Annotated in this window: 52 protein-coding genes (1 of these 52 running past the window's edge); 24 read left to right on the forward strand and 28 right to left on the reverse strand. The window is 64.2% G+C overall.

Annotated elements, in window-relative coordinates; translation table 11 throughout:
* The first annotated feature begins 199 nt into the window (after positions 1-199).
* Together ACS8Y6_RS14240 and zigA are read left to right on the forward strand one after the other, a co-directional pair.
* Entirely contained in the window at positions 200-706 is a 507-nt protein-coding gene (locus tag ACS8Y6_RS14240; RefSeq protein WP_440851306.1) for a transcriptional repressor, read from the forward strand.
* Between the two features lie 386 nt (positions 707-1,092).
* Positions 1,093-2,304, forward strand: a complete 1,212-nt coding sequence (gene zigA / locus ACS8Y6_RS14245) for a zinc metallochaperone GTPase ZigA (RefSeq protein WP_440855820.1) — start codon at positions 1,093-1,095, stop codon at positions 2,302-2,304.
* 328 nt (positions 2,305-2,632) lie between these two features.
* Here zigA and ACS8Y6_RS14250 read toward each other — a convergent pair whose 3' ends face one another.
* The 4 genes from ACS8Y6_RS14250 to ACS8Y6_RS14265 form a co-directional block, all read right to left on the reverse strand.
* Positions 2,633-3,733: a HoxN/HupN/NixA family nickel/cobalt transporter gene (locus ACS8Y6_RS14250; RefSeq protein WP_440855821.1), complete on the reverse strand. Its 1,101-nt coding sequence runs from the start codon at positions 3,731-3,733 to the stop codon at positions 2,633-2,635.
* A 47-nt stretch (positions 3,734-3,780) separates the two neighbouring features.
* Positions 3,781-5,148 (reverse strand): N-acetylmuramoyl-L-alanine amidase, encoded by a 1,368-nt coding sequence (locus ACS8Y6_RS14255; RefSeq protein WP_440855822.1) that lies wholly within the window; start codon positions 5,146-5,148, stop codon positions 3,781-3,783.
* Positions 5,149-5,314: 166 nt separating this feature from the next.
* Positions 5,315-7,090: a nickel/cobalt transporter gene (locus ACS8Y6_RS14260; protein WP_440855823.1), complete on the reverse strand. Its 1,776-nt coding sequence runs from the start codon at positions 7,088-7,090 to the stop codon at positions 5,315-5,317.
* A gap of 26 nt (positions 7,091-7,116) precedes the next feature.
* Positions 7,117-7,677, reverse strand: coding sequence for a hypothetical protein (locus ACS8Y6_RS14265; protein WP_440855824.1), 561 nt, complete (start codon positions 7,675-7,677; stop codon positions 7,117-7,119).
* A gap of 385 nt (positions 7,678-8,062) precedes the next feature.
* Here ACS8Y6_RS14265 and ACS8Y6_RS14270 point away from each other — a divergent pair, with 385 nt between their 5' ends.
* The 3 genes from ACS8Y6_RS14270 to ACS8Y6_RS14280 are packed head-to-tail and all read left to right on the forward strand — an operon-like array spanning position 8,063 to position 10,691.
* Positions 8,063-8,968 (forward strand): metal ABC transporter solute-binding protein, Zn/Mn family, encoded by a 906-nt coding sequence (locus ACS8Y6_RS14270; protein WP_440850824.1) that lies wholly within the window; start codon positions 8,063-8,065, stop codon positions 8,966-8,968.
* Complete coding sequence (locus tag ACS8Y6_RS14275) at positions 8,965-9,825, forward strand: metal ABC transporter ATP-binding protein (RefSeq protein ID WP_440850823.1); 861 nt, start codon at positions 8,965-8,967, stop codon at positions 9,823-9,825. The genes ACS8Y6_RS14270 and ACS8Y6_RS14275 overlap by 4 nt, the downstream gene beginning before the upstream one ends.
* Positions 9,822-10,691 carry a metal ABC transporter permease gene (locus ACS8Y6_RS14280; protein ID WP_440855825.1) on the forward strand — a complete coding sequence of 290 codons (870 nt, stop codon included), beginning with the start codon at positions 9,822-9,824 and terminating at the stop codon, positions 10,689-10,691. The genes ACS8Y6_RS14275 and ACS8Y6_RS14280 overlap by 4 nt, the downstream gene beginning before the upstream one ends.
* Positions 10,692-11,522: 831 nt before the next feature.
* On the opposite strand, the gene ACS8Y6_RS14285 is transcribed toward ACS8Y6_RS14280, so the two are convergent.
* Both ACS8Y6_RS14285 and ACS8Y6_RS14290 read right to left on the reverse strand, forming a co-directional pair.
* On the reverse strand, positions 11,523-13,550 hold the full coding sequence (locus ACS8Y6_RS14285) for a TonB-dependent receptor (RefSeq protein WP_440855826.1): 2,028 nt from the start codon (positions 13,548-13,550) through the stop codon (positions 11,523-11,525).
* A gap of 321 nt (positions 13,551-13,871) precedes the next feature.
* Entirely contained in the window at positions 13,872-14,480 is a 609-nt protein-coding gene (locus ACS8Y6_RS14290) for a TetR/AcrR family transcriptional regulator (RefSeq protein WP_440850820.1), read from the reverse strand.
* Positions 14,481-14,862: 382 nt separating this feature from the next.
* Here ACS8Y6_RS14290 and ACS8Y6_RS14295 point away from each other — a divergent pair, with 382 nt between their 5' ends.
* From ACS8Y6_RS14295 to ACS8Y6_RS14330, 8 genes are all read left to right on the forward strand, one after another.
* Positions 14,863-15,189 carry a DMT family transporter gene (locus tag ACS8Y6_RS14295; RefSeq protein ID WP_440855827.1) on the forward strand — a complete coding sequence of 109 codons (327 nt, stop codon included), beginning with the start codon at positions 14,863-14,865 and terminating at the stop codon, positions 15,187-15,189.
* 1 nt (position 15,190) lies between these two features.
* Entirely contained in the window at positions 15,191-15,505 is a 315-nt protein-coding gene (locus tag ACS8Y6_RS14300) for a DMT family transporter (protein ID WP_440855828.1), read from the forward strand.
* A gap of 84 nt (positions 15,506-15,589) precedes the next feature.
* The gene (locus ACS8Y6_RS14305) at positions 15,590-15,844 is read left to right on the forward strand and encodes a Trm112 family protein (RefSeq protein WP_440850817.1); all 255 of its coding nucleotides are present in this window, start codon (positions 15,590-15,592) and stop codon (positions 15,842-15,844) included.
* On the forward strand, positions 15,841-16,707 hold the full coding sequence (locus tag ACS8Y6_RS14310) for a 6-carboxytetrahydropterin synthase (RefSeq protein ID WP_440855829.1): 867 nt from the start codon (positions 15,841-15,843) through the stop codon (positions 16,705-16,707). Before ACS8Y6_RS14305 ends, ACS8Y6_RS14310 begins: the two co-directional genes overlap by 4 nt.
* A gap of 33 nt (positions 16,708-16,740) precedes the next feature.
* The gene (locus tag ACS8Y6_RS14315; RefSeq protein ID WP_440850815.1) at positions 16,741-18,078 is read left to right on the forward strand and encodes a dihydroorotase; all 1,338 of its coding nucleotides are present in this window, start codon (positions 16,741-16,743) and stop codon (positions 18,076-18,078) included.
* A 79-nt stretch (positions 18,079-18,157) separates the two neighbouring features.
* A complete protein-coding gene (fur, locus tag ACS8Y6_RS14320; RefSeq protein WP_109993310.1) occupies positions 18,158-18,598 on the forward strand; it encodes a ferric iron uptake transcriptional regulator in 441 nt (146 codons plus the stop codon).
* Between the two features lie 186 nt (positions 18,599-18,784).
* Positions 18,785-19,975, forward strand: a complete 1,191-nt coding sequence (gene sat, locus ACS8Y6_RS14325; RefSeq protein ID WP_440855830.1) for a sulfate adenylyltransferase — start codon at positions 18,785-18,787, stop codon at positions 19,973-19,975.
* Between the two features lie 607 nt (positions 19,976-20,582).
* Positions 20,583-21,548: an L-lactate dehydrogenase gene (locus ACS8Y6_RS14330; protein ID WP_440855831.1), complete on the forward strand. Its 966-nt coding sequence runs from the start codon at positions 20,583-20,585 to the stop codon at positions 21,546-21,548.
* Between the two features lie 157 nt (positions 21,549-21,705).
* On the opposite strand, the gene ACS8Y6_RS14335 is transcribed toward ACS8Y6_RS14330, so the two are convergent.
* The 6 genes from ACS8Y6_RS14335 to ACS8Y6_RS14360 all read right to left on the reverse strand — a co-directional run bounded on the left by ACS8Y6_RS14335 (position 21,706) and on the right by ACS8Y6_RS14360 (position 26,833).
* Entirely contained in the window at positions 21,706-21,906 is a 201-nt protein-coding gene (locus tag ACS8Y6_RS14335) for an acetyltransferase (RefSeq protein WP_440855832.1), read from the reverse strand.
* Positions 21,903-22,256 carry a DUF488 domain-containing protein gene (locus ACS8Y6_RS14340; protein WP_440855833.1) on the reverse strand — a complete coding sequence of 118 codons (354 nt, stop codon included), beginning with the start codon at positions 22,254-22,256 and terminating at the stop codon, positions 21,903-21,905. Before ACS8Y6_RS14340 ends, ACS8Y6_RS14335 begins: the two co-directional genes overlap by 4 nt.
* Positions 22,257-22,328: 72 nt before the next feature.
* Positions 22,329-23,306, reverse strand: a complete 978-nt coding sequence (locus ACS8Y6_RS14345; RefSeq protein WP_440855834.1) for a cation diffusion facilitator family transporter — start codon at positions 23,304-23,306, stop codon at positions 22,329-22,331.
* A gap of 9 nt (positions 23,307-23,315) precedes the next feature.
* Positions 23,316-23,624 (reverse strand): ArsR/SmtB family transcription factor, encoded by a 309-nt coding sequence (locus ACS8Y6_RS14350; RefSeq protein WP_440850809.1) that lies wholly within the window; start codon positions 23,622-23,624, stop codon positions 23,316-23,318.
* Between the two features lie 150 nt (positions 23,625-23,774).
* Positions 23,775-25,220 (reverse strand): glutamate--tRNA ligase, encoded by a 1,446-nt coding sequence (gltX, locus tag ACS8Y6_RS14355; protein ID WP_440855835.1) that lies wholly within the window; start codon positions 25,218-25,220, stop codon positions 23,775-23,777.
* Positions 25,221-25,366: 146 nt separating this feature from the next.
* Positions 25,367-26,833 (reverse strand): N-acetylmuramoyl-L-alanine amidase, encoded by a 1,467-nt coding sequence (locus ACS8Y6_RS14360; RefSeq protein ID WP_440850807.1) that lies wholly within the window; start codon positions 26,831-26,833, stop codon positions 25,367-25,369.
* A gap of 203 nt (positions 26,834-27,036) precedes the next feature.
* Between ACS8Y6_RS14360 and ACS8Y6_RS14365 the strand changes: the two genes are divergently transcribed.
* Together ACS8Y6_RS14365 and ACS8Y6_RS14370 are read left to right on the forward strand one after the other, a co-directional pair.
* On the forward strand, positions 27,037-27,483 hold the full coding sequence (locus tag ACS8Y6_RS14365; RefSeq protein ID WP_440855836.1) for a MarR family winged helix-turn-helix transcriptional regulator: 447 nt from the start codon (positions 27,037-27,039) through the stop codon (positions 27,481-27,483).
* On the forward strand, positions 27,480-28,235 hold the full coding sequence (locus ACS8Y6_RS14370; RefSeq protein ID WP_440855837.1) for a siderophore-interacting protein: 756 nt from the start codon (positions 27,480-27,482) through the stop codon (positions 28,233-28,235). Before ACS8Y6_RS14365 ends, ACS8Y6_RS14370 begins: the two co-directional genes overlap by 4 nt.
* A gap of 89 nt (positions 28,236-28,324) precedes the next feature.
* On the opposite strand, the gene ACS8Y6_RS14375 is transcribed toward ACS8Y6_RS14370, so the two are convergent.
* From ACS8Y6_RS14375 to ACS8Y6_RS14385, 3 genes are read right to left on the reverse strand one after another with little or no spacing between them, the layout of a single operon-like run.
* The gene (locus tag ACS8Y6_RS14375; protein ID WP_440855838.1) at positions 28,325-31,174 is read right to left on the reverse strand and encodes a BPTD_3080 family restriction endonuclease; all 2,850 of its coding nucleotides are present in this window, start codon (positions 31,172-31,174) and stop codon (positions 28,325-28,327) included.
* A complete protein-coding gene (locus tag ACS8Y6_RS14380; RefSeq protein WP_440855839.1) occupies positions 31,171-33,111 on the reverse strand; it encodes an ATP-binding protein in 1,941 nt (646 codons plus the stop codon). Before ACS8Y6_RS14380 ends, ACS8Y6_RS14375 begins: the two co-directional genes overlap by 4 nt.
* Before the next feature lie 7 nt (positions 33,112-33,118).
* The gene (locus tag ACS8Y6_RS14385; protein ID WP_440855840.1) at positions 33,119-35,773 is read right to left on the reverse strand and encodes a site-specific DNA-methyltransferase; all 2,655 of its coding nucleotides are present in this window, start codon (positions 35,771-35,773) and stop codon (positions 33,119-33,121) included.
* Here ACS8Y6_RS14385 and ACS8Y6_RS14390 point away from each other — a divergent pair.
* From ACS8Y6_RS14390 to ACS8Y6_RS14400, 3 genes are all read left to right on the forward strand, one after another.
* Positions 35,753-36,385: a hypothetical protein gene (locus tag ACS8Y6_RS14390; protein WP_440855841.1), complete on the forward strand. Its 633-nt coding sequence runs from the start codon at positions 35,753-35,755 to the stop codon at positions 36,383-36,385. The two genes, ACS8Y6_RS14385 and ACS8Y6_RS14390, sit on opposite strands and share 21 nt — an antisense overlap.
* Before the next feature lie 185 nt (positions 36,386-36,570).
* Positions 36,571-36,801, forward strand: coding sequence for a CopG family transcriptional regulator (locus ACS8Y6_RS14395; protein WP_440855842.1), 231 nt, complete (start codon positions 36,571-36,573; stop codon positions 36,799-36,801).
* Positions 36,788-37,051, forward strand: coding sequence for a type II toxin-antitoxin system RelE family toxin (locus tag ACS8Y6_RS14400; protein WP_440855843.1), 264 nt, complete (start codon positions 36,788-36,790; stop codon positions 37,049-37,051). Before ACS8Y6_RS14395 ends, ACS8Y6_RS14400 begins: the two co-directional genes overlap by 14 nt.
* 74 nt (positions 37,052-37,125) lie before the next feature.
* On the opposite strand, the gene metE is transcribed toward ACS8Y6_RS14400, so the two are convergent.
* Positions 37,126-39,402 carry a 5-methyltetrahydropteroyltriglutamate--homocysteine S-methyltransferase gene (gene metE, locus ACS8Y6_RS14405; RefSeq protein ID WP_440855844.1) on the reverse strand — a complete coding sequence of 759 codons (2,277 nt, stop codon included), beginning with the start codon at positions 39,400-39,402 and terminating at the stop codon, positions 37,126-37,128.
* 128 nt (positions 39,403-39,530) lie between these two features.
* Here metE and ACS8Y6_RS14410 point away from each other — a divergent pair, with 128 nt between their 5' ends.
* The gene (locus ACS8Y6_RS14410; protein ID WP_440855845.1) at positions 39,531-40,427 is read left to right on the forward strand and encodes a LysR substrate-binding domain-containing protein; all 897 of its coding nucleotides are present in this window, start codon (positions 39,531-39,533) and stop codon (positions 40,425-40,427) included.
* A 126-nt stretch (positions 40,428-40,553) separates the two neighbouring features.
* On the opposite strand, the gene ACS8Y6_RS14415 is transcribed toward ACS8Y6_RS14410, so the two are convergent.
* The 3 genes from ACS8Y6_RS14415 to yidD all read right to left on the reverse strand — a co-directional run bounded on the left by ACS8Y6_RS14415 (position 40,554) and on the right by yidD (position 44,509).
* Positions 40,554-40,811: a type B 50S ribosomal protein L31 gene (locus ACS8Y6_RS14415; protein WP_440855846.1), complete on the reverse strand. Its 258-nt coding sequence runs from the start codon at positions 40,809-40,811 to the stop codon at positions 40,554-40,556.
* A 54-nt stretch (positions 40,812-40,865) separates the two neighbouring features.
* Entirely contained in the window at positions 40,866-44,057 is a 3,192-nt protein-coding gene (ileS, locus tag ACS8Y6_RS14420; protein ID WP_440855847.1) for an isoleucine--tRNA ligase, read from the reverse strand.
* A gap of 182 nt (positions 44,058-44,239) precedes the next feature.
* On the reverse strand, positions 44,240-44,509 hold the full coding sequence (gene yidD / locus ACS8Y6_RS14425) for a membrane protein insertion efficiency factor YidD (RefSeq protein ID WP_440855858.1): 270 nt from the start codon (positions 44,507-44,509) through the stop codon (positions 44,240-44,242).
* A 106-nt stretch (positions 44,510-44,615) separates the two neighbouring features.
* Between yidD and ACS8Y6_RS14430 the strand changes: the two genes are divergently transcribed.
* A complete protein-coding gene (locus tag ACS8Y6_RS14430) occupies positions 44,616-45,032 on the forward strand; it encodes a SufE family protein (RefSeq protein WP_440850795.1) in 417 nt (138 codons plus the stop codon).
* A gap of 93 nt (positions 45,033-45,125) precedes the next feature.
* On the opposite strand, the gene ACS8Y6_RS14435 is transcribed toward ACS8Y6_RS14430, so the two are convergent.
* From ACS8Y6_RS14435 to ACS8Y6_RS14445, 3 genes are all read right to left on the reverse strand, one after another.
* On the reverse strand, positions 45,126-45,815 hold the full coding sequence (locus tag ACS8Y6_RS14435; RefSeq protein ID WP_440855848.1) for a ZapG family protein: 690 nt from the start codon (positions 45,813-45,815) through the stop codon (positions 45,126-45,128).
* Positions 45,816-46,146: 331 nt separating this feature from the next.
* Complete coding sequence (locus ACS8Y6_RS14440; RefSeq protein ID WP_440850793.1) at positions 46,147-46,560, reverse strand: CoA-binding protein; 414 nt, start codon at positions 46,558-46,560, stop codon at positions 46,147-46,149.
* Positions 46,561-47,403, reverse strand: coding sequence for a hypothetical protein (locus ACS8Y6_RS14445; protein ID WP_440850792.1), 843 nt, complete (start codon positions 47,401-47,403; stop codon positions 46,561-46,563).
* Positions 47,404-47,465: 62 nt separating this feature from the next.
* Between ACS8Y6_RS14445 and ACS8Y6_RS14450 the strand changes: the two genes are divergently transcribed.
* Entirely contained in the window at positions 47,466-47,954 is a 489-nt protein-coding gene (locus tag ACS8Y6_RS14450) for a hypothetical protein (protein WP_440850827.1), read from the forward strand.
* Between the two features lie 214 nt (positions 47,955-48,168).
* Here the strand turns inward: ACS8Y6_RS14450 and gpmA are convergent, their stop codons facing one another.
* The 4 genes from gpmA to gor form a co-directional block, all read right to left on the reverse strand.
* Positions 48,169-48,918 (reverse strand): 2,3-diphosphoglycerate-dependent phosphoglycerate mutase, encoded by a 750-nt coding sequence (gene gpmA / locus ACS8Y6_RS14455; protein WP_440850791.1) that lies wholly within the window; start codon positions 48,916-48,918, stop codon positions 48,169-48,171.
* A 145-nt stretch (positions 48,919-49,063) separates the two neighbouring features.
* The gene (locus ACS8Y6_RS14460) at positions 49,064-49,477 is read right to left on the reverse strand and encodes a 3D domain-containing protein (protein WP_440850790.1); all 414 of its coding nucleotides are present in this window, start codon (positions 49,475-49,477) and stop codon (positions 49,064-49,066) included.
* Positions 49,478-49,519: 42 nt separating this feature from the next.
* Complete coding sequence (locus tag ACS8Y6_RS14465; protein ID WP_440850789.1) at positions 49,520-50,410, reverse strand: alpha/beta hydrolase; 891 nt, start codon at positions 50,408-50,410, stop codon at positions 49,520-49,522.
* Positions 50,407-51,756: a glutathione-disulfide reductase gene (gene gor, locus ACS8Y6_RS14470; RefSeq protein WP_440855849.1), complete on the reverse strand. Its 1,350-nt coding sequence runs from the start codon at positions 51,754-51,756 to the stop codon at positions 50,407-50,409. The genes ACS8Y6_RS14465 and gor overlap by 4 nt, the downstream gene beginning before the upstream one ends.
* 141 nt (positions 51,757-51,897) lie before the next feature.
* On the opposite strand from gor, the gene ACS8Y6_RS14475 reads away from it, so the two are divergent.
* The gene (locus tag ACS8Y6_RS14475; RefSeq protein ID WP_440855850.1) at positions 51,898-53,979 is read left to right on the forward strand and encodes a M3 family metallopeptidase; all 2,082 of its coding nucleotides are present in this window, start codon (positions 51,898-51,900) and stop codon (positions 53,977-53,979) included.
* A gap of 39 nt (positions 53,980-54,018) precedes the next feature.
* Here the strand turns inward: ACS8Y6_RS14475 and ACS8Y6_RS14480 are convergent, their stop codons facing one another.
* Positions 54,019-54,498 carry a DUF1499 domain-containing protein gene (locus tag ACS8Y6_RS14480; RefSeq protein ID WP_440850786.1) on the reverse strand — a complete coding sequence of 160 codons (480 nt, stop codon included), beginning with the start codon at positions 54,496-54,498 and terminating at the stop codon, positions 54,019-54,021.
* A gap of 86 nt (positions 54,499-54,584) precedes the next feature.
* Here ACS8Y6_RS14480 and xth point away from each other — a divergent pair, with 86 nt between their 5' ends.
* Complete coding sequence (gene xth, locus ACS8Y6_RS14485) at positions 54,585-55,364, forward strand: exodeoxyribonuclease III (RefSeq protein ID WP_440850785.1); 780 nt, start codon at positions 54,585-54,587, stop codon at positions 55,362-55,364.
* Between the two features lie 20 nt (positions 55,365-55,384).
* Here the strand turns inward: xth and ACS8Y6_RS14490 are convergent, their stop codons facing one another.
* Entirely contained in the window at positions 55,385-56,335 is a 951-nt protein-coding gene (locus tag ACS8Y6_RS14490; protein ID WP_440850784.1) for a Gfo/Idh/MocA family protein, read from the reverse strand.
* A 313-nt stretch (positions 56,336-56,648) separates the two neighbouring features.
* Here ACS8Y6_RS14490 and ACS8Y6_RS14495 point away from each other — a divergent pair, with 313 nt between their 5' ends.
* A protein-coding gene (locus ACS8Y6_RS14495) for an EAL domain-containing protein (RefSeq protein ID WP_440850783.1) crosses the window boundary here: on the forward strand, positions 56,649-57,455 show its 5' end (the start). It continues 1,005 nt past the right edge of the window; only the first 807 of its 1,812 coding nucleotides appear in the window; its start codon is at positions 56,649-56,651; the stop codon falls past the right edge of the window.

Here is a 57,455-nt window from a genome sequence, read left to right on the forward strand (position 1 = left end):
ACATTCGCTACGCCTCGTCTTGCCGCCCCCAAGTAATTTTTCAGGAAGCGCTTGGCGCGGACTCGGGCGAAACGGCAACAGGCCCTAGACGACGCAGCGTCGCTGTAACGGTCCGACGGGCACCGCCGGGCCGTGCGGCGCTCGCCAGGGTCGCGTGTTCGCGCGACAATGCATGTCAACAATCTCGGTCGGACCCTCCATGACCCAGACGGAAAAAAACATAGCGTTCGGCCACCGCGGCCACGATCACGACGCCTGCATCGCCGACGCCCTGACCCGGGCCGAGGCGGTCTGCGCCGAACGCGGGCTGCGCCTGACCGCGATCCGGCGCCGCGTGCTGGAACTGATCTGGGTCAATCACCAGCCGACCAAGGCCTACGATCTGCTGGCCCGGATCAACAGCGAACGCGGCAACGCCGCACCGCCGACCGTGTATCGCGCCCTGGATTTCCTGCTCGACGCCGGCCTGATCCACAAGATCGAATCGCAGAACGCGTTCATCGGCTGCGGCATCGATCACGATCGCCACCCGCCGAAGTTCTTCATCTGCCGCGAATGCGGCCGGGCGGCCGAAATACAAAGCGTCGACATCGACGACGCCATCGCCAACGAGGCGAAACAGAGCGGCTTCGTGGTCGATCACCAGACCATCGAGGTCGACGGTCTCTGCGCAAACTGTGCGGGCCGCCAAAAGCTGGCTTATTAACCCGGCCCAAAAACAGATGATTTTTCGGGTGGATAGCGCGAGCATGCGACCGCATGCTCGCCGCGGCCATTGGCCGCGAAGCCGTTGAAAATAAAAGACGGACAGGCGCCAGCCTTTATTTTTTAAGGCGTTGAAAACAGCGGATGAAGTCCGCTGTTTTGATGCCGGATTAAGAGCCCCCGATCGATCGCGCCAATCGCGCGAGCACGCGACAGCCTTGCCGCCAGCTGCCGTTTCACAGCGCACCGCCAGCAACCGTCTTGCGGGTTGCGCTTCACGCCGCGGATAGCACCGACCCGTCATTCGGCATTGCAGCGTCAGCGGGGATGATACGACTGACTTGAAAGTTGTTATGATATAACATTGTTTATTTGTGGAGAATATCGATGCCAACGCACGCCCCATTGCCCGTGACGGTCCTGTCGGGGTTTCTCGGCGCCGGCAAGACGACCGTACTCAATCATTTGCTGGCCAACCGCGCGGGCTTGAAGGTCGCGGTGATCGTCAACGACATGAGCGAGATCAACATCGACGCCGCGACTCTGCGCGAAACCGGCGGGCTGTCGCGCGTCGACGAGAAGCTCGTCGAGTTCTCCAACGGCTGCATCTGCTGCACGCTGCGCGAGGATCTGTTGGCGGAGGTGACCCGGCTGGCCGGTGAAGCGCGCTTCGATTATCTGCTGATCGAATCGACCGGCATCTCGGAACCTCTGCCGGTCGCCGCCACGTTTGCCATGCGCGATGAGCGGGGTTTCGCCCTCGACGATGTGGCCCGGCTCGACACCATGGTCACGGTGGTCGACGCCGCGTCGCTCATGACCCATTACGCCAGCACGCAATTACTGGCCGAACGCGGCGAGGCTGCCAGCAACGAGGACGAGCGCACGGTGGTCGACCTGCTGGTCGACCAGATCGAGTTCGCCGATGTCATCGTGCTGAACAAGCGCGACCGGGCGGACGAAGCGACGCGCGAGCGTGCGAAGGCCGTGCTGAAAGCGCTGAACCCGGGCGCGGAGATCATCGAGACCGAGCACGGCCGGGTCGATCCCGCCGCGATACTCGGCACCGGCCGCTTCGACTTCGACACGGCCGCGCAGTCGCCCGGCTGGGCGCGCGAACTCGCAGGCGAGCCTCACCCGCCCGAGACCGAGGAATACGGAATTTCAAGCTTCGTCTATCGACGGCGCCGGCCATTTCATCCCGAGCGTCTGTTCGAACTCATCCACGGCGACTGGCCCGGCGTGCTGCGTGCCAAGGGTTTCTTCTGGCTGGCCAGCCGGCCCGAGTGGGTGGGCGAACTGTCCCAGGCCGGCGGCGCGCTGACGCATCAGGCCGCGGGCTTCTGGTGGGCCAGCGATACCGCGGCCGGGCGCCTGCCGGAAGACCCGGAAGTTCTCAAGACCGTGCGTAACACCTGGCATCCGGAATACGGCGACCGACGCCAGGAGATCGTGATGATCGGCATCGACATGGATCGCGACGCGCTCGAGGCGCGTCTGGATGCCTGCCTGCTCACCGACGCCGAATGCGCGGTCGGCTGGCGACGCTGGCAGGCGATGAACGATCCGTTTCCGGCCTGGCGCGCCAGTGCTTATTAACCCGGCACAGAGATAGATGATTTTTCGGGTGGATAGCGCGCGCATGCGACCGCATGCTCGCAGCGGCCATCGGCCGCTAAGCCTTTGAACATAAAAGACGGAAAGGCGCCGGCCTTTATTTCTGAAGGCGTTGAAAACAGCGGATGAAGTCGGCTGTTTTGATGCCGGATTAATAGCGCTACTGCCGCCGGGCACGCCCGTGCCCGGCGATCATGGCGCCCTGCATGATGGTGCCACCGGATTTGGGCCCGTCCGTTGTGGCGGCGTTGCGTGGTTTTTCGCTCGGCAATCGAGTACGTCGCCATCGCGCGCCACTCAAGCCACAGCCTCAGGGCTCCGAAAACGAGCCCTCGTCGGCGGCTGCGGCACTACGGCCGTCGCGCCCCGACCGGCCGAATTTCCAGAGCGACAGACAGGCCAGCCAGGCCACCATGAACAGGCCGACAATCACGAAGCCGGCATCGCCGAAATTCAGATCGGCAATCGTGCTGAAGATCCCGCCCTTGAGACCCAGCGTGCCGACCAGCACCTGCAACAACTCGATGGTGCCGATGACCAACGCCACGACCACCGACAGCAACGTGGTCGTTGCGTTGTAGAACACCTTGCGAACCGGGTTGATGAAAGCCCAGCGATAGGCCTTCGTCATCAGCACGCTGTCGGTGGTATCCAGCAGCGTCATGCCGGCCGCGAACAGGACCGGCAGCGACAGCACCGCCGGCCAGGGTAGCGAGCCGCTGGCCGCGCCGGCCGTGATGGCCAGCAAACTGACTTCGGTCGCGGTATCGAATCCCAGGCCGAACAGGAAACCGAGCGGATACATCTGCCAGCCGTACTTGATGCCCTGCAGATACCGCTGCCCGAGCAGTCGGTTGATCAGGCCTCGCCGGGCGAGCATGGCCTCGAGGTCGTCGTGGCTGTGGTTGCCATGCCGGGCCCGGCCCCAGATCTGGAGCAGATCCAGCAGCACGAGCAGGTTGAGTATGCCGATGACCCAGAGAAATATACCGGACACCGAGGCCCCGAATACCCCGCCGATATGCTCGATCCGCGGATACTGCGTGAACGCGGAGGCCGTGCAGGCCAGCAGGACAGCGGCTCCGAAGACGATAGTCGAATGTCCTAGCGAAAAGAAGAACCCGATGCTGAGCGGGCTTCGTCGCCTGGCCAGTACCGAACGCACGGTATTGTCGATCGCCGCGATGTGGTCGGCATCGAAGGCATGGCGCAAGCCGAACAGATAAGCCGTCAGCCCGAGCCCGACCAACGCCGGATATTGCCGCACATAGCCGAGATAGAGCCCCCAGCCGACGACATGAAGCAGCCCGATGAAGCCGTACAGGCCGGATAGCCGCAGCCACTCGGACGTCGTGAACGGCTGCGCGTCGGTCGAAGCGAATGATCGGCGGTCACTACTTACAGTCGGCATGACCCAACATGTGCTCCCCGCTCGCCCTGGTCCGGCGAACGCTCGATCTATGGGTGGTTCGGCAGTTGTAGTTTCTGCCCCGCCTGAAGCGTTTTCGAATGCAGATGGTTGATATCCATGATCGCGTTTTCGGACACACCCTGGCGCGAGGCGATTCCGGACAGGGTATCCCCCGGCTTGACGGTATACATCGAGCCGCCGGTTGCCCGCATTTTCTCGGGCGGATGGTTGTGGAAATACTTCACGATGCCCTTGTACATGGCATCGGCCAGCTCGTTGCGAAAACGGCGGGTTCCCATGAGTTTGGCCTGATGCGGATTGGACAGGAACGCGGTTTCACACAGCACCGAAGGCACCATCGGGTCGCGCAACACCGCGAAATTGGCCCGCGGCGGCTTATGCCGATAGATCGGCTCGATCTGGGCAAACTGGTGGATGATGTTCTGCGCCACATCGTCGGCATCCTCGATCGAGGCATTCTGGAACAGATCGGTCAGGACCGCATTGAGCGTCGGGTCCCCGGAAAAATGCACGCCCGCCAGACTGCGATCGCGCGTGTTTTCGAAATGCGCCAGCTGGGCCGTCTTGGCGTCGGTCGCGCCGTGCTCGGACAGCATGTAGCAAGTCCCGCCCTTGACCGATCGATCATTGGGATACGCATTGGCATGAATGGACACGAACAGGTTGGCGTGGTGTTCCTGCGCGATGTGTACCCGTTGGCGGAGGGTGACGAAGGTGTCGTTGTGGCGCGTGAGTATCGGATGCATGCGTTGGGTCTGCTTGAGCCGCTCATACAGCCGCTTGGCGATGGCCAGATTCACGGTTTTCTCCATCAGGCCGTTGCGGGCGCGCGTGCCCGGATCATGCCCACCGTGGCCCGGATCGATCACGACCACGATGCTGTCGTTGCTGGCCTCGGCTCGATAGACGGCGTTCGGGCGGCGCGACGCGGCGTGGCCACGATCGGGTTTCGATGTCGAGGACGCCGAGCCGTCCTGATGCGACGAAGATGAAGAAGAGGCGCCCGGGGCGGCTGAACCACCGCCGTGTATCGAGGCGATCACATCGTCGCCGCGCACATGGACGTTATCAAGCTGCGCCTTGCCACCCAGATCGAGCACGGCGCGCAGGGTGCCGTCCGCATGGCGCGCCAGGCGCAGGCGGTGCACGGCGCCGCCGGAAACGCTGTTGATGTTGCCGGCCCGTGTATGGTCGAAATCGATCACCGCACGCGCGGGATTCGCGAGCGCAAACCAGTGATATTTCGGCACGCTGTCGAAGTGGAAATGCACGCTGACGCCACTGGCCTGCGAGTCGAGGCGCACCGATTCGAGCGTGGCACTGGCCGCGTATGCCGCGGCACTCGTGAGCATCAGGCCCAACGCCAATCCCCAACTGCACCATCGTGCCGCCATCAACCTGCCTTTATCCTGCGTTTCAAGCCAAAGCGCAGAGCTTAAACCAATCGACCGGGCGCACGACTAACTCCCCGCCGGCCAAAGCCGCCCCGCGGCCTGCGCGCTGCCCGAGGCGCCATGCCGCGGCGACCGGCATGCGATCGTCGCAACAAGCCCGGGCGCTTCAGAGGCCCGCCTCGAGCGCGGCCAACACGGCATAGCACATGAAACAGCCGACCAATACGATCAAGCCGGCACTCAACACCGGCAAGATTCGCAGGAACCGGCCCTGACGCGATGATCGCCGATCCAGAAAACGACGCGCATAGAGAAACACCAGGCCCACGGCCGTGAGCATGGCCGCCAGCCCGACGCTGAAGGCGAGCACGAGAACCATGCCATAGGCCGTGCGATGCACGGCGATGGCGGCCAGCAGTAACACCAGCGCCGACGGGCAGGGCACGAGCCCGCCGGAGATGCCGAGCGCCAGCAGGCTCTTCCAGGTGACCCGCTCGCCATCGGCGCCGGGCGGTTGGTGCGAATGCCAGCCGCCACCGTGGCGATGCCAGAGCACCCCGTTCGCATCCACATGGGCGTGGCTGTGGCTGTGGCTGTGGCTGTGGCTGTGGCTGTGGCTGTGGCTGTGGCTGTGGTCGTGGTCGTGGTCGTGGTCGTGGTCGTGGTCGTGGTCGTGACGATGATCCAGGCTCATCGCGCCTTGTGGCTGGAATCGATAGACCGGGCCCGGCGGGGCGGCGTTCGGGGCCTCGATGTTCCGCGGCTGCCGGCGCCAGTCGCGAATCCGTGCGATCAACAGCACGACGCCAATGATCACCACCATGAGGGCGGAAACGAGGCTCAGAATCGGGAATAGCCGCTCCGGCACAATGTACTGCGATGCCACAAGCGTGGCCCCGCCCAGCATGAACACGCCCGCCGTGTGGGTTACGGTCACCGTCAAGCCGAGGAACGCGGCATGCCGCGGCGTACCGCGGCTCCCCACCAGATACGCACCGACCACCGTCTTGCCGTGGCCCGGCGACAGGGCATGGGCCGCCCCCAGCACCGCCGCGAACAGCAGCGCCAGCACGGCCAGTCCTGGCCCGGCCTGACCCGCGGGCGAGATCAGGTGCGTCAGCTGGCGCGTCGCGCGCTGAAACCAGCCCCCGGACGATCCGGCCGTGACGTCGGTCGAGGGCGACCAGGCACCGAACATGACATGACGCCCGAGCCAGCCCCACCAGCTCGCCCCCGCGGCCGCCCCATCGCCATGACTGGCCGCCGGGTTCGCATGATGTCCGTGCTCGGCACCGAGCGGCACCGATCCGGCCGGCGGCGGGCCCAGGGTGAAGGCCAGATGCACGCTTCGCTCGTCCAGCGGGCCGCCGGGCGGCAAATGGCCCGGGTTGTCACGCAGTGCATGGGTGAGCGATCGGCTGGCGGCATTGGTATCGAATACCGACACGCCGGCTCCCGATCGAACGACGATTGCCTTCCAGCCGTTGCGCCCGCCGTAATTGGTGTTGGCACAGCGCAGATGATGAATCCCCTGGCCCGTCGCCGCCGGCAGGGACGCCGTGTAATAGGCGTCGAAGCGCAGCGAGAATCCGCTGTCGTCCGACGGCAGGCCGGTGTGCCACGACACCAGATGCCACGGCAGCCGCCGGCCATCGACCCGCAGCCGCAGGTGGCGGGCGAACCGGGGCGACATTTTTTTCAGGTACGCGCTGCGCTCGCTTTCGGACGTCACCCCGTCGTGATTGGTATCGGCCCCGTGCAGCGCCTTGAGCGCGGGAATCTGGCCCATCACCACCACGTAATGGGCGGTCACGCGGTGCTTGTCCACATGCAGCGCCACGAACTGGTTGATCGTGTAATTCCCCAACAAACTCACGACCGTATCGGCGCGCGCCCGGTGCGCCGGACACAGTACCGCCAGCAGCACCAGGGGCAGGCACACGGCGCACCGCGCCAACCGGCGCCACGTCATCCCGGCCCTCCCGACCCGGCCTGCAGATGGAGGCGGACCCGTTTGTTGGCGGCGGACAGAAGCGCGGTGTCCGTATGGCCCCGGTCGTGGAACACCAACAGGCCGGTATGGCTCGGGTCCGCAGCGACAAACAACCGGTATTCCACCGACAGGATGTCCGGTTTCGCGGCACGACAGACAACCCGGAACAACAGCACCATGTATTCCTCGGCGCCGCTTCGGTTGGCCTCCTCGACCTGCTCCGGCCGGATGGCGCAGGCGTTATGCCCATCCCCGAAGCGCAGGTGGGCATAAGCGTATTGCGCCAGCTTGGGAAAATGCGGTTTCAATTCGTCGAACGTCACGTCGCCGTCGGCATTGGCGTCCAGATGGAACACGGAATTCAGATCGCGCACGGAAATATCCCACTCGCCATGAAAGACATGCGCATCGCCGGGATCGGCGCGGATGCTGAGATAACTGGTGTCGAAATGGGGCGCACGCGCCGCCGTCAGCCAACGGATGCCGATCACGGCCAGGGGGCACAGGAGCACGGCAGCGAGCGCGATCCACAGCACGAGTCGTCTTGTGCGCCGGAGCCGCCTCATCGCGGCGCGACCTCGGGGCAAACCTCGCGCCGGGCGGATAATCCGTACTTACCGGCGGCGCGCGGAAACGGGCCGCGCTCACGCCGGGGCAGCGCCTGGATCAGTAAAGCCAAAGTTGCCGGCACCCCATGAACAGCGGAACCCCTGTCACAGCATAACGGGCCGTGCACGATCGACGACTCGCGACGGCGGTTCGAGCCCACAGCGTATCGCAAACCCGCCCGCCCGCCCGACCGCAACGCGATCGAACGCGCCGGGTGCGTCACGCCCATGCTGTCGTCAAGGCATGGCACAGCGCTTGCCGCGACCACTTGAGAGTTATACTATAACGTATCTTTGTCATCCGGAGATAATCATGGCTCAACCTGCAACCGCCCGATCGGTACTGCAATGGCTCGTACTGCTGGCCTGTGCCCTGTCCGCACCGGCCGCGTTCGCGGCCCCCGTCAACGTCGTGGCCGCGGAAAGCAGTTACGGCAGTATCGTCAAGACAGTCGGCGGCTCGCATGTGAAGGTGACGTCGCTGCTCGACAGCCCCAGCGTCAATCCGCACCAGTTCGAGGCGAATCCGCGCATCGGGCGTCAACTGAGCCAGGCCGATCTCGTGGTCATGAACGGCCTGGGTTTCGACGGCTGGATGGACCCGCTGCTGTCCGGGACTTCAAACCCGAAGCGTCAGGTCGTGCGCGCGGCCGAGGCCGCCAGCGGCATCGTGAGCCCGGACAAGAACGAGCATCTGTTCTATTCGCCGCAGGCGGTGCTGGCCACCGCCAGCCGGGTCGCGGCGGCGCTGGCAAGGCTCGACCCGGATCACGCGGCGGATTATCGCCAGGGCCTCGATCGGTTCCAGGCGCAAATGCTGCCGGTCTACGATGCCGTCCAGACGCTGATCGCGGCACACCCGAACCTCACCGTGACCGCGACCGTGCCGGTCTACAACTACATGCTGGCGCTGCTCGGCTATCACGAGCTTTATCGCAAGATCCAGTACGCCTCAGAGGAAAACAGCCAGCCCAGCGCTCGGCAGGTCAAGACCTTCCTCCAGGCGCTGCAGCAACACAAGGTCGATCTGCTGATCTATAACGACCAAGTGCACAACCGGCTCACCGATCAGGAGGTCGAGACGGCCCGCGCCAGCGGCGTGCCCACCGTGGGCGTGAGCGCCATTCCGCTGCACGGCGAGGATTACGCCCAGTGGCAGATCGAACAGCTCAAGGCGATCAAGCAGGCGCTCGACCAGGCAGCGGCCCGATCCTCATGACCGACGCAAGCCCCGCCCATGCCGCGGACAGCGTGGTTTCCGTGCAGGATCTGGCCGCCGGCAAGGCCGGCGAGCCGGCTTTTTCGGGCCTCGACTTCGATCTTGCCCCGGCCAGCTTCACGGCACTGGCCGGCCCCAACGGCTGTGGCAAGACCACGCTGTTCGAAACCCTGTTGGGGCTGGTGCCGCCGATCGCCGGCCATGTTCGGGTGCTGGGCCGTACACCGCAGGAGGCACGGCGCGGCGTGGCCTATGTGCCGCAAGGCACGCGCCTGACACACGACGGTCAGTTCAGTGGCCGGGAATTCGTGGCCGCGGCCTACGCCAGTCATCGCTGGGGCCCGACCTGGCGCTGGCGCGACGCCGCGCGCGCGGTGAATGCGGCGCTGGCGCTGGTCGATGGCCAGGCGCTGGCCGATCGCCGCCTGAACAGCCTGTCCGGCGGCCAGCGCCAGCGATTGATGATCGCCCAGGCCCTGGTCAATTCACCGCGTCTGCTGTTCATGGATGAGCCGCTGGCGCAACTCGACCCGGGCGCCCAGGCGCAGGTGGTGGCCCTGGCCGAGCGGCTGCGCCAGGAGCTGGGACTGGCCGTGCTGTTTTCGACCCACGACGTCAATCCGATTGCCGATGTGGCCGACCGGGTGCTCTATCTGGCCGGGGGCCAGGGCCATATCGGCGCCATCGACGAGGTCGTCACCGCGGCCGGGCTCAGCCGGCTCTACGGCGTGCCCATGCACGTCGTGCGCGATCGCGGCCGGTTGTTCGTGATGCGCGACGAAGCCCCGGGCGCCAACTGCGCGCGCCTCGACTGCGACTGCGCGCCGGTCGACGCGCGACAACGCAAACAAGCATGAGCTGGCCGGTTTTTCTCGACATGGCGTTCATGCGTCACGCGTTTGCCGCCGGCACCTGCGTGGCGATCGCGGGCTCGGCGATCGGTTACTTCGTGGTCCTGCGCCGGCAGGCATTCGCCGCCCATGCGCTGGCCAACGTCGGCTTCGCCGGCGCCGCCGGCGCCTCGCTGATCGGCGCCGATCCGATGCTGGGACTGTTCGTGTTCGTCTTCGGTGCCGCCGCGGTCATGCATCTGGGCGGCACCGAACTGGGCGAGCGCGACGTGTCCGTGGGCATGATTCTCATGTTCTCGCTCGGGCTCGGCATTCTGTTCGTCAATCTATACAGCGCGAACGCGAACGCGGCGATCGGTATTCTCTTCGGCAGCCTGTACGGCGTGAACGCAACCCAGCTGGCGATCACCGCCGGCGTGTCGCTGGCCGTCGTGGGCGCGCTGGCGGTGCTGTTCCGCCCGTTGCGCTTTGCCAGTCTCAACCCCGACTCGGCGCGCGCCCGCGGCATCCCGGTCGCCCTGATCGGTCTGCTGTTCCTCCTGCTGCTGGCGGCCATGGCCGCCGTCACCGTGCCGGTGATCGGCGCGCTGCTCAGTTTTGCCATCTTCGTTGGCCCGGCCGCGGCGGCCCAGGCGTGGACGAAACGCGTGGCCAGCGGCCTTGCGCTGACCGTGGTGCTGTCCCTGGCCGAAACCTGGAGCGGTATCGTCGCGTCCTATTACATCAACCTGCCGGCCTCGTCGGCGATCGCAGGCAGCAGTTTCGCCGTTTACGCCCTGGCCTGGTTGACCACGCGCCCGCCCCGGTTATCGCGCGTCGCAGGCAGCCGAACCATCGGCGCAGCACGCTCCGGGGTTCCCGAGCGACCGTAGGCCACTTGGCGCGGTTTCGCCGCGATGGCGCCGGTACGGCAGGACTCCGGAACCGACATCGGCCGCTCGAAGCGCGGCGCGCCAGCCGCGTGTCTCGAATACGGCGTGCGGCCCGTCGACGCGACGCCGATGCTTCGCTGTTTTCGCCGGTATCGATGCAGAGGGCGGGCGCCTGGATTCGCCGCAGGCCGGGCCGCCCGCTTCAAGGTTCAACAAACGTGGCGCGGCCCGCACCGGCGGCATGGGCGGGGATGCCCAACGGGGCAGCCATGTCGCCGCCGTAGTGCGGATGCACAACATGCATGGCCGCGTCTCCATCCGGTGCCTGCTGAAACCCGAATTGATCCGCGTGCAATCAAACCGGCGGCCGGGGAAGTCGCCGGCTCGTACGGTTACCCCTCGGCGTTGCGGGTGATGGTCGCTGATCGCCCGATCGGCCCGTCATCGCTCCTGCCGGCTGTTCAGTGATACCGCTTCGACCAGGCCGGCCTTGATTCGCTGGCCATCAGCGTCGACCACTCGATACGAGAGCCTGGATTGATCTTCTGCGCACTTGATCGCGCTTCAGGTCCTGACACGCATGATGGATCGCCTCACCTGTCGGAATGAAGGTGTCTTGATGCCGTTTCGAGCCCGCGCGGGCCGGATTGCGCGCCCAACGAGACAGAGTGTCACGCGCGGCAAACTGCCGGTCGGTCGGTCGGCCGACCGAAACCGGCACGGCACGGCACGGCACGGCACGGCAACGATGGTGCCGGCCCGCGCAACCCTGCCGAGGATACCGGGCGGCCGCCCGACGCAAGTCGACGACGACCGCCCCGGCCTGTCTCTCTACAGGTCGAACGGAATCCGCGCGGTCAGGCGGATATCGCGCCCGGGCGACAACGCATAGCCTTTGTAAGTGTCCAGAAAACCACGATACGCCTTGTCGAACAGGTTGTTGATACGCAGGTCGATACGCATTTCCTGGCCATGGATCTTCGGCGCGATGCCGGCGCCCACATCGACCAGGCCGTAGCCCGAGGTCGACGCAAGGCCGAACGGCGCGTTGTCGAACTGCGAGAAGGGCTCGCCGGGGGCAGCCTTGTGGCTGTCGTAGTAGCGCACGTCGACCGAGGCATACGTCTGGCGCGGCCAGTCGTTACCGTGCGGCGTGAAACGGGCACCGAGACGAACGTTGTCGGCCGGAATCAACGGCAGCGCCTCGTGATTATCACGCCGCCGGCCGCGCACGACCTCGCCGGCCGCATGCACCGACAGCCACGACGTCACATCGGCCTTGATCGAGGCCTCGGCGCCGTACAGCTCGGCATTGGTCTGCTCATGCTCCAGCACCGGCAGGCCATTGATCGTCTGGCCGGTATCGCGCAGATAGATGTAGTCGTTGATGAGGTTGCGATAGACCGTGGCCTTCGCCTGTAGCCGGTCCGAATGCCAGCGCAGCGACAACGAGGTATCGATGGATTTTTCCGGATCGAGATCGGGGTTGCCGCGCTGATAGGCCGCGACCCCGCCGTGCTGGCCGGCGACATAGAGTTCGAACAGTGTCGGCGCGCGGAAGCCGCGGCCGACGTTGGCCGCCAGCGACAGATGATCGGTGAACGCATAGACCGCCCCCAGCGACCCGGTGACGACGTTATAGGTCTGTTTACGGGCATTGCGAACCGAGGCCGACGGATTGGCCGTCTTGCCGGCCAATGCCTCGACATCGTGGTAGTCGTAACGCGCACCGGCCTGCAACGTCAGCTTGCCGATAGCCTTTTCCTGAAAGGCGAACACCGCCGCGTTGTTCACCTCGCCACCGGGCGAAAGCTGGGTCCGGCCGCGCGAGACCTGTTGCTTGTTGACGTATTCGATGCCGATCTTGCCGCCGTCCAGCCCGAAAACCGGGCCGTTCTGACCCACCAGGCGCGCGGTGTACTGGTTGAACTGCAGATCGATATCGCCGTCGAAGCCGAGATCGCGCGGGTAGCCGGCGGCGTTCGAGCGGCGCCGGTTGTTCTGCCACATCAGCTTTGGTTCCCAGATCATCCCGCCGGCGTTGAACCGGCCGTCGAGCTGAACCTGGCGATCGTCGATGTATTGACCGACGCCTTCGGCGCCTGCGCTCGGCGGCTTGATGCCGGCCGGCGGCGGCAGCAGAAAGTTGTGCTCGTCGTTCCAGCGCGTGTAGCGCAGCGTCCAGTCGCCAAGCGTGTCGTCACGCATGCCGACAGCGACATCGCCGTTGACCTGGTTGAAGTCGGTGTATTTCAACCGGCCCGTATAGGCCGGGGCATCGGGGTGCGTCGCCGCATTCGGCCCGGGGAAATAGGTCGGCTCGTCCGGCGTATGGATATCGCCGCCGTCGCGCCGGATCAGGCCGAAGGCATAGCCGAACCGACCGTTGCCGCCGGTCGCCTTGATGCCCGTATCCCACTCGCGGTTGTTGCTGTCGTAACGTCCCATGACCTCGCCCCGGGCGGTCTTGTCGTAGGCGATTTTCGGCGGCAGCAGATTGATCGCGCCGCCCAGCGCACTCGAGCCATAGAGCACGCTCGACGCCCCGCGCACGACTTCCACCCGGTCGAGCAGGAACGGATCGGTCACCGGCATGTGACGCACGCCAAACGATTGGTTCGAAATGCCGACGCCGTTCGACAGGATCTTCACCCGCTCTCCCGACAGGCCACGGATCACCGGTTTGCCCGCCGTGTTGCCGGTACCGATGGAATCCACGCCGGCCAGATCGTCGAGCGCCTGCCCCAGATTGGCCGCGCCCTTGGCTTCGATATCGTTCGAAGTCACCACATCCACGTCCGGCGCCTGGGACAGCGGATTGCCGGGAATGGGGACGCCGGTCACCGAAATCGCTTTCAAATGCGCCGTCGACCTACCCTGCGCCTCCCCCGCATGGGCCGCATCGGCCGCTACAGGGGGCGATGCGGGCGCCGTGGGCGTGATCGACGGCTGCGCCGTGGCCGCGAACGCGCCCATGGAAATAAAAGGTAATAACATTGCATTTATAACCCGCATCGACCCCATCAATGCAGTGCGGCGCTCGCCCATGACACTCCCCGGAAATGAATTGAATTCGATATGTTATATTATAACGTATCGTACGTAAATCGATATTGCGCGCCCCGCCGACCCCTATTGCGGCAGGTCGGGGGATCGCCCCTGGGGATAGCGCCCGGCGATTCAGTCCTGGTGCGCGGTCAGTCCGGCCCAGAAGATCGGCCAGATCGAGGCGACGCGGCGGTCGTACTCATCCACGGAGTACATGAAGCGTTCGCTGAACAGGCCGTCCATCAGGCAATAGAAGGCATCGAGGAAGCCCCGCTCGCTGAGATCCGGCCACACGCCGTCGCGCACGCCCTGAGCATAGATATCGTGCAGCGCGGCGTTGATACGCGCCTCGCCCCGCCCGGTCACGGCCCGCACTTCGGCAGCCAGCGGCTCGGGCGGAAACAGCAGGTAGCGCTTGTAGAACACGCCCTGCGCCTCGACCAGGATGAAGCGCGACAGATCACACACCAGTTCGAACAACCGCGTATGCACGTCGGCGCCGGCATGCCGGGTCAGGCTATGGTCGAGCGCCGCGAACAGCGCCGTCTCCACCCGCTCGACCAGCGCCATGAACAATGCCTGCTTACTCTCGATGTGGTTGTACAGCGACGGCTTCTGGATCCCGACTTCGCTGGCGAGCTGCGACAGGCTCATGCCGTCGTAGCCGTGGCGGGCGAACAACGACAATGCAATGTCGTGGACACGATCAACAGTAGCTCGGGAGGCGGGCGAAGTGCTCATGGCAGGGCCTTGCGGGTTTTGGATGTCATGCGACGCCGCGACCACCGCACGCTGTAACAGAATGAATAACCATCAATCGCCTCATTCTAGGGCCTGTGGCCGTTTCGTACACGTGCCACGCCGGAGCCCGCAAGTCCGTCGAGACAAGACGCGCCACGCCGTATCGGCGCCCTGACTGGTTTTATGAGCGGCCCGAAATCCTGTCGGCCGAGGCGCGGCGCGCGGTCATTCGGCGTTCAAGCCCTGGCCCCGGATGGCGCGATTACGCAAGGCATATGGCATGCCAACCGCTGTTTACCGGTCCGGCCGGATGCCACTCGGAACACGGTCGCGGCGACTCATGAACTGATATACTACCGACCGTTCGTTAGCGGAGTGAATCATGAGAGCCTGGTTCTGGCTGGCGCTGGGCGCCGGCACCGAAATCGGCTGGGTTGCCGGCCTGAAGCTCGCCGCATCGCCCCTGGCATGGGCGGCCACGGTCATTTGCGCCGTGGCCAGTGTGGCACTGGCGCTGGGCGCGACGCGCGATCTGCCGGCGACGACCGTGTATATGTTATTCGTCGGCCTTGGCGCCGTCGGCACGGTGATCCTGGAAGCCGTGGTGTTTGATACGCCGCTGCATCCGGCGACTTACGGCTTCCTGGTGTTGTTGCTGGTCTGCATCGTCGGGCTGAAAAAGACCGGCGGCCGCCGGCCGGAGGCATGACATGGCCTGGCTCTGGCTTATGGTCGCCGGCGCCTGCGAGATCGTGGGCGTGGTCGGTTTCGCCCGCATGAGTCATGGGCGCCGCGTCTCGGGCGGGCTCATCGCCGGGGTGGCTTTTTCCTGCGGGCTGGCGTGTCTGCATATTGCGATGAACGATCTGCCGATGGCGGTGGCCTACGGCGTATTCACCGGCCTCGGCGCGCTCGGCAGCACGCTCATCGGTATCGTGTTCTGGGGTGAATCGGCGCGTCCGACGCGGCTGGCATGGGTCGCCGGGCTGGTGGTCGCCGTGATCGGCCTCAAGCTCAGCATGTAGTCAGACACCGAGGCCGGCCCGGTGTCGCGTGAAACGGCAACAGGCCCTAGACTAGGTGCAAGTCTAGCCACGCCGGCCCTGCCCATGGACAAGCAACTGCTCGAGATTCTGGTGTGCCCGGTGACGGGACTGTCGCTTTCGCTGGCGGAATCGGCCGAAATCGACGCGCTCAATGCCGCCATCGACAACGGCTCGGCGGCATACGCCGACGGCAGCGCGGTAAATGAACGCGTCGCCGCGCTGCTGGTCACCCGCGACCGCGCCACCGGTTATCGTATCGACGACGGCATCCCGATCATGCTGCCCGAGCGCGGCATTGCCCTGCCCGAGGTGTCGTGAACCCGAACGATCACTCGTTGCAACTGTTCGTCGAACACGTCACGCATATCGACTGCGGCGTGCTCGACGCCGAGGCCGGTCTGCGCGGTGCCACCTGGCTGGTCGATGCCACGCTCACCGGTCGGCGCGGCGAAGACGGCATGCTGTTCGACTTCGGCCCGGCCAAGCGGCTGCTCAAGGCCGAGATCGATGCCCTGGTCGATCATCGTCTGCTGGTGCCTGCGCGCGCACCGGGCGCCACGATCGACGGCTATCGCATCGATTTCACCACCAGGTCGGGGGATCGTTACCGCTATGTCGGGCCGGCGAGCGCGACCACTGTGTTCGACACGGCCGCGATCGAGCCCCGGGCGCTGGCCCGCTGGCTGGAGGAACGCGTCGGCCCGAAACTGCCCGCCAACGTCGAAGCGCTGAAGATCGACCTGCGCGCCGAATCCATTAGCGACGCGGCCTACGACTACACGCACGGCCTGGCGGCCCACGATGGCAACTGCCAGCGACTGGCGCACGGCCATCGCTGCCGGCTGGCGGTGACCATCGACGGCGTGGCCCGCGCCGACATCGCCCAGGCCTGGGCCAAAGCCTGGCAGGGCGTGTTCATCGGCCATCGGGCCGACCTGACCACGCCGGCCGATGCGGAACGCCTGGGCTTCGGCTATAGCGCGCCGCAGGGCGAATTCGCGCTGGACATCGCGGCCGCGCGCTGCGTGCTGCTGGACGGGCCGCCCACCGTGGAAAACATCGCCGACCATATCGCCGGCGAGCTCGCGGCACGCCATCCCGGCCACCTGGTGGCGGTGCGCGCCTACGAAGGCGTGGGCAAGGGCGCGATCGCGACGCGCAGCCATGCCGCCCGCGCCTGATACGCTCAACCGACTCATCGCAACGGTGCGACCATGACCGACACCCTGATCACCAACGCGACCCTCGTTAACGAGGGCGAACGCTTCATCGCCGACCTGCTGATCTCCGACGGTCGCATCGCGCGCATCGACGGCGAGATCGCCGCGCCGCCGAATGCCCGGGTGATCGACGGCGCGGGCTGCTATCTGCTGCCCGGCATGATCGACGACCAGGTGCATTTCCGCGAGCCCGGCCTGACCGAAAAGGCCGACCTGGCCAGCGAGTCGCGCGCGGCGGTCGCCGGCGGCATCACCAGTTTCATGGACATGCCGAACGTCCAGCCGCCGACCATCGACAACGAAGCCCTGCTGGCCAAGCTGGAAATGGCCCGGGGCCGCTGCGCGGCCAACTACGGCTTCTATCTCGGCGCGACCAACGACAACATCGAGGCGATCAAGTCGGTCGACGTGAGCCGCGCGGCGGGCATCAAGATCTTCATGGGGGCCTCCACCGGCAAGATGCTGGTCGACGACGAGGCCGCGCTGGAGGCAATCTTCGAACACTCGCCGCTGACCATCCTCACGCACTGCGAGGACACGCCCATGATCGAGGCGAACGCGGAAAAAGCCCGCGCGCGCTTCGGCGAGGACGTACCGATGAGCCAGCACCCGGTGATCCGCTCCAGGGCCGCCTGCATGGCCTCGTCGAAAAAAGCCATCGACCTGGCCACGCGGCACGACGCCCGGCTGCATATCCTGCACATCACCACGGCCGAGGAACTGGACCTGTTCACGCCCGGCCCGATGACGGGGAAACAGATCACGGCCGAGGCCTGCGTGCATCACCTGTTCTTCACCCAGGACGACTACGAGCGCCTGGGCACGCTGATCAAGTGCAACCCGGCGATCAAGAGCGCCGAAGACCGCGCCGCCCTGTTGAAAGCCGTCGCCAACGACACCATCGATATCCTGGCTACGGATCATGCGCCGCATGTGCGCGCCGACAAGGACAAGCCCTATTTCTCGGCCCCGGCCGGGCTGCCGCTGGTTCAGCATGCGCTGATCTCGCTGGTGGACCAGGTCTCGGCCGGTCATTTCAGCATGGAGCAACTGGTCCAGAAGATGGCCCATAACGTGGCGGAGCGATTCGATATCGCCGAACGCGGCTATCTGCGCGAGGGCTACTGGGCCGACGTGGTCCTGGTCGACCCGAGCGCGCGCACCGTGGTCGACGACGAACCCGTGCTGGCCAAGTGCGGCTGGACGCCTTTCAACGGGCACACCTTCGATGCCCGGGTCATGGCGACTTTCGTATCTGGTCAAGCCGCGTATCATGACGGTAAACTTAGCCAAGGCTGTATCGGCGAGGCGTTGAGCTACGATCGGCGCTGACAGCCACCCGCGCCGCTGAATCGTCAGCCGCCGGCGCGGCCCTGCGCCACGTCACGTGAGCGTTTTCGAGGTGTCGAGTATGGAAACCAGCGATCTGCGCAAGGCGGGCCTCAAGGCTACGCTGCCGCGCCTGAAAATTCTGGAGGTTCTGCAACAGAACCGACAGGATCATCTATCGGCCGAGGACGTCTACCGCAAGCTGCTCGACAACGAGGAAGACATCGGCCTGGCCACGATCTACCGCGTGCTGTCCCAGTTCGAGGACGCGGGGCTCGTCATCCGTCATCATTTCGAGGATGGCCATGCCCTGTTCGAGCTGGAGCAGGGCCCGCACGATCATCTGATCTGCGTGAAGTGCGGCAAGATCGAGGAATTCTTCGACGACGAAATGCAGCAGCGCCAGCGCGATCTCGCGCAGAAATCCGGCTTCGACCTGTCCAAGCACACGCTCGTGCTCTACGGCGAATGCCAGGCCGCCAACTGCGAAAACGACACCAGCGGGCGCAAGAAGGACTCGTAACCGGCGCCGCCCGGCGCGCCTCCAAACCTTTCGGCATGACGTTAGACCCGACTTCCGGGTTGCCGTGCCTTTCGGCACATCGTTAGACTCCTTCGCTTTAACACGAATCGCGGCCATAACGCACCGGCATAAAGAGCCGGTGCGGGCGATCGGTCTTCGGCCGCGAGGCACCCACGCGGAATGCTCATGATCAAACCCCACGGTTCGGAAACGCTCAATCCGCTGTTCGTGGCCAACGAGACAGCGCGCAGCCAGCTCGTCCAGGAAGCGCATGAGCTGCCGCAGATCACGGTGAGTTCGGCGGCCGCCGCCAATGCGGTGATGCTGGGCGCGGGTTACTTCAATCCGCTGACCGGCTATATGAACAAGGCCGACGCGCTGTCGGTCGCGCGCGATATGCGCACCACCAGCGGCCTGTTCTGGCCGATCCCGATCGTGAATATCGTGGCCGACCCGGAACCGATCCGGGGGGCGGCGCGCATCGCGCTGAACGACCCGAACGTCGAAGGCAACCCGGCGATCGCGGTGCAGGATGTCGAAGGCATCGAGGCAATCTCGGAAGACGAGATGACCGAGATGGTCACGCACATCTTCGGCACCGACGACGACGCGCATCCCGGCGTGGCCACGTTCAAGGGCCTGGGCCGGTATATCGTGCATGGCCCGATCCAGGTGGTGAACTTCTCCTACTTCGAGCACGACTTCCCGGACACCTTCCGAACCGCACCCTCGATCCGCGACGAGTTCGCTGAGCGCGGCTGGGACAAGGTCGTGGCCTTCCAGACCCGCAACCCGATGCACCGCGCGCACGAAGAACTGTGCAAGATGGCGCTGGAGGCCACCGGCGCCGACGGCGTGCTGGTGCATATGCTGCTCGGCAAGCTCAAGCCCGGCGATGTGCCGGCGCGCGTGCGCGATGCCGCCATCCGCAAGATGGTCGAGCATTATTTCCCGGAAAACTCGGTGATGATCACTGGTTATGGCTTCGACATGATGTATGCCGGGCCGCGCGAGGCCGTGCTGCATGCCGTGTTCCGCCAGAACGCCGGCTGCTCGTACCTCATCGTCGGCCGCGACCACGCCGGCGTGGGCGACTTCTACGGCGCCTTCGACGCCCAGGCCATCTTCGACGAGAAAGTGCCGGACGACGCGCTGGAGATCGAGATCTTCAAGGCCGATCACACCGCCTTCTCGAAGAAGCTCGGCCGCGTCGTGATGATGTCCGACGCCCCGGATCACAGCAAGGAAGACTTCGTGATCCTGTCGGGCACCAAGGTGCGCGAGATGCTCGGTCAGGGCATCGCCCCGCCGCCGGAATTCTCGCGGCCGGAGGTGGCCGAAATTCTGATGGACTACTATCAGAGCAAGACCGCCTGATCCGTCAGCGGGCGATCATGCACGAAGCCCGGCGCCGGCCGGGCTTTTTCGTGGTTCATCGTAGATTTTCGGACGATGACGCCCGCGGATTCTGACGGCTCAGGCACGGCGCTGGACGAATGGACGGCTTACTGGTTCGGAAATGTCGAACGAGTCCTGATAAAAGTCTTGAGCCACCCGTCTTCGCCGACCTCCGGTTTCGCGCTGCAGCGCGAGTCACTTCTCTTGCTTGCTCAAGAGAAGCAACCAAGAGAAGAGCACCCGGCGCGGCGCCGGCTTCGCCGGTTCACGGCGAGACGTGGCGCCGGCGGGATGCGCCCACCTATTCGATGACAATGGCGCATCGCTTTGGCGATGCTCAGACAGGCTGGGCGCACCGGCGCCGTGCGCCGGACACCCGCCGACACCACGCCTCACCGTCGCCGCACAACGGGACGAAATACAGATACGACACTTCAGGATTTAGCGTATTCCGACACGCACGGCGCTGCATTCAAGACACCGGTGACTCGCGAGTAATAAAGAGCCCGCGTCGGTTGATATGCATCAACGCCCGTCAGGCCCCATGATTTACTCTGCGGGCACTGCTACAAGCCCGCGAATTGCCATGACCGTTTCCCGCACACCCCGCATCGTCATCATCGGCGCCGGCGCGGTGGGCGCCGATACGGCATATACGCTGTATCTGCGCGAACGGGCGCCCGATATCGTGCTGGTCGATATCGACGAACAACGCGCCCGAGGCGAAGCGCTCGACATGCAACACGGCCAGGCCCTGGCCGGCGGCGCCCGAGTGCGCGCCGGTGACTACGCCGACTGCGCCGGTGCCGCCATCGTGATCATTACCGCCGGCGCCGCCCAGAAACCCGGCCAGTCGCGCGAGGCCCTGCTCGAGCGCAACGGGGCAATCATGGCCTCGATCGTCGCGGCCGCCGAGCGGCACATGGGCCCGGACACCGTGCTGCTGATCGCCACCAATCCGGTCGATACACTGGCCCAGATCGCGGCGCGCCACGCCGAGCGCCCGAACAGTCAGGTGATCGGCTCGGGCACCGTACTCGACAGCGCCCGCCTGCGCTGGGGGCTGGGCGAAGTGCTCGGCGTCGATGCCCGGCACGTCCATGCACACGTCATCGGCGAGCACGGCGACAGCGAGCTCGTGGTCTGGAGCCATGCGCAGGTGGCGGGCGCACCGTTGGCGCTGCCCGCCGCGCAACGCGAGGAGATCGCGCGCGCCACGCGAGACGGGGCCTACGAGGTGATCCGGGCGAAAGGCCATACCAGCTATGCGATCGCGCTATCGCTGGATCGCATCTGCGCGGCCATCCTGAACGACGACCACGCCGTGCTCACCGTCTCCACGAATCTCGACGGCGCCTACGGCGTGTCCGACCTCTATCTCAGCGTGCCCTGCGTGGTCGGGCGCGCCGGTGTCGAACGGGTGATCGAAATGGCGCTCGACGGCCCCGAACGCGCTGCCCTGGCGCACTCGGCGAGCGTACTGCGCGCGCGCATCGACGGTATCGCATCTGGCACGCCCGAAGCGGACAATGCGGTCAGCACTTCAGGCTGATTGCGGTCGAGGGCAAACGCTCAGCGGGGCAACGCGCAACAGGCCGGGTGGATGGGCGACGCGTCATCACCCTCGCCGGGCCTGGCCACATATCAGCCGGAATCGAGACACCGAGCATGACAACGATCGCAGATCGTGAGGATCGAACTGAAACAGGTCAGCGCGGACCGTCAGCGGGCCGCTCGGGCGCGCTCAGGATTGTCTCCAGGTCCAGACGCTCGATGGCGCCGAGCGCCGCTTCGAGCGCGCCTTCCGCGCACAGGCCGGCCATGGCGGCCTCCTCGTAACCATTCCTGGCCGCCTGGACGCAGGCGCGGCGGATGCGTTCGGCCATGGCCAGACACTCGGCTTCGTTCATCGCGTCTTCTCCAGGTACTGCTTCAAGGCAACGGCGTTGTTGCACTGGGTGTCCCGGGCGGCATAGAGCAATGTCACGCCCTGGGTTGCGGCGCGCTGCCGCAATTCATTCAAGGCATCCGGTTCGTCGTCGGCCAGTTCCCGCTCGTACGCCCGGCAGAAATCCGGCCAGCGCTGGCGGCAGTGCGCGAACCAGCGACGCAATGCATTGGAAGGCGCCAGCGACTTGTGCCAGGCGTCCAGCGCGGCATCGCGTTTGACCACACCGCGCGGCCAGACACGGTCAACGAGCACACGATACCCGTCATCGTCTTCGATCGGATCATAGATACGCTTGCAACGAATGTGCATATCGTTCCCCGGCAACACGCGCATGGCACTCGCCCGCGCGGCTTTGCACCGAGCGGCCGCCGGCGGGTGACTTTACGTCGTCACGCCGCAATTGGTGTCCACGGCACATTCGCGCGCGGTTTTACGATTTTCCGGCTGCAACGTGGTGTGGGTGATCGAATAACGCTCGGCCAGCAACTGCTGCAGCCGCGGCAGAATCGAGTTCCAATCCGTCAGCCGGGCGATCTCGACGTGGGCGGCGAGTGCGCGCTGGCTGGAGGACAAGCTCCAGATATGCAGGTCGTGGACCGATCGCACGCCTTCCACGTCGGCCAGGGCACGACTCACGCCCGCGGCGTCCACGCCCTTGGGCACGCCTTCCATGAGTACGCGCACGACTTCGCGTAGCAGCGGAATCGCCGAAAGACAGATCAGCACGCAGACGAAGATCGACAACAACGGATCGATCGGCGTCCAGCCAGTGAACATGATGACGAAACCGGCCACCAAAGCCGCGACCGAGCCCATCAGGTCGCCCAGCACATGCAGCAAGGCCCCGCGCACATTCATGGTCTGTTCGCCGCGCAACAGGATATAGCCGATGCTGATGTTCACCAGCAGGCCGATGCCGGCGATGATCATGACCATGCCGCCGGCGACGGGCTCCGGCTGGAAGAAGCGTTGAATGGCGGAAATCGCAATCGCGGCGACCACCCCGATCATCATCACGGCGTTGACCAGCGCCCCCAGCACTTCGGCCCGCTGCAAGCCGAAGGAATGCGAGTTGGAAGCCGGTCGCCGCGACAGCCAGGCCGCGAAGGCACCGATCGCCAGTGATGACGTATCGGTGAACATGTGACCGGCGTCGGACAGCAGAGCCAGCGAACCGGATAGCCAGCCGCCGGCGACCTCCACGAGCGCGAAGGCGAACGTGAAGCAGAGCGAGAAAATCAACGTCTTACCGCTGCCGTGATGGTGATGTCCGCCGAGGCCATGCTCGTGATCGTGGTCATGCCCGTGATCATGATGCGCGTGCTCGTGACTGTGATCGTGCATATGCGCGCTGCTCATCGCCCGCCCTCATTCATCGCTGTGTTCGATCATGTCGCGCAGCACGCGCTGAACATGATCGTCGGCGGCCACATAGAACACCTGCTTGCCACGCCGTTCGGCCGCCAGCAGACGGGCCGAGCGCAACAGTCGCAGATGATGGCTGGCCAGCGACATCGAGATGTCGATCTGCGCGGCCAGACTGGCGACGCTCTGCGGGCGTTCCAGACAGGCATAGACCAACGACAGACGATTCGGCTCGCCCAGCAGGCGAAACATTTCGGCCATGCGCGTGGCGCGGTCGTCGCCGAGAACCGTGATATCGATGGTTGTGGCCATGCCGACCTCTACAATTGAATAAGTATTGTATCGATATGACCAACGTTATGGTATTGCGCGATCGAATAGCAAACCGCTATCGATCACATGGGTCATACCCGACGGCGATACACAACCGGCGGCAGCGCCTGCCGCCGGCCAACGGACCGGCTACCCGGCCTTCAGGGCCCGGAACGCGTCGACCGCCTGATCGAGCCGGGCCAGCGTGGCCTCGCGGCCGAGCAGCACCAGCGTGTCGTCGATCGACGGTGATACGGGCCCGCCGGTGAGCGCGATGCGGATGGGCTGAGCGACCTTGCCCATACCGACTTCATTGCCCTCGGCCACGCCCTTGACCGCGGCCGCCAGATCCTCGGCGTGCCAGCCTTCAAGGCGCGCGAGCGTATCCCGGACCTGGGCGAGCAGATCGGGCGTGGCGGTCTTGATGTGCTTCTTGACCGCCTTCGGCTCGTATTCGGCAACCTCGCGGAACAGAAACAGGCTCTGCTCGGCCATCTCCGTCATCGTCTTGCAACGCCCCTGCTGCACGCTGGCGATGGCGATCAGATCATCCTGATCAACGCCCTCGATGCCATGACGCGCCAGATGCCAGGCCAGCTCGTCGATCAGCTCTTCCGGCTCGGCCGCCTTGATGTGTTCCTGGTTCACCCACAGCAGCTTCTCGGGGTCGAAGGTCGAGGCGCCGCCCTGCACGTTGGCGATGTCGAAGTGCGCGATCATCTGTTCGCGGGTGAAGATCTCCTGATCGCCGTGGGCCCAGCCGAGCCGTACCAGATAGTTGAGCAGCGCTTGGGGCAGAAAACCCTGTTCGCGATAGCGCATCACGCCGACCGCACCGTGACGCTTGGACAGCCGCTTGCCATCCGGGCCGAGAATCATCGGCACATGTGCGTAGCGCGGCAGCTCGCTGTTGCCGCCGATCTGGCTGTCCACCAGCGCCTTGAAGATATTGATCTGGCGCGGGGTGTTGTTGACGTGGTCGTCGCCGCGGATGACATGGGTGATGCCCATGTCCATGTCGTCCACCACCACGCAGAAGTTGTAGGTCGGCGTGCCGTCGGCGCGGGCGATGATGAGATCGTCGAGCTCGCTGTTGGCGATGGTGATGTCGCCCTTCACCAGATCGGGGATGACCGTCACGCCGTCCAGCGGCGTGGCGAACCGGATCACCGGGTCGACACCCGCCGGCGGCTCCGGCAACGTCTTGCCCGGCATCGGCCGCCAGGTGCCGTCGTATTTGGGCTTGTCGCCGCGCTCACGCGCGGCCTCGCGCATGGCCTCGACCTCCGCGGCAGTCGAATAGCAGCGATAGGCCTTGCCCTCGGCCAGCAACTGGGCGATCACCTCGGCGTAACGATCGAAACGCTGCGTCTGATAGTAGATCTCGCCGTCGTGCTCGAGATCGAGCCAGGCCATGGCATCGAGAATCGCGGTCACGGCTTCGTCGGTGGAGCGTTCGCGATCGGTATCCTCGATGCGCAGCACGAAGCGGCCATTGTTCTGGCGCGCGTGTAGCCAGGAATACAGCGCCGTGCGCGCACCGCCGATATGCAGATAACCGGTCGGGCTGGGGGCGAAGCGGGTGACGACGGACATAGGACTTGCAACCGATACGAGCGCGTAATCCGCCATTTTAGGGCCTGTTACCGTTTCATACGAGCCCGTGCCGGCATCGCGAAAGCCCCGCACAGGGCGCAAACCGACCACCGGCGAGGCCCGCGCCGCCCGGATCGGATCACGGCTCAGCTTTCCTGATGACTTTCGCCGGCGGGCACGCGCAGCACCTGGCCCACGCGCAGAGTCGAGGAATCGAGTGAATTCGCGGCCTTCAGAGCCGCCACGCTCTCGTTGTGCGCGTTCGCGATCGAATACAGCGTGTCGCCCGACTGCACGCGATAATGCGCCGCGTGGGGCTTCGACGCCGTCTGGAGACCCGGCACGATCAGCCGCTGACCCGGCTCGATGTCGCGACTGGTCAGGTCGTTGATCGTCATCAGCAATGCGCTCGTCACGCCCGCGCGTTTTGCCAGACCCGACAGGGTATCGCCGTTGCGCACGATATAAACCTCGGGCGACTGGGTCGACGGGTGCATGGGCGGGTTATGTTTCAGGTAACCCACGATGCCGCGGTAGATGGCATCGGCCAGCTTCGCCCGAAACGCGTGCCCGTGCAGCTTCCGAGCCTGGGTCGGATTGGTGAGAAACGCGGTCTCGCACAGCACCGACGCCACCATCGGATCGCGCAGCACCTCGAAATTCGCCCGCTGCGGTTTGCCATGGTAGAGCGGCTCGATTTTGCCGAACTGGTGAATGATGCGCTGCGCCAGGCGATCGGCGGCATCGATCGACTGGCTCTGGAACATCTGTGTCAGCACCGTGTTCAGCGTCATGTCGTCGCTGGAAAACCGCACGCCGGCCACTTCCCGGTCGTGACCGTTCTCGAAACGCGCCAGTTGCGCGGCCTCGGCGTTGCTCGCGCCGTGCTCCGACAACTCGTAGCAGGTGCCGCCAGCGACATGCGGATGCCCCGGCGAGGCATTGGCATGGATCGAGACGAATACGTCCGCGTGCTTGCGCTGGGCAATGGCGACACGATCGGCCAGTGTGACGAAATGATCGCTGTGGCGCGTGAGCACCGGTTTGATGCCGGGCGTGGCGGCCAGCTTGGCATAGACCATGCGCCCGATCGCCAGCGTGACGGTTTTTTCTTGCAATCCGTGCGGACCGGACGTGCCCGGATCCTTGCCGCCGTGGCCCGGGTCGATCACGACAACCAGCGGCTTTTTCCGGGGCGCCACGCTCGCCGGCTCGGCCTGCGCCGCGCGGGCGTTGTCGAAACGCGCGATCAACTGGTGTCCGTGGCGCTCGACACCCGCGAAATGCGTGCCGGGTTTCAGGCCGAACACCGCGCGAAGCGTGTCGTGCTTGCGGCGCCCCCAGCGGATATTGCGAATCGCGCCCGCGCTGTTGGCGCTCGCCGCGTGCGCCCGATGCGTGGCCTTCAGATCGATGACGGCGCGCACCGGCGAACTGAGCACAAAATCGTGGAACGATGGCACCCGGGAAAACGTGAGAACGACACGGGTATGCCGGCCGGCGTGATGTACGCGCACCTGCTGCAACGTCGCCGGCGGGGCCGCGGATGCAACGGCCGCCCACCACAGCACCAGCCCGAGTAACGCATAACGATAAAACAGAAACCGATTCACGATGCCCTTCGCCGCCCGGCGAGCCATCCATCGACCGGGGCCCGCCGGATCACGCCCTCCATGATCCCGTCTGGATTGCCGAGCCTTCGTCGGACGCCCGGCGATACCGGACGCTGACGCCGCGTCGACAGGATATAACATCAGATTAGTTGACAATGTCAACCAAGACATGGAGTATTAGTTGACATTCTCAACTACTCATCATGGCTGAATATTCTCCTGCCGGCGAAACGCTGCACCGTTTGCTCCATGCCTATAAGCGCGCCATGCGCGACGGCTATGCCTCGGCCGATATCGATCTCACCGTCAGCGAGATTCGCGTACTCAAGGGCATCGCCCGCAGCCGGCACGGCACCGCCCGGCACATCGCCGAGCGCATGCGCCAGGACAAGGGCCGCATCGCCCGGTTGATCAAGGGCCTTGTGACCGCAGGCCTGGTCGTACGCCAACCGCATCCAGACGACAACCGCAGTCAACAGCTCGAACTCACCGATGCCGGGCGCGAACTCGCGGCCCGGATCGCGACCGTCGAGGCCCGTGCCGGCGCGCGCATGGCCGGCGGGTTGTCGGATACCGATCTCGCCCGTTTCACGGATCTCGCCGAAGCCATGATCACCAATCTCGAACACGCCCAGGATCGCGCTTCATGAATCGCAGACCGTCACCCCGAACCTTCACCGTACTCGACAAGACCGAGATCACGCCAAACATGCTGCGCGTGACTCTCGGCGGCGAAGGCATGGCCGATTTCCCGGCCGACCAGGAAAGCGCCTACGTCAAGCTGCGCTTCCCCCAGGCCCAAAGCGAGCGCCCGCTGCTGCGGACCTACACCATCCGCTCGCAGCGCGACGATTCGGTCGATATCGATTTCGTCCGCCATGGCGACGGCGGCCCGGCCGCGCGCTGGGCCGAGGAGGTCCAGCGCGGCGAGACCATCGACATCGGCGGCCCGGGCCCGAAGAAGCGCGTCGACTCCGCCGCCGACTGGGTGCTGCTGATCGGCGACATGACCGCCCTGCCGGCGATCTCCGCGAACCTGGAAACACTGCCACGCGCCATGTCCGGGCACGCCATCATTGAAGTACTGCACGAGAGCGACATCCAGAACCTGGACGCCCCCGACGGCGTCGCCATCCAGTGGGTGATCAACCCGCACCCCGGCGCCGACAGCGCGCCGCTCTACGACGCCGTGGCCGCGCTCGACTGGCCGGCCGGCGCGCCGTCGGTGTGGTGTGCCTGCGAATTCGCGACCATGCGCCGCCTGCGCGAGCATTTACGCGGCGATCGCGGCGTGATGCGCCAGCAGCTTTATATCTCTAGCTACTGGCAACGCGGCAGCAACGAGGAGGCCCACAAGCAGAACAAGCGCGCCGACGCCGAAGGCTCAGCATCAACGCTGTAAGCCCTTGCATCTAGTCAGGGCGGAACAAGCAGGCCGCGAGACTACGAGCCGGCCCGCCGACTCACCGCCGAACCGGCAATTTCTCGGGTTCAGGGGCTCAAGGCGACACTACGCGCCTCGGCATGGCACGCGATGACATCGCGTGTCCGAGCAGGATCGAATACGGTATCAAAGCACCACGAGCCAAAGCCGCCGGCCAGGTTGATCGCTTCAACCCACTCGGCCATGGCAGCGCGTTTGGCACGATTGAGATCGCTATCCTGACCTTTGACTTCCAGCACCAACGTTCGGCCGTTCCTGAGCTTGATCAGAAAATCGGGGACGAACCGGCGGCTGGAGCCTTCCCAGAGATAACGCACAACGAAATCGAGGTGGTCGTTCTTCGCCCACGCCGCAACGTCATCGCTTGTCTCACACACCGCAACCACCGCTTTTTCCCAAGTGCTGTCGTGCACAGCATGGCTAATCTGGGAACGAGAGGTGGGCTCGCAAGGCTTTGTCGTAAGCCACGGCCGCATAGCGCTCGTCGAACCGATTGGTAACTGCTCATCGAACAGCGGCTCGAGGCGCGTCGTATTCGACTGGCGAATATACCGGCTGACGTGCGTCACGACGGCATCGATATTCAGGCCAATCAACAACCGCCGCCGAGCCGGCTCGGCGTACCACTGCGCCGGAATCGTGAGCTTGTCGCTGGCCAGGAATTGCTCGACCAAACGAATCAGCTGGATCGCCAGGTATTGTGTATCGCCTTCGAAGCCGCTATCGAGCTCGCGATACAGCTTTCGCGTGGCGCGAAAGATGAGGTTCTGCAGCCGGAAATCCTGTGCGGCACTCTCCAGATCGATCGCAGACGCCTGAGCAAGATTGACAATACCGGTCAACGACGGCGCAATTTCGGCGTTGATCGGCGTGGCATTCGGGTCGAGCGCCAACGGCTCGACCGCTGGCCAGTCGACCCGCAGCTCCGGCTTGAGCACCGATTGAATCCGAACCACATTGGGCCAGCGAATTTCATAACCATTACGGTCGGGCTCGACTTCGATACGTACGCTCGCCTTCGGCACCGGCGGCGTCTCGCCGCCCTCGCCCACCTCCTGGAAGATCGATAACGGCACGCCGAAGACATTGACGAATTCGGGCAGGAAATACCCCTGCTCATCCATGTCGTGCGCCACGCGTCGCAAACCGCGCCCGATGACCTGCTCGCACAACAACTGGCTGGTGAACGCGCGCAACCCCATGATGTGCGTCACGTTCGCCGCGTCCCAACCTTCCGACAGCATGGCCACCGACACAACGTTCTGCAGCTGTTGGCCCGGCCGCCCACGCTTGCCGACGGTATCGACCAACGCCCGCAACTGCTCTTCCTGCTTGAGCGCCAACAGTTCGTTCTGCTTATCGGCAGGCAAACCGGCGGCCTTGATGACCTGCTCCAGCCGGGCTGCGTATTCCTTGTCCTTCGTGACTTTCTCGCCCCGCTCGGCTTTCTCGAGCACCTTGGAATCGACACGCAGCGTGTATTCCTGCGCCTGCGTACCTTCGATGATGCAGTCGCCTTCGTTGAAGAATCGCTCGATGCGCGCGGCCGTCTCGGTCCGGTTGCAAACCGTGAGCATGACTGGCGGAATCGTATGCCCTTCGGCCTGCCAGGCCTTCTGGGTTTCGCGCCAGTCGTAAGCCAACAGCGCATAAGCGTTCTGAACGAGCTTCGGCAAGGGATCGGTCGAATCGGCCTTGCGGTTCAAGTCGTCGCGGACTTCGTCTTCGCGATACAGATGATAGAGCTTGCTCGCGTAGCTTTTCGCGTTGGCCAGTGCATCGTCGCGAATCACCACCCGCGGCGTCTTCACCAACCCCGCTTCGATCGCATCGTTCAGGCCGAAATCGGAGATGATCCATTCATAAAGCCCGGCTTCGGTGTTGGTCTTGCCCGTCGGCGCGAACGGTGTCGCCGATAGATCGAAGCAGCGCCGGATACGCCGCGTCTTGTGAATCCGGTCCAGCCCCTCGATCCAGCGCGTCGCTTCTTCCAGATCGATACCGAGTGCTTCGGCTTCTTTCCGGCCGACCTTCACCTCCGCGCGTTGCCGATAGGCGTGGTGCGCCTCGTCGTTGAATACGATCAGATCCTTGAAACCCGCCAGCCGGCCCAGCACACGGCGAGTGAATGCCTCATCGCTCTCCTTGCCTTTCTTGACCACTGACCGCGCCGGCTCTTTCAGCGGCATCAGCGTGTGCCAATTCTCGACCCGGATCTCCATCTGGTTGAGCCGCTGGCGCATCGCCTCGGTGGGGCACATGGAAAACTCGTCGTAGACGTTCTTCTCATCACCCGGGAGCAATACCTGCAAGCGGCTTTTCACTGTCAGACCCGGCGTGACCACAAAGATGGCATGGGAAAAACGCGAGTCCTTGGGATATTGCAGGGCGTTAAGTGTCTGCCAGGTCGCAATCAGGCCCATGACTGTCGTCTTGCCCGAGCCGGTTGCCATCTTGCTGCAGATACGCTCCCAGGCGCCGCCGTCGCCGGGCAGGAAGATGCCCTGACGATAATCGGGCGGCGCTTCCAGCCACCAGATCAGCGTTTCGATCGCTTCCAACTGGCAGAAATAGAATGGATACTGGCGCGGCCCGCCTTGCCAGCGGCGGGCTTCGGCAATCCACTCGCCCCGAGCATCCCAGTGCTCCAGCAGGGCGCGCGTGACCATCGTGATCCCCGGCCACCCCGCTGCCCGCCACTCGTCCACACGTTGGCGAACACGATTGACCGTCTCCAGCAACTCCACCCGCCGCGTGTTGTTGCGCGTGTCGTACATCTCGTAGGCGGCCGGGCGCCGGCCTTCGGCGACCTGGGCGATTTTGCCGTTGGCATCCTGTGACCAGTGTTGGGCCGGCATCTCATAAGGCGAGTTGATGATCAAAGACTGGGAGGTCATGAACTGCCCCCATCAGTTGTTCGATAGGCTTGCTGACTGTGATTGGGCTTGTCTGGATACCGCAACATCAGACGACCCGCCCGCACTAACGGATTGATATAGCGATTGCGCAGGCTGATCGGATTACGTTGCAGCAGTTCTGCGAGCCGCTGCAGGCTTAGGTAGTCCACGGAGCACAGTGCGACTATCGTCGACTCCACGACTTCTCGCGCCGCTCGTTGCTTGCGCCGAACAGGCTTGGCAATGTCTTCCAAGTGGCTTTCTGCGTAATGTTCCGGCCCAGCGGAATGATCGTTATGTATGGAGCTAGCGTCGTTACGTATGGAGCTAGCGTTGTTACGTATGGAGCTAGCGTCGTTACGTATGGAGCTAGCGTCGTTTTCTGATGTATCAGCCGTGTCTAACCCTGCGGCAATTCGTTGCTCCGGCCCATCGAGCGACCCACCGAAAAGCTCGTAGTAAGTTCCGCGGCCGTGGCTGTGCTGAATCAACATCCGACGCTCAACCAACGATCGGAACATTTCCGTTATATCGACCCGGTGACGCGTCAACATCGTCTGGAGACGCCTGTTCGTCACGCGGCCTTCCGCGTTTGCAGTAATAAGCGCCTGCACCTCGTCCTCGTTAAGCTGGCTAATCGCCGATACGCCGAAACGGGCCTTGAGCGCCTCGACCAGCCCTTCCGGCAACATGCTGACCATCGGCAGGGTCAGCACCACCCGATCGGGCCGCAACGTTTCCCGCAAGCTGGGAGACTGCCAATGCTGGGCGTGCCAACTCGCCCGAATCTTGTCGAGGCCCGAGCCCGCCTTGTCGCCGGCTCCCAATAACTGGAACATCTGCTGCAGAGATTTATTGCGACATTCGCTGACGCCGCCGTCCAACAACTGCTCGATCGAGAGCAGCAGCGTCCCCGGGTTGGAAAACTCGAATCGATCACGATGGCGGTCGATCACGACACCACCTTGCCCGCCATGGTCTGCGTGAATCAGGGCGTTGACCAGCGCCTCCTGTAGCGCCTCATGCACCTCGCTCTGGCCTTTACGATATCCCTCCGCGTCCCGCGCGAACGGCACCTTGAGCGCCGAATCATTCCCAATTTTCTGAACAACCCGGATATAAAACTGAAACAGGTTAGCTTCCCACGTGCCGTCGACCGTTAGGCGATCACTCCAGCGAACCGACTCGTCGTCCGCCAACCGCTCACGGTAATCCAAGTGGAATCCGGGTAGCGCTTCGTTATCGGTGATGGCCTCCTGCTTGCCAAACATAAGCAGCCCAGCCAGCGTCAGCCCCTCGATACCTTCACGCCGGTCGCGGCGCCAACCGCCCAGCTTAGCCAGATACTCGGTATCGTCCAGCAACAACCAGGGATGATCGGGGCTGCGCGACCCCATGCGATTGCGAAATTGCCGTAGCGACTGCGTATCCAGATCGTCCAGACTGAAGTACTGCAGAATTCGGCTGTCTGCAGGCGCCTGGTCGGGCCGGTCGGCAAACATGCGCTGAACTTCTTGCGGCGAACAGCGAAAATCACCTTCGTGGTTGCGACGATAACTTCCGCGATACGGATCAGGCCCCACATGTACCGGCCGAAATTCCCGCGACGCACGCGGCACATGAATCGCGATGAGCCGCGGGCCGCCCAAGTCGAGAATTTCGAGGTCACGGTCGGCCAAAAGGTTGACGCTGACCTTGCCCCGATCATTGGCAACGCTCCAGAAATCGCGAAGCATCTTGTCCGGATCGTCGACGCCCTGTAATTCGACTTCGTCGCCGCGCTCCCTGACGCCCAGATAGATCACGCCGCCGTCGGTGTTGGCAAACGCGCTGTAGGTTTCCCAAAGACTGCCCGGCAAACCGCCCTTCGCCGACTTGAACTCAACATCGCGCCCTTCTTCGCCAAGGGTATCGAATAGATTCATCTGCTGGTTCACGGCGCCGTCACCCCAACGGAATCACTTTCAACGACTCGATCCCGCGGTCGTCCACGATCTTCACCGCCACGCACTCGTTCTCGCCGGCGTCGAACGGCAGCGACAGCGTGCCGTGAAAGGCATCCAGCAGATCGTCGTTCAGCTCGGCGCGGATATCTTTCTTGAGCTTGTACCAGCCGTCTTTCTTGCCGGCCATGGGAAAGAACACCTGACGCGGGAACAACGAACGGTTGTCGTAATCGGTATCCAGCGACCAGAGGGCGATATTCTTCTTGCCGCCGGATTTCAGCTCGCCGCTCTTGGTATCGAAATAATCGAAGCCGTGGACCTCGATCTGGTAACGGCCGTCGTCGCGCGTGTGCAACTCCACCTCCGGCTGGCCCATCAGCCAGAACGATTCATTGCTGGAGCGCCCCTTCTTCAAATCCTCGGTCAGCAGATCGGTATTCATCTGCACTTTCAGCGCCTGAACGCCCTTGATGGTGTCGATATCCTTGGCCGCCTCCGGGTCGAAGGTAAAAGCACAGAACACCAGCAACTTCGGCAACGGAAACAGCTCGCCCGCCTCGCGCATGGCGATCTCGACCTGGCGTTGTTCCAGCGCGGCATGTTCCGGGCCGAAACTCACGGCCACCCGGTCGCCGGTGTCGGCCACTGTGCCCACCGCATCGATATACCGCGTGCCGGGCAACGGCTCCAGATCCATCAGTTTCAGTTTCTGATTGTTCTTGCCACGCACGCCGGTCTTGAGCAGTTCATCCCGCCACTGCGCCTGGCGCGACGTTTCGCCCGAACGCGCGACGGCGACATCCGCCTCGCGCGGCTGCTCGGCCTCGTCCAGCCCCAGCACCGTGGCAAACGGCACCGCCTCCACCGTGAATGGGCCGGTGATGCGACGCTTGGATTTATCGATTTCCGGCTGGTCGTAGAGCACTTCCTGGCCGGCGTGGTTGGCGATGGAATCGTCCATTGCTTGCTGCATAGCCTGGCGGGCGGCATGAAACGCATCCAGCGCATCGAGCGCGGCTTGCGGCCAGTCCGCCGGCGCTTCAAACGGCACTTCCCATTCCAGGAGTGCGTTGGTGGCAACGACTTCCTCGCTGGGCAACGTCTGCTGTTTCGCCTTGGCCGAGAAATCGATTGTCTCGCCCTTGCGGGCGCCTTCGGTGATCTTGAACGGCGCCGGCGGCGCGGCCTGCAACGCCGTGTTCAGCGACTCCAGCGCCGACGCGACCGCCGGATGCCGTTGTTCATAGATCGTGTCGATTTCCGGGTTATTGGCGATCGACTTCAGCGTGATATGCGGCACGGTTTTATAGATGAAGCCGCCGCGCAGGCCTTCGCCCGGATATTTCAGGGCGTAGTAGTCATAGCTCGCGGTCATCAACCGCTGCTTGGCGAGCGTGACTGCGACGCGGGAGGTGTCGCAGGTGATCCAGCGACGGCCCCATTTTTCGGCTACGACCGCCGTAGTGCCGGAACCGCAGGTCGGGTCCAGCACCAGATCGCCGGGGTCGGTGGTCATGAGCAGGCAGCGTTGCACCACGGACATGGCGGTTTGGACCACGTACACCTTATCCGAAGTACCCGCTACGTCTGCCCAAATGTTTGAGATTTGATACGCGGGGAAATCATCCAAGAATCGCTTGTACCGCAGCGTCTTGTCTCCACTACTAACGCGTCCGGTGGCTACGAGTCGCCGAAATCCAGACTCCCCTGTTTTCCAGTACCCGCCGCTAGGGCCCCACTCTTGGCCTTGAAATGGCACTGGAAAGGAGCCTGGTGGACGATTCGAAACTAACGCTGTGCGCTGGTAATTTCGTCCATCGGTGTCCGTCAAATCGTATCGCTCGCCGGAGCCATGACCTTGGCCTATGACTTTTTCGTGGTAGATCTGACGGTACTTGAGTTGCCCTTTATTCTTCGCGAACCAAACACAGTAGTCGGCAACGTTTGCGAGGAGATCAGCGGTTTGGCCTCCCGTCTTCCTGACGACAGCGACGCTAACGAAGTTTTCTGAACCGAACACTTCATCGATTATCTCGCGAACGTGGTGCAAATTCTCATCGGAAATTTGCACAAACACGCTACCCGACTCGCTCAACAACTCCCGCGCCAGCAGCAGCCGATCCCGCAGATACGTCAGATACGAATGAATCCCCAGCTCCCAGGTATCCCGGAAGGCCTTGATCATCTCCGGTTCCTGGGTCAGGTCTTCATCCTTGCGATCCTTGACGTCCCGGCGGTTGGTGAACGGCTGGAAGTTGGAGCCGTATTTGATGCCGTAGGGCGGGTCGATATAGATCATTTGCACCTGCCCGGCCATGCCCTCTTTCTGTAGCAGAGAGTTCATGACCAACAGCGAATCGCCTGCAATCAGGCGGTTGGACCAGTCGCGGGCGTGCTTGTAGAAGTCGATGGCTTCGCGCAGCGGCAGGTTTTCAAACGGGGCATGGAACAAATCGGCCTGAAAGCTCGGCGTATCCTTGCCTTTGCTGTCTTTCACCCGTTTCTGCAAGCCGGCGAGAATGGTGGCCGGATCGATGCGTTCGTGCACATGCAGCGAAACGGTATCGACTTCGAAGCTGGTGCGCTCGGCCTTGCCGGCCCAGTTGAGGTAGGCCGCCTGCATGCGCTTGAGTTGTTCCAGCGCAGCGGCCATTTCGTCTTTGTCATCCGAGGCGAGCGCGTCGTCGATGAGGCTTTCGATCTGGGCGCGGCTCGGGTCGAACTGCAGCGCCGGGTCGATATGCGGGTCGTAGGCCCAGTTGGCGCTGTCTTCCACGCCGTCCGAGCTGGTATCGACCATGCCGACGTGCGGGTTGTTGCGGCGCTTGTCGTCGTAGCGATAGCTCAGCACTTCGTGGCGATCTGCACTGGCTTTCGACGCGCGCTTGTGTGCTCTCTTCTGGTCGGCTTTCTTCCGGCCGGCTGCTTTACCCCGAGCCTTGGCACGCGCCTTATCGGCATGGAAATCGAGTTCGGCCGGGGCCGCCTGCGGCTTGAGTTCGAAATCCGGCGCGGCGGTGCTCGGTTGGTCGGCAGCGATTCGATAGATCGACCCACCGCGGCCGCGCCCCTTCCCGATCACGCCGTCGGCCACGAGCGCGTTCTTGATTTCCGCATAGGCGTCGTTGCCCAGCTCGTGGCCCGCATCGCGCAATGCCTGCTGCATGGCCTGGTTGCCGATGCTCGAGCCATCGGCCGGCAGCATATCCAGCAACTGCGCCCGCGCCGCCGCGCGCCCCTTCGAATCGCTCATATCGCTCTCTGACTGGTGCCAAGCCGCGCGATTGGCCGTTCTGCCTCAGCCGCCGGCCACTATGCTCAATAGTCCCCGCAGGGAGCCTATCACCGGCACGTCGCGCTGTGCGCTTAAAAGACGTCGACGGATGTGCGCCACCCGCCATCATAGCGTTATGACGTTGTGATGCTAAACTCCAATCAGGAGGCATTCCCATGACAACTTCAAAGCGCTCAACCATCTATTTCGACGAACAGCTACATGCAGCACTCCGCCTGAAGGCCGCCCATACGCATCGCAGCGTGTCGGATCTTGTCAACGACGCCGTTCGCGCTGCGCTGGCCGAGGATCAGGAAGATTTAGCCGCTTTCACCGACCGCGTCGCCGAACCGACCCTGAGCTATGAGGCACTGCTGGACGATCTGAAAGTGCATGGCAAGCTATAAGCTTGTCTTCAAACGCTCGGTCGCCAAGGATCTGCGCCGCATTCCGAACGATGATGTCGCGCGTATTCTCCAACGCGTCGATGCGCTACAGCGGGATCCACGCCCACCGGGGAGCGAGAAGCTTTCGGGTCAGGAGCGATATCGAATCCGCCAGGGCTTCTACCGCATCCTTTACGAAATCGCCGACGATGTACTGATCGTAACAGTCGTCAAGATCGGACACCGAAAGCATGTCTATCGGGGCGAATAACGCCCCGTTGATAGACGCTCGCTCATAAAAAAGCCGCCCCAATAACCGGAGCGGCTTGAGCCGGCCGTGGCCGATCAGGCAGCCCGTGCCTGACGCATCCGCTGTGCGGCCTCGACCATGTTCTTCAGCGCCGGCTTGACCTCGGCCCAGCCGCGGGTCTTGAGCCCGCAGTCCGGGTTCACCCACAGTTTTTCGGGCGGCAACACGGCCACGGCCTTGTCGAGCAGGGCGACCATCTCGTCGGTGCTCGGCACACGCGGGCTGTGGATATCGTAGACCCCCGGGCCGATCTCGTTCGGATACTGGAACTTCACGAACGCATCCAGCAGCTCCATCTGGGAGCGCGAGGTCTCGATGGAGATGCAGTCGGCATCCATGGCGGCGATCGACTCGATGATGTCGTTGAACTCCGAGTAGCACATATGAGTGTGGACCTGGGTTTCGTCGCGCACGCCGCCCGCTGCCAGCCGGAAGGCGGCCGCGGCCCAGTCCAGGTATTCATTCCAGTCGGCACGCCGCAGCGGCAGCCCTTCGCGAAAAGCCGCCTCGTCGCACTGGATCGCGGCCAGGCCGGCCGCTTCCAGATCGACGATCTCGTCGCGAATGGCGAGCGCAACCTGCTTCACGGTTTCGGACCGGGGCTGGTCGTCGCGCACGAAGGCCCACTGCACCATGGTGACCGGGCCGGTGAGCATGCCTTTCATCGGCTTTTTCGTACGCGATTGGGCGTATTTCGACCATTTGACCGTCATCGGCTTCGGCCGCGAGACATCGCCGTAGATGATCGGCGGCTTCACATAGCGCGAGCCATAGCTCTGCACCCAGCCGAGTTTGGTGAAGGCATAGCCGGCCAGTTGCTCGCCGAAATACTCGACCATGTCGTTGCGCTCGAATTCGCCGTGTACGAGCATGTCGAAGCCCATGTCTTCCTGCATGGCGATGGCGTCGTCGATCTGCTGTTTCAAAAAGGCGTCGTAATCGGCATCCGATAGGTCGCCTTTCTTGTGCTGTGCACGGGCGCGGCGTACATCCTGCGTCTGCGGGAACGAGCCGATGGTGGTGGTCGGGAACATCGGCAGCTGCAATTTCGCCCGCTGCTGGCGCGCGCGCTCGGCGTAATCCGACTGGCGCCGATAATCCGCGGCGGTGAGACCGGCTACGCGCTTGGCGACGAAGTCGTCGTGGATCAGCTTGGATTCGCGGCGATCCGCCATCGCCCGGGCATTGGCGTCGAACAGGGCTTCGTCGATATCGCCGTCTGCCGCGCGGGCGAGCGCCACGATCTCGGCCAGCTTCTCTTCAGCGAAGGCCAGCCAGGCGGCCAGCCGGGAATCAAGCTTGGTTTCGTGGTGCAGAGTGACCGGGCTGTGCAGTAGCGAGCAGGCCGGGCCCACCATGAGCCGGTCGCCGCCGATCGTGTCTCGGACCCGTGCCAGCGCTGTCTTAGCCGCGGTCAGATCGGTTTTCCAGATATTGCGTCCGTCGACCACGCCGACCGACAGCGCCGTGTCACCGCCCAGCCGGCCGGCCACGGCCTCGATCTCGCCCGCGCCGCGAACGGCATCGATATGCAGCGCGGCCACTGGCAGGCTGGTGAACAGATCGATGTTGTCGCGCAGCTCACCGAAGTAGTTCGTGACCATGATCTTGAGATCGCCGACGCGCGATAGCGCGGTATAGGTCTTGTCAATCACGTCGCGCTGGGCTTCACTCAGATCGAGCGAAAAGATCGGCTCGTCGATCTGTACCCACTCGGCGCCGGCCGCGGCCAGCCGATCCAGAATCTCGATATACACCGGAATCAGTTGATCGGCGAGCGCGAACTTATCCAGGTCCGAACCGTCGGTCACCTTGCCGAGTGTGAGATAAGTCGCCGGACCGATGAGCACCGGCTTGGTGGTCATGTCCTGCCCCTTCGCCTCGACAAATTCGTCGAAGACCTTGGCGCCGGCGAGCGCGAAGGTCGTGTCCTGGGTGAACTCGGGCACCAGGTAGTGGTAATTGGTATCGAACCACTTGGTCATCTCGCAGGCGATGGCGTCATCCGTGCCACGAGCCATTGCGAAGGCCACATCGAGATCGGCATGCGCGCCATCCCAGTCGAAGCGCGCCGGCACATTGCCGACCAGGCAGGCCATGTCCAGGATCTGGTCGTAGAAGGAGAAATCGTTGGAGGGGATCAGGTCGATGCCGGCCGCGCGCTGTTTTTCCCAGTTCGCGCGCCGGATATCGGCACCCACCGCCTCCAGACCGGCACGATCGAGATCGCCCGCCCAGTAGGCTTCGGTGGCTTTTTTCAGCTCGCGGCGTTCGCCGATACGGGGAAAGCCGAGATTATGGGATGTGGTCATGGATCGTCGCTCCTCTACTGCGTTATCCGAGCCAGCACCGCTGGCGATCGATCACGAGCTTAGAGTGACTTATCCATGACTAATATTGGTATATTTGCATCAATGAATGAATATCGCTCATACAACGAATGATCGAACGTATTCATCTGCGTATCCTGCGTCAGATCGAACGCGACGGCTCGTTGACCGCGGCAGCGAAGTCGCTGCATCTGACGCAGTCGGCATTGAGCCACGCCGTCCGCAAGCTCGAGGATCAGGCCGGCACCGCGATCTGGCGCCGGGAAGGTCGGCGTATCCGCCTGACACCGGCCGGCGATTATCTACTCGCCGCGGCCGAGCGGCTGCTGCCGCAACTCGAGCGCCTGGATACCGTGCTGGCCGACTATGCGGCCGGACAATACGGCACGCTGCGCATCGGCATGGAATGCCATCCCTGCTATCGCTGGCTGCTCAAGATCGTGGAACCGTATCTGGCGGCCTGGCCGGGTGTGGACATCGACGTCATCCAGGCATTTCGCTTCGGTGGCATGGCCGCGCTGTTCAACCACGATATCGATATCCTGGTCACACCCGATCCGCTGGCCAAGCGCGGGGTGATCTTCGAACCGGTATTCGATTACGAGCAGGTCCTGGTAGTGGCCGCGGGCCACCGCTTGGCCGGGCGCGAGTATGTGACGGCCGAGGCGCTGGCCGACGAAGTCCTGTTGTCTTATCCGGTGGACCCGGCCCGGCTGGATATCTTCACCGGGCTGCTCGGGCCGGCGCATGTCACACCGCGACGCCACAAAACGCTCGAATCCACCGACATCATGCTGCAACTGGTGGCCGCCGGGCGCGGCGTGTCAGCCCTGCCGCGCTGGCTGGTCGATGAATACGCGGCCGAACTCGCCATCACGCCGGTACGGCTCGGGCGGGCCGGGATCGCCAAGCAGATCCATCTGGGCGTACGGCGCGCCAGCCGCGAGGAGCCGCCAATCGCCGGTTTTCTGGACGCCGCTCGTGCTGGGCCGTCGCATACGGCGTAACGTGCCGGGACATATCGCCAGACGCGAACGCCGGACACACGAAGGCATCGGCCGCTGATGCGGCCGATGCCTCGAACACGAAACGATCCGCGTGCCGGCACCCACCGACACGAGAAAAAAGCCGGTTTAGGCTTTTTTCTTCATCATGCCGAACCGACGGTTGAAGCGCTCAACCTTACCGGTGGTGTCCATAATGTTCTGCTTGCCGGTGTAGAACGGGTGCGTATCGCTGGTGACTTCCAGCTTGATCAGCGGGTAGGTGTTGCCGTCTTCCCATTCGATGGTTTCGTTCGAGTCGATGGTCGAACGCGTCAGAAAGGCGAACTCGCTACCCATGTCCTTGAAGACGACCGGGCGGTACTGGGGATGGATATCCTGTTTCATGATCTCTAGACCGTCGCGTTTGCGATTGGTGGAAGTTGTTCGTGTATCTCGTCGTTAGCGCTCGCGCGTCAACGCCATTGCCAGCTTGCTGTCGCCGACCTCGAAATCGGCCCGGACATCGCCGGCCGGCGTCTCGGCCGTCGCCATCGTGCGCGCCAGCGTCTCGCGCGCGATCCAGTCGCCGTGCGCGGCGATCGCCGCCGCCAACGTATCGTTTCCGGCGCGGTATTCCACCCGGATGCGATCGGCGACGTGAAATTCCGCCTGCTTGCGCAGCCGCTGAATACGGTTCACGACTTCGCGCGCCAGCCCACGCTGGATCAGCGAATCGGTAAGTGTACTATCAAGTGCCACGGTAACGCCATCCTCGCGACCGACCAGCCAGCCTTCGACGCCTTCGGCGGAAACCAGCAGATCGCCCTCGCCCAGCGCCACAGCCTCGCCGTCGGCGGTCACGGTCAGTGCGTTGTCGCGCAGATAGGCCGCGATCGCGTCGTCGTCCAGCTCGGCCACGGCAGCGGCCACCGCCTTCATCTTCTTGCCCAGGCGCTTGCCGAGCTGCTTGAAGTTGGGCTTGGCCTGGCGCTTGACCAGGTCGCCTTCGCCGGCGACATATTCGATGGCATCGACGTTGACCTCGTCGCGCACGATGGCGGCCACGGCTTCCACGTCGGCCCGTGCCACGCCCGGCTCCTCGACCACGAGAATCCGCGCCACCGGCTGGCGCACGTTCAGCCCGGCCTCGTTGCGCAGGGCCAGCGTATTGGCCACGATCGCTCGCGCCAGCGCCATGCGTCGTTCGAGATCGGTGTCGGTCGCGGCCAGATCGGGCGTCGGGAAATCGGCCAGATGCACCGAGGCCCGCGCGTCTTCCTGCGCGGCCAGCTGGCTGTACAGCCAGTCGGCGAAGAACGGCGCGATCGGCGCCATCATCGCGGCCGTATCACGCAGACAGGTCAGCGTGGTGTGGTAGGCGGCGCGCTTGTCGGCCACCGCGGCGTCGCTGGCGTTGTCGTTCGCATCGGCACGTGCGCCGGCCCAGAAACGGGCCCGGGAGCGGCGGATGTACCAGTTCGACAGCGCATCGATGAAACGCTCTACCGCACGCGCGGCCCGCGTCGGGTTGTAGTCGTCGAGCGCGGCCGCGGCCTCCGCGGCGGTGGACTGCAGTCGCGACAGGATCCAGCGATCCAGTTCGGGACGCTCCGCCACGGCCGGCGCCGGCGTATCGGCCGTGAAGCCGTCGATGTTGGCGTAGGTGGCAAAGAACGAGTAGACATTCTCCAGCGTGCCGAACACCTTGGTGCGCGTCTCGCGCAGGCCGCGGTCGGCGTACTTGGTGTTGTCCCAGGGCGGGCTGTTGGACAGCATGTACCAGCGGATGACGTCGGCGCCGTGCGTATCCAGGGCCTCGAACGGATCGACCGTGTTGCCCTTGGACTTGGACATCTTCTCGCCGTTGGCGTCCAGCAGCAGGCCGTTGACGATGACGTTCTTGTAGGCCGGCGAGTCCTGGATCAGCGTGCCGATGGCATGCAACGAGTAGAACCAGCCGCGGGTCTGGTCCACGCCCTCGCAGATGAAGTCGGCCGGGAAGTTCGCCTCGAAGATTTCCTTGTTTTCGAACGGGTAGTGCCACTGCGCGAACGGCATGGCGCCCGAATCGAACCAGACGTCGATGATTTCGGGCACGCGCCGCATGGTGCCGCCATCGGCGGCGGTCCAGGTGATTTGATCGACTTGCGGCTTGTGCAGATCGAGGCTGTCGTCGTCGGCAACCTGATCGCCCGCATATTTCCGCAGCTCGGTTATCGAGCCGATCACGACGATATCGTCCGGGTTGTTGTCGTTCACCCAGATCGGCAGCGGCGTGCCCCAGTAACGATGCCGGGACAGCGCCCAGTCCACGTTGTTGGCCAGCCAGTCGCCGAAGCGGCCGGTGCCGACATGGGGCGGGTGCCAGTGGATCCGGTTGTTGTACTCGACCAGCTTGTCCTTGTGTTTCTGGGTCGCCACGAACCAGGACTCGACCGGGTAGTTCATCAAGGGCGTGCCCTTGCGCCAGTCGTGCGGGTAGTTGTGGACCGTGACCTGTTGACTGAAAAGCAGGCCGCGCTGCTTGAGATCGCGTGCGATCGGTTTGTCGGCGTCCTTGAACCACAGCCCGCCAACCAGCGGGAAATCCTCGCGGAAACGCCCGTCGCGCTCGATCGGGTTGAACACCGGCATGCCCGCGGCCGCGGTGACGGTGAAGTCGTCCGCACCAAAGGCCGGCGCCTCGTGCGCGATGCCGGTGCCGTCGTCGGTGGTGATGAAGTCGGCCGCGATCACGCGCCAGGCGTTGTGCGCCTCGGGATGGTCGGCGAAACAATCGTAGGGCGGGGTGTAACGGCGGCCGATCAGCGCCTCGGCGCCAAACGTCTCGAGGATCTCGGCGTTCTCGCCGAGCGTCGCGGCCACGCACGCCTTCGCCAGGATATAGACCGAGCCGTCCTCGGCGCGTGCCCTGGCGTACTCGATGTCGGGGCCGACAGCCAGTGCCACATTGGACGGCATGGTCCAGGGCGTGGTGGTCCAGGCCAGGATCGCGACATCCGGCTCGTCCTCGAGGAAGAACTTCACCGTGATCGACGGATCCTGCACTTCCTTGTAGCCGAGGCTGACCTCATGCGAGGACAGCACCGTCCCCGAGCCCGGCGAGTACCAGTGAATCTTGTGGCCCTTGTAGAGCAGGCCTTTATCGTGCAACTGCTTGAGCAGCCACCAGACCGATTCGATGTATTCGTTGGAGAAGGTGACATACGGCGCATCGAGATCGACCCAGTAGCCGATCCGACGGGTGAGTTCGTCCCACTGATTCTTGTAGCGCAGCACCGACTCGCGACAGGCGGCGTTGTACTTGTCGATGCCGTAGGCCTCGATGTCCTCGCGCGAGGACAGCCCCAGTTCCTTCTCGACCTCGATCTCCACCGGCAGGCCGTGCGTATCCCAGCCGGCCTTTCGATCCACGCGATAGCCGCGCATGGTCTTGTAGCGGCAGAACGCATCCTTGATGGTGCGCCCGAGCACGTGGTGAATACCCGGCCGGCCGTTGGCCGTGGGCGGGCCTTCGTAGAAAGTGAAGGTCGGGCCGTTAGCGCGCGCGGCCGTGCTGGCCTCGAATACGCCGGCGTCCTCCCACCAGCGCCGGATCTCGGTCTCGACCGCCGGCAGGTTCAGGGGTTTGTGCTCGGAAAAACCGCTCATGGCTCAACGTACTGGTAGAAAACGAGAACAAAGACGGGCGCGGCGCACGAAGGCCCGACCGCTTGATTTCAAATCGGACGCGCCGCTGGCCGTGCCGGCCAACATCGCTCGCCAAAACCTACAGAGCGCGACACTATAAACCCTGCCGCTCGCGCATGCATCGCCGGACGTCTTGCCGGGCCTCAACCGTCGCCGTGGTGATGCTCGTGGCCCGCGTGCCCGGCGCGCGGCGGAACCGGATCGAAGCCGCCTTCGTTGAGCGGATGACAACGCGTGACTCGGCGGATCGCCAGCCAACTGCCGCGAATCGGGCCGTGGCGCGGCAGCGCGGTCAGCGCGTATTCCGAGCAGGTCGGCGCAAACCGGCAGCGCGGGCCAAGCAACGGCGAAATCGCATAGCGATAGAACAGGATCGGCGCCCGCAACAGCGCTACCACCAGCCGGCCGATCATGGCCTTCGATTGTCTAGCAATGCGGCGTAGATGCATGGTTCAAGCTTGACTGACCGGTTTTCCGGCCCAACCTTGTAGCGATAGTTCTCGTCAACGACATTACGCCATGGATGACCGCGTCGAACAGCTCAAGACCACTTTCGAGATGCTGCCGGACTGGGAAGAGCGTTACCGCTACATCATCGACCTGGGGCGCAAGCTCGAGCCGCTCGAGGACGCCGAACGCAACGAAGCGACCCGGGTGCGTGGCTGCATGAGCCAGGTCTGGCTGGTGGCCGACGACGCCGATGACGACAAACTGCATTTCCGCGGTGACTCGGACGCCCATATCGTACGCGGCCTGATCGGCGTGCTGTTGATGATCTATTCCGACAAGACGCCGCGCGAGATCGCCGAAACCGATATCAACCAGATCTTCGCCGATCTCAACCTTGAGCAGCACATCACCATGAATCGCCGCAACGGCCTGTATTCCATGGTGGAAACGATCCAGCGTTCGGCGGCTCATCGGCTCTCGTCCTGAGGCGACCCGATGGTGTCCGATAGCGATCGAATGCGCCATCGCGACGCCTGACCCGGCCGGGCTCGCGCAACCGCCCGGCCGTTTCGAGGCCGGCTATTTGCCCTTGTTCGCGCTGCCGATGGGCACATGCCGGGCCTGGTCCGACCTGGGCTCGGCGGACGAGGCGGCCTGCCCTCCTCCGTTGGCCGGCGCGGATCGAGCACCGGCCCCGCCGGTCGAGCCGGTCGAGGTCTTGCTATCGGCCGCGTTGGCGGCCGGCTTCTGTTCCCCGCCAGCGGCAGCGCTCGCGCCGTTGGGCTTTTTCGTGGCATGGCCCCCCGCACCGCCCGACTGGGACGGCGATGTAGCGGCGGGTTTGCTCGCCGCCGCAGCCGTCTTGCCCGCCGTGTTCGAATCGTTGGCACCGGCCGCCGGCTTGTCGCCCTTGTCGCCGCCACGCGCGGCGGCGCTCTTTTCACTCGCGCTGCTCTGGGTGATCTTCTCCGGCGAAGGCGGCGGTGCGACCATCTTCTCGTCGCTCAGGTCCGCCAGTTTCTGCGCGCCCTCCGACATGTGTTGATACATGTCGCGGTAGTCGTCGACCATGCGCGACATGATCGCCGAGGTCTGCTGGAAATGCTCGCGCACATCGGCCCTTAGATCATCGTGCTTCTGCTTTTCCCTGTCCGCGGCCTCGTTGTAGTCGCTGCCGGCACGGCTGCCGACGAGATAGCCGATGACCAGCGCGATGACCACGCAGACGGCGAGAATGATGATCATGACTACCGGGCTCAGATTCGCCATATTGCGCATCTCCTGGGATTTCGAATTCGGACTATCCACACCATAGTGGTCGGCTCGCTGAACGCCGACAAGGCGACAACAGTCGCAGCCGGGCTCAGCCCGCCGCACCGCCGAGGCATCCACGACGCAAGATTCGTGCAACAAGCCGCGGGGCCAGGCGAACAACGCCGGCGGCCAACCATCATGCCCTCACCCATCCATGCCGCGCCCTCGTTGCAAGCGAGGGCCTGGATGGCGCGTAATTGCCGGGCAGGCAAGGCGCCTTCGAGGACCGTATCAGGAAATACGGGGCAGAGCCGCAACGCGGCGTTGCGTGAAGCGGCAACAGGCCCTAGCCGAGCAGCCGGTTGAATTCCTTGTACATGCACCGGTCCATGATCACGTGGATGCCGTGTGCAGCCGCTTCGCGCGCTGCTTCGTGATGCACCACGCCTTCCTGTAGCCACAGGTTGCGTACGCCTTTCTCGATGCACAACTCCACGATCGACGGCACATGCCGCGGATCGCGAAACACCGTGACCATATTGATGGTATCGGTAACGTATTTGAGATCGGTAAACGCCTTCAGCCCGAGAATGCGGTCGGCGTTCGGATTGACCGGGATGATCTCGTAACCGGCTTCCATCATGCCCTTGGCCACGGCGTACGACGGACGGCTCGGATCGGGCGAGAGTCCGACGACGGCGATACGACGAGCCTGGGCCAGAATTTCTCGGATGCTGACGTCGTCTGTGATTATCGGCACTTATTGATCCTTTGTCTTTGAAGCCTCCGGAATACTCCGGCCCGCCGCTTCGAGCGTCTTTCCGATGCACTGCACGAGCGTCGCGTTGACCCAGACCATGGCGGGTCGGTGCTGGAGAGCGGCGTAGCGCTCGAGCGTATCGGTGCCCACATCGCGATAGACATAGAGCAGCATCAGCGGCAGCCGCTGCTCCAACTTGCGGCGGAGCCCTTTCCTCGTATCCGACAGGATACGCTGAATTTGTGTTTCGTCGACCCGCCCGGACGGGCCGAGTGCGAGATTGCGCGCCCGGATCATGGCGCCCAGCAGGGTCACGTTAAAGCGCGTCTGCAGATCCGCCAGCCGCATGTCGCCGGCGAGTTGGTCAACGAGGCGCAACCGCCGCTTTCGCTGATGACCGGCCGGCTTGTCCGTGAATTGCTTGAAACCGCGGGCGAATCCCGGCTGGCCCACCTTGCGCCGGAGCGCGATCATCTTTCGCGCCAGCGGCTTGTCCAGCCATTCGGCCGCCCGCGCGAGATCGCGAGTCCGGCCCTGGTCGCGTGCCGACTTCGCCAGGCGGCGGATGGTCTGTTCGACCAAAGGCGAGGGTGCAAAGGCCCGATTCACCCGACGATCCACTTGCTGGCGCCGGCCCAGCGCAACCGACTGCGGCAGATTGCGATTGAGCGACCCCGACACCGCGGGCGCGGCCTGGGCCAGCAGTCCCGAGACCTGATACACCGACACCAGATGCCGCGCGGCCGCCCGATCCGTGCGCCCCGAATGCAACGCGCACCCTGCGACAACCAACGCCAACGCAAGCAATGAGCCGATGAGATAGCATCGGCGCGCCCCTTTCATTTGCGACTCGTGCCGTGAACAATCCCGAGACTGTACGCGAACGCCCGGCGCCGACCGCCCATATCACCCGTGTCGACGGGATCGGGACCGAGACGCTGCGCCAGCTGTTGGCCGACTTTCAGCTCAGCGTCACCGAGGTCCCGCTCGACGCCCCGATCCCCGGCAGCTTCTGGGGCGAGGCCGAAGCCGGGTTGCAGGGCGATACGCTGCTGGTGCGCCCCGACACCCCGTTGCATTCCGCGTTGCACGAGGCCGGTCACTACGTCTGCATGGACCCGGCACGCCGGGCCTTACTGGATACTGATGCCGGCGGCGACTACGACGAAGAAAACGCCGTGTGCTACTGGCAGATCATGATCTGCGACCGTATCGATGGCATGGACCGGGCCACGATGTGCGCCGACATGGACGCCTGGGGCTATACCTTCCGCCTCGGCAGCGCGGCCGCCTGGTTTGCCGACGACGCCGAGGATGCGCGAGCCTGGCTGATCGCACAGGGCTTGCTGGATGATGCCGCCGATCGACTGCTCTCGGGCCTGCGCGAGGCCTGAGCTCGACTCGGCTGGGCACACCGTAGCCTGGAAACAACAGTCCGCCAATTCACGCAATCGCCGCAACTAGCGGCGAACGCAAATAACACAGCCAGCAAAACCAGTGATCCCGGCGGGCCATGGCGTGGCTATTGGTCCGCGTTCTAGCTGTCGTTTATTTGCATTAATTCGCGTTCATTTGCGGACGGTTTACGTCTTCTCACACGATCCGGGGCTACTTGCCCTTGGCCTGATCGGCCACGGCCTTGGCGGCTTTCTCGGCCGCGTCGGCATCGCCGAGATAGCCCGATTCAATGACGTTCAGCTCGTCGTCGAGCTGGTAGCGCAACGGGATGCCGGTGGGGATATTCAGACCGGTGATTTCATCGTCGGCAATGCCGTCGAGATACTTCACCAGCGCCCGCAGGCTGTTGCCGTGGGCGGCGACCAGCACGTCGTCGCCGGCTTTCAGACGGGGCGCAATGGCATCGTGCCAGTACGGCAGCACGCGCTCGAGCGTCAGCTTGAGGGATTCGGTACCCGGCAGCACGCGGGCGTCGAGCCTGGCATAGCGCGGATCGTTGCGCGGGTGTCCCGGGTCGTCGACGCCCATTTCGGGCGGCGGCGTGTCGTAGCTGCGGCGCCAGATGTGCACCTGATCGTCGCCGTGCTTTTCGGCCGTCTCCGATTTGTCCAGCCCCTGCAGGCCGCCATAATGGCGCTCGTTGAGCCGCCAGTGGCGCTCGACATCCACCCAGGGCTGCTCCATTTCGCTGAGCGCGATCCATAACGTCTTGATCGCACGGGTCAGCACGGAGGTGAAGGCGATATCGAAGCGGATGTTCTCGTCCGCCAGCAGCCTGCCTGCCCGCTTTGCCTCGTCGCGCCCCGTCTCGGTCAGGTCGACATCGACCCATCCGGTGAAGCGATTTTCCAGATTCCACTGACTCTGTCCGTGGCGCAGGAGTACCAGCTGGCCGGCCATGACCTCTCCTTGGATTGTCTTGTCGTCGGAGAGGGCAGATTAACTTAACTGGCAGCATCACGGGTAATGCCGCGCCCATGCCGGCGCCCGCGACGCCGACACAAGCGGGCCGGGGCCCGGCCGCAAATATCGCGCGAGGGCCGGGTCAGCTGTTGCCGTTGTCGGCGTAGAGAATGTGAATATCGTGCTGAATGCCCCAGTCGCGGGCTTTAGCGACATCGTGACCCATATAGATATCGATCTTGTTGGTCCAGCGCGCGGCCATCTTGTCGCGCACGACATACACCCCGGGCAACCCCTGGATTTTCACCTTGGTGCCGTGGGTGAGACCCTTTTTGATCAGATCGCGCGAGACCGCGATCGCGTGCATTCCCGGCTTGAGCACATCGCCCCACGCCGCCACCGACGGGTCGTGCCGGGTGGTCTGGGCGGGCACCGAGTTGTAGGCCGATGCCGCCACGCTCAACGTTTTCCACTCAACGGATTCTGCACTGGCCGCACCACAACTCGTCAGCAGCAGCAAGCCCGCACAGGCAACGGCGCATACCTTTCGGCGCATATCCGGCCCCTCGGCTGTTCTCGAGCGCGGGATTTTACCCAGTCAAGCTGAACAGGGCCTTTCTGCGATATGAAGATTGACGAAATCCGCGATGCGATCGAGCTCGTCGCCGGCCAAGCGAAGCACCCATGCCAGGGGCGCGATCAACATCACGTGATTCACACCCGGATAAATTTTCACTTCGGCCGATCCGCACGCCTGCCTGACCCGGGCGGCCATATTCGTCGTGTTTTTCGGCAACACCGTGGTATCCGCCCCGCCGTGCAGCAACAGCATCGGCGGCTCGTCGCCATTGACGAAATGGATCGGCTGCGTATTCGGCCCATTAAGTTTCGGCGCGAATATCTTCTGCAGAACGGGGTCGGTGATGGGCAGAAAATCGTACGGCCCGGACAGGCCGATGAAGCCCGATAGATCGTGGATCGAAGCACCGGCATCGGCCAGGTATCGTGCATTCGTGGCCAGCATCGCCGCGATCTGCGCGCCGGCCGAATGGCCGGCCACGAACAGATGGCAGGCGTTGCCGCCGTAGGCGCCGATGTGCCGTTTCGTCCAGGCCACGGCGGCGGCGCCGTCATCGATGAAGGCCGGAAATCTGACGTTCGGGTACAACCGGTAATCGGGCAGGACAGCCGTAATGCCCCGCGAGGCCAACGCCTCGCCGACAAAGCGGTAGCCGTTCTTGTTGCCGGTCTGCCAGCTGCCTCCGTAAAAAAACACCACCACCGGGCGGCCGGCGGCGGGCCTGCGCGGTGCGTAGACATCGAGCTTCTGGCGCGGCTGATCGCCATAGGCGATGTTCGAATGCCGGGCGTAGCCCCAGCGCGGTACCAGGGCATTGATCCAGAACTGGCCGGAACAGGCGGCGCGCAGCCCGGTCAGCAGGCCCATGGCCGCCAGGCGCCCGAACAGGGCAGCGCCGGGCCGACTCACGTCATGGTCACGAATTCTTCCGCACTGGTCGGATGAATGGCGACGGTGTCGTCGAAATCGCGCTTGGTGGCGCCCATCTTCACGGCCACGGCAAAGCCCTGGGTCATTTCGTCGGCGCCGTCACCGATGACATGCGCCCCCACGACTTTTTCGTCTTCGCCCACGCAGACCAGCTTCATGTCGGACGGTGTCTTCTCATCGAGCACGCCGTGGTACAGCGCCACGTAGTGACTGGTATAGATCTTCACCGCGCCGTCGCCATAGGCCGCGCGCGCCTCGGCTTCCGACAGGCCGACGGTGCCGATCGGCGGATGGGTGAACACCACGCTCGGAATGTTGTGATAGTTCAGCCGCCGCTCCGGCATGCCGCCGAACAGACGATCGGCGAGGCGCCGCCCGGCCGCGATGGCCACCGGCGTGAGTTCGACGGCGCCGGTCACGTCGCCCAGGGCATGTATGCCTTCGACCGGCGTGTCCTGCCATTCGTCGACCGGCACCGTGCCGTCGGCGTGGAGTTCCAGCCCGGTGTTTTCCAACCCGAGGCCTTCGGTGTTGGGTATGCGCCCGATGGCCCAGATCAGCTCGTCGAAGCCGCCGATCGTGCTGCCATCCTCGAAACGCGCGACGATACCGCCGTCGCCTTCGGCGAGCTCGGCTACCGGGCGCTTCATGTGGATCGCGATACCGGCGGCGCGCATGCGCTCGATCAGCGTCTCGCCGAGCATGGCGTCGAAACCCGCCAGCACGTGATCCTTGCGCAGCAGCAGCGTGACCCGGCTGCCGAGCGCGTTCAGCACGCCGGCCAGTTCGCAGGCGATATAACCGCTGCCGACAATGGCTACCCGCTCGGGGCGCTGCGTCCAGGTGAAAAACCCGTCCGAATCGGTGCCGAGCGCGGCGCCCGGAATCTCGGGCCAGCGCGGCTTGCCGCCGGTAGCGATCAGCACATGCGTCGCACTGATCCGCCGACCATCGACCTCGACCGTCCGGGTATCGACGAAGTGGGCCTCGCCCGCGACGTATTCCACGCCGCTCTTGTCGAGATTGCGGTCGTAGATGCCGTTCAGGCGTTTGATGTAGGTTTCGCGGTTGGCCACCAGCGTCGACCAGTCGTGATCGGGCGGCACCGCGTTGAAGCCGTAGTCGTGGGCATGGGCCGCGTGGATGGCGAATTCAGCGGCATGCCACATCACTTTCTTGGGCACGCAGCCGACGTTCACACAGGTGCCACCCAGACGCCCACGCTCGACGAGCACGACTTTCGCACCGTGGGCAGCGGCGCGACGCGCGGTGGCAATACCACCGGAGCCACCGCCGATAACGAGCAGGTCACAAGCCTCGGACATGATCCTTGGTCCATCAATCAATCGAATATCCGCATTGTAGGCACGCCGCCGCAGCCCCGGCCAGCCGCGACCGCGCCCTTGATTGCAGCGGGTTGCACCGCATCATCATGCAATTACCGACAATGGCCCGCGAGGCGATAAATGAGTGCAGTGACTGAAGCCGCCGACAATCCGCTCCTCGATATGCTGGCAACCGGCGAACTGCCGGACTTCGAACAGCTGTCGCCCGAACATGCGGAGCCGGCGATCGATACCCTGATCGCCGAGGCGCAGGCGGCGATCGAGCGCTGCACGACCGATGCCACGGCCAGCGGCTGGGCCGGCCTCATCGCTCCGGTCGAGGACGCCGAAGACCGCCTCGAACGCGCCTTCTCCCCGGTCGCACACATGCACGCGGTGATGGACTCGCCGGAATGGCGCGAGGCCTACCAGACCTGTTTGCCCAAACTGACCGCCTTCTCCTCGGAGGTGGGCCAGAACACGGCGCTTTATGAAGCTATCAAGGCGCTTCGCGATGGCGACGAGTTCGCCAGGCTGGATGCGACCCGGCAGCGCGTAATCACCGATCGCCTGCGCGACTTCGAACTGGCCGGCGTGGCCCTGTCCGAAGACGCCAAGGCGCGCTACAAGGAGATCGCGCAGCGCCTGTCGGCGCTCTCCACCACCTTTGAACAGAATGTGCTGGATGCCACCCAGATCTGGCAGCGGCACATCACCGACCATGCCGCGCTGGAGGGCCTGCCCCAATCCGCGCTCGATCTGCTGGCACAGAACGCGGCCCACAAGGACATGGACGGCTGGCTGATCACCCTCGACGCGCCCAGCTTCCTCGCCGTGCTCACCTATGCCGAGGATCGGGCGCTGCGGCATGCCGTGTACGAAGCCTTCGCCACCCGCGCTTCCGATGCCGGCCCGCATGCCGGCGAATACGACAACTCGCCGGTCATGGACGAGATCCTCGCGCTACGGCACGAAGCCGCCGGCCTGCTCGGATTCGACAACTACGCCGAGCGCTCACTGGCCCGCAAGATGGCCGAATCGCCGGCCCAGATCGAAGCCTTCCTGCTCGATCTGGCCGAGCGCAGCTTCGCGCCCGCCCGCGAGGAACTGGCCGCGCTGCGGGGCCTGGCCGCCGAGGACGGCATCGACGAACTGGCCGCCTGGGACATTGCCTACTATGCCGAAAAACTCAAGGAGGCCCGCTACGACTTCTCCGACGAGGACCTACGGCCCTACTTCCCCGCCCCGGCCGTGATCGACGGCCTGTTCAAGGTCACCCAGCGCCTGTACGACGTGAATATCCACGCCCGTGACGACGTGCCCGTCTATCACCCCGACGTGACCGTCTACGAGATCACCGATGCCGACGGCACCTCGCGGGGGGTGTTCTATCTCGACCCGTATGCCCGCGAAGGCAAGCGCGGCGGCGCCTGGATGCATCCATTCCAGAACCGGCGCGTCATGGACGACGGCGGCGTGCAGAAACCGCTGGCGTTTCTCACCTGCAACTTCTCGCCGCCGGTCGGCGGCAAGCCGGCGCTGCTCACCCACGACGAAGTCACCACCCTGTTCCACGAGTTCGGCCACGGCCTCCACCACATGCTCACGCGCGTGGCGCGGCCGTCGCTGGCCGGCATCTCCGGCGTGGAATGGGACGCGGTCGAACTGCCCAGCCAGTTCATGGAGAACTGGTGCTGGTACCGCGAATCACTCGACCTGTTCGCGGCTCACTACGAGACCGGCGAGCCCGTCCCGCAGGCGCTGTTCGACAAGCTCGCAGCGGCCCGCAACCACATGGCCGGCTGGCAGATGCTGCGCCAGGTAGAGATCTCGCTGTTCGACCTGCGCCTGCATCGCGACTTCGACCCCGAGCAGGGTGCCGCCGTGATGGACACGCTCAACCAGGTGCGCGCCGAGGTATCCCTGCTGCCCGCGCCCGAGTTCAATCGCTTCCCGCACAGCTTCATGCACATCTTCGCGGGCGGCTACGCGGCCGGTTACTACAGCTACAAATGGGCCGAAGTGCTATCGGCCGACGCCTTCTCGGCGTTCGAGGAAACCGACCTGTTCGATACTGAAACCGGGCGCCGTTTTCTCACCGAAGTGCTGGAACGCGGCGCCACCCGCGATGCCATGGACAGCTTCGTCGCCTTTCGCGGCCGGGAGCCCTCGATCGACGCGCTGCTGCGCCACAGCGGGCTGGGCGGGCCGAAAGCGGCCTGATCGCAAGCACGCGGGTGCCAGGCCGGATGGCGCCCGCTTTCACATCACCGCACCGACACGCGGCTCGAATGCCTTGCGGATCCGTGCCACCCGATCGCGGTTCACCCCGAAATCGTAGTAGCCGATGCGCGAGGATGATTTGACGTCGATGATCGATTCGGCGGGCTGGATGATGAACGTGACATCGTCCACAAAGCCGAGCGTGGTGGTGAAGGTCGCATGAATGAAACGACCCTCGGCCGCGACGATTCTGGCGTTGCCCTGGCTGGCAAGCACCGCGAGCAGGGCCTGCCTTGCCCGCCCGGCCGACCCCTTGTAGACGAGCGGCATGACGTAGTGCGAATCATCCGGCGCGGCCTGGGACGATACGCAATGCGGCGCGGGGGCACAGGGGGTGAAATGGCTGTTGTCCACCCTGAACCGCTGCGGCGGGCCGGCGGCGCAGCCAGCCAGGCCCGCGGCCATTACAATGGCGACAACGGTCGGTCTGTGGATCAGCTTGTCGAATACACGGGACATGGCGCTCGCTCGTCGCGTTCGAGAGTTTCGATGCTACACCCGCCGCCTCCATTCACCGCCATTCACTGCTGCCGACACGGACGCCCATGCAAATCGCGACCTGGAACGTGAACTCGCTCAACGTGCGCCTGCCGCATGTTACCGCCTGGCTGGAGAAAAATCCGGTCGATGCGCTCGCCCTGCAGGAAACCAAGCTCACCGACGACAAGTTTCCGGTCGAGGCACTCACCGAAGCCGGCTATCACAGTGTCTTCTCGGGCCAGAAGACCTACAACGGCGTGGCCCTGCTGTCGAAAACCCCGGCCACCGACGTCATCACGGCTTTGCCGGACTTCGAGGATGACCACAAGCGCGTGATCGCGGGCACCGTGGACGGCGTGCGCGTGATCGGGGTGTACTGCCCGAACGGCAAGGATCTGGACAACCCGAGCTATGACTACAAGCTGGCCTGGTTCGAAGCCCTGCGCCTGTGGCTCGCGCGCGAACTCGAAAGCCACGACCAACTCGTGCTCACCGGCGACTTCAACGTCGCGCCCCGCCCCGAGGACACCTACGACGCCGACAAGTGGGAAGGCCGTATCCTGTGCTCACCGCCCGAGCGTGCGGCGTTGCAGGCCTTGCTCGACACCGGGCTCACTGATTGCTGGACGGCCTTCGAAGCCGACAAGGAAGGCCGGCATCGCTTTACCTGGTGGGATTATCGCAACGGCGGCTGGGCCCGCAACGCGGGGCTGCGTATCGATCACATTCTGGCTTCGCCGGCGTTGGCGCAAGCCTGTACCGATTGCCGCGCCCACGTCGGCGAACGTGGGCGCAAGCGCCCGTCGGATCACGTGCCGGTCGTGGGTACTTTCGATATCGTTTAAGCGCCTATTCCAACAGGCTCTCAGTAACGGCTCGATTGGGCGACGGCCGCGTTGATGCGCTCCAGTGTTTCGATCACCGTGACCGCGCTCGCGCCGTCCGAACGCGGACGCTGGCGCGTTTTAACGCAATCCAGGAAGTGCGCCAGTTCCAGCCGCAACGGCTGTGCGTCGCCGCGGTGCACGACTTCGCTGCCTTCGTCGTGGTTCTGCAGATCGGCGTCGATCCACTTGCGGTGATGCGTCACGGTCTGGGCCACTTCGTCGTAGACGAGCATGCCGCGTGAGCCGCGCAGCAGGGTGCGCCGCGTGGTCTCGGGCCACAGCCAGGAGGTATGGATATTGCCGCGCATGCCACTGGGGAATTCCAGGTGCACATGGACCTCGTCCTCGACCGCCAGCCCGAGCATGCGATGGCCAGTGCCGCGCACGCGCTCGGGCGCCTCGCCGGTGAGATAGAGCATGATCGCCATATCGTGCACGCCGATATCCCAGATCACGTTCTCCGCGCTGCGGGCACGCCCGAGATTGAGCCGCTCGTGCCGGATCGAGAACAGCTCGCCCAGCTCGCCGGCCTCGACGTACGCCTTGATCCAGGCAATGGCCGGCTGGTACATCAACAGGTGGCCGACCATGAGGATGCGCCCGCCGGCCTCGGCCGCCTGGGCCACTTCGCGCGCATCGTCCGAGCTATGGGTCATCGGCTTTTCGACGAACACATCCTTGCCGGCCCGGACCGCGGCGAGCGCGATCTCGTGATGCGTCGGCGTGGGCGTGGCGATCGCCACCGCATCGCAGTCCGAGGCCAGCGCCGCCTGCCAGTCGGCATACAGGGCAAGTTCGGGATGCGCCGCGGCATAGGCATTGAGGCGCCGGTTATTGCCCTCGACGATACCCGACAACACGCCCAGCGCCTCGAGATTGTTGATGATGTTCTTGCCCCAGGCGCCGGCGCCGATCGCTACGATTTTCATACATGCCCTGACAAACACGAGGGCCCTAGTGTAACGACAGCGTTCGCAATCGGCAGACCGCCGCGTCTCGGGCCCCGCGCCATGGCGCGGCCGGAATCGTCCGGCGCGCCTGCACCGCCGGACGAGCCGCGCCATATGCCGTTGCCGCCGGCGACACGAAACTGCCATATTCAGGTCGTAGCTTGGATCGTTGGTGCCGCTTGCGGCCGGATTAGCGAATATTAATATTTGTTGAATTTTCGCGCATTGACCTCGCCTTTTCCGACCGGCGGTCGATAATGAAGCCGTGAGCCCATGAATCGAGGATTTTCGCGTGACCGCATTCCCCATGGCCTCTGAACTCAAGGACACGACACGCGCAGAGCCCGGTCCACCGAACCCTGCCAACTTTGTCGACCGGCTCGCGCGTCACATCGATTACGCCTTCCAGCCGATCGTCAGCATCAACAGCGGACGCTGTTACGGCGTCGAAGCCCTCATGCGAGGGTGGGAAGACACCGGGGTCAACAGCATCGACGCGGTGCTCGATTTCGCGCATGAACACGACCTGCTGATCGAAACCGACGCCCTGCTCAAGCGCGCCGCGTTCGAAAAATTCAGCAGACTGCCGTTCGGGCGCGATCTGCGCCTGTTCTTCAATATCGACAATCGGCTGTTCAGCAGCGCGGCCTACAATCCCAGACGAACGGTCTGGGCGCTCGAACGCTACAAGCTCCAGCCCTCGTCTGTGGTACTCGAGGTGTCAGAACGCAATCACCTCAACCGCGAGGCGGGCTCCTACCAGGTTCTCGAAAAGTACCGCGACAGCACGGTGCAAATGGCGCTCGACGATTTCGGCACCGGTTTTTCGGGCCTGTCGCTGCTCTACGACACCAACCCCGAATATGTGAAGATCGACCGCTATTTCATTTCCAACATCGACAAGGACCGCCGCAAGAAACTGTTCGTCTCGCATGTGGTGAGCCTCGCCAAGACGCTCGGAATCCGCGTGGTCGCCGAGGGGGTGGAGACCACGGCCGAGCTCTATACCTGTCGCGAGATCGGGTGCGACCTGGCTCAGGGGTATCTCATCCAGCGGCCCACCCGGCAATTGTCGGAACTCAGGCCCGACTATCCGAGC

Source organism: Salinisphaera sp. RV14 (assembly GCF_052044135.1).
GTDB lineage: Bacteria > Pseudomonadota > Gammaproteobacteria > Nevskiales > Salinisphaeraceae > Salinisphaera.

Coding starts and splice junctions, on each gene's coding strand:
- ACS8Y6_RS14430 (WP_440850795.1), top strand. CDS start 44,616: ATGGATGACCGCGTCGAACAGCTCAAGACCACTTTCGAGATGCTGCCG.
- ACS8Y6_RS14385 (WP_440855840.1), bottom strand. CDS start 35,773: ATGGCCGCTGCGCTGGAACAACTCAAGCGCATGCAGGCGGCCTACCTC.
- ACS8Y6_RS14335 (WP_440855832.1), bottom strand. CDS start 21,906: ATGAACGAAGCCGAGTGTCTGGCCATGGCCGAACGCATCCGCCGCGCC.
- ACS8Y6_RS14375 (WP_440855838.1), bottom strand. CDS start 31,174: ATGACCTCCCAGTCTTTGATCATCAACTCGCCTTATGAGATGCCGGCC.
- metE (WP_440855844.1), bottom strand. CDS start 39,402: ATGACCACATCCCATAATCTCGGCTTTCCCCGTATCGGCGAACGCCGC.
- ileS (WP_440855847.1), bottom strand. CDS start 44,057: ATGAGCGGTTTTTCCGAGCACAAACCCCTGAACCTGCCGGCGGTCGAG.
- gpmA (WP_440850791.1), bottom strand. CDS start 48,918: ATGGCCGGCCAGCTGGTACTCCTGCGCCACGGACAGAGTCAGTGGAAT.
- ACS8Y6_RS14400 (WP_440855843.1), top strand. CDS start 36,788: ATGGCAAGCTATAAGCTTGTCTTCAAACGCTCGGTCGCCAAGGATCTG.
- ACS8Y6_RS14290 (WP_440850820.1), bottom strand. CDS start 14,480: ATGAGCACTTCGCCCGCCTCCCGAGCTACTGTTGATCGTGTCCACGAC.
- xth (WP_440850785.1), top strand. CDS start 54,585: ATGCAAATCGCGACCTGGAACGTGAACTCGCTCAACGTGCGCCTGCCG.
- ACS8Y6_RS14305 (WP_440850817.1), top strand. CDS start 15,590: ATGGACAAGCAACTGCTCGAGATTCTGGTGTGCCCGGTGACGGGACTG.
- ACS8Y6_RS14480 (WP_440850786.1), bottom strand. CDS start 54,498: ATGTCCCGTGTATTCGACAAGCTGATCCACAGACCGACCGTTGTCGCC.
- ACS8Y6_RS14330 (WP_440855831.1), top strand. CDS start 20,583: ATGACCGTTTCCCGCACACCCCGCATCGTCATCATCGGCGCCGGCGCG.
- ACS8Y6_RS14340 (WP_440855833.1), bottom strand. CDS start 22,256: ATGCACATTCGTTGCAAGCGTATCTATGATCCGATCGAAGACGATGAC.
- ACS8Y6_RS14280 (WP_440855825.1), top strand. CDS start 9,822: ATGAGCTGGCCGGTTTTTCTCGACATGGCGTTCATGCGTCACGCGTTT.
- ACS8Y6_RS14275 (WP_440850823.1), top strand. CDS start 8,965: ATGACCGACGCAAGCCCCGCCCATGCCGCGGACAGCGTGGTTTCCGTG.
- yidD (WP_440855858.1), bottom strand. CDS start 44,509: ATGATCGGCCGGCTGGTGGTAGCGCTGTTGCGGGCGCCGATCCTGTTC.
- ACS8Y6_RS14475 (WP_440855850.1), top strand. CDS start 51,898: ATGAGTGCAGTGACTGAAGCCGCCGACAATCCGCTCCTCGATATGCTG.
- ACS8Y6_RS14445 (WP_440850792.1), bottom strand. CDS start 47,403: ATGAAAGGGGCGCGCCGATGCTATCTCATCGGCTCATTGCTTGCGTTG.
- ACS8Y6_RS14410 (WP_440855845.1), top strand. CDS start 39,531: ATGATCGAACGTATTCATCTGCGTATCCTGCGTCAGATCGAACGCGAC.
- ACS8Y6_RS14460 (WP_440850790.1), bottom strand. CDS start 49,477: ATGCGCCGAAAGGTATGCGCCGTTGCCTGTGCGGGCTTGCTGCTGCTG.
- fur (WP_109993310.1), top strand. CDS start 18,158: ATGGAAACCAGCGATCTGCGCAAGGCGGGCCTCAAGGCTACGCTGCCG.
- ACS8Y6_RS14370 (WP_440855837.1), top strand. CDS start 27,480: ATGAATCGCAGACCGTCACCCCGAACCTTCACCGTACTCGACAAGACC.
- ACS8Y6_RS14350 (WP_440850809.1), bottom strand. CDS start 23,624: ATGGCCACAACCATCGATATCACGGTTCTCGGCGACGACCGCGCCACG.
- ACS8Y6_RS14345 (WP_440855834.1), bottom strand. CDS start 23,306: ATGAGCAGCGCGCATATGCACGATCACAGTCACGAGCACGCGCATCAT.
- ACS8Y6_RS14395 (WP_440855842.1), top strand. CDS start 36,571: ATGACAACTTCAAAGCGCTCAACCATCTATTTCGACGAACAGCTACAT.
- ACS8Y6_RS14255 (WP_440855822.1), bottom strand. CDS start 5,148: ATGGCGGCACGATGGTGCAGTTGGGGATTGGCGTTGGGCCTGATGCTC.
- zigA (WP_440855820.1), top strand. CDS start 1,093: ATGCCAACGCACGCCCCATTGCCCGTGACGGTCCTGTCGGGGTTTCTC.
- ACS8Y6_RS14250 (WP_440855821.1), bottom strand. CDS start 3,733: ATGCCGACTGTAAGTAGTGACCGCCGATCATTCGCTTCGACCGACGCG.
- ACS8Y6_RS14240 (WP_440851306.1), top strand. CDS start 200: ATGACCCAGACGGAAAAAAACATAGCGTTCGGCCACCGCGGCCACGAT.
- ACS8Y6_RS14365 (WP_440855836.1), top strand. CDS start 27,037: ATGGCTGAATATTCTCCTGCCGGCGAAACGCTGCACCGTTTGCTCCAT.
- sat (WP_440855830.1), top strand. CDS start 18,785: ATGATCAAACCCCACGGTTCGGAAACGCTCAATCCGCTGTTCGTGGCC.
- ACS8Y6_RS14415 (WP_440855846.1), bottom strand. CDS start 40,811: ATGAAACAGGATATCCATCCCCAGTACCGCCCGGTCGTCTTCAAGGAC.
- gltX (WP_440855835.1), bottom strand. CDS start 25,220: ATGTCCGTCGTCACCCGCTTCGCCCCCAGCCCGACCGGTTATCTGCAT.
- gor (WP_440855849.1), bottom strand. CDS start 51,756: ATGTCCGAGGCTTGTGACCTGCTCGTTATCGGCGGTGGCTCCGGTGGT.
- ACS8Y6_RS14490 (WP_440850784.1), bottom strand. CDS start 56,335: ATGAAAATCGTAGCGATCGGCGCCGGCGCCTGGGGCAAGAACATCATC.
- ACS8Y6_RS14300 (WP_440855828.1), top strand. CDS start 15,191: ATGGCCTGGCTCTGGCTTATGGTCGCCGGCGCCTGCGAGATCGTGGGC.
- ACS8Y6_RS14435 (WP_440855848.1), bottom strand. CDS start 45,815: ATGGCGAATCTGAGCCCGGTAGTCATGATCATCATTCTCGCCGTCTGC.
- ACS8Y6_RS14295 (WP_440855827.1), top strand. CDS start 14,863: ATGAGAGCCTGGTTCTGGCTGGCGCTGGGCGCCGGCACCGAAATCGGC.
- ACS8Y6_RS14315 (WP_440850815.1), top strand. CDS start 16,741: ATGACCGACACCCTGATCACCAACGCGACCCTCGTTAACGAGGGCGAA.
- ACS8Y6_RS14270 (WP_440850824.1), top strand. CDS start 8,063: ATGGCTCAACCTGCAACCGCCCGATCGGTACTGCAATGGCTCGTACTG.